58 protein-coding genes, 1 tRNA gene and 2 pseudogenes (2 of these 61 cut by a window edge) are annotated in these 56438 nt (G+C 66.2%); 23 read left to right on the plus strand and 38 right to left on the minus strand.

Features of this window, described 5'->3' with window-relative positions; all coding sequences use genetic code 11:
• On the minus strand, nucleotides 1–70 hold the 5' portion of the coding sequence (locus tag JOF55_RS02645) for a wax ester/triacylglycerol synthase family O-acyltransferase (protein ID WP_310269004.1). The gene continues 1313 nt to the left of window position 1, outside the view; the window shows 70 of its 1383 coding nt (coding positions 1–70); it begins with the start codon at nucleotides 68–70; the stop codon falls past the left edge of the window.
• A gap of 320 nt (nucleotides 71–390) precedes the next feature.
• On the opposite strand from JOF55_RS02645, the gene JOF55_RS02650 reads away from it, so the two are divergent.
• The 10 genes from JOF55_RS02650 (at nucleotide 391) to JOF55_RS02695 (ending at nucleotide 10703) form a co-directional block, all read left to right on the plus strand.
• Entirely contained in the window at nucleotides 391–810 is a 420-nt protein-coding gene (locus tag JOF55_RS02650; RefSeq protein ID WP_310269007.1) for a transposase, read from the plus strand.
• Nucleotides 800–2833, plus strand: a complete 2034-nt coding sequence (gene betT, locus JOF55_RS02655) for a choline BCCT transporter BetT (RefSeq protein WP_310269009.1) — start codon at nucleotides 800–802, stop codon at nucleotides 2831–2833. The genes JOF55_RS02650 and betT overlap by 11 nt, the downstream gene beginning before the upstream one ends.
• A 163-nt stretch (nucleotides 2834–2996) precedes the next feature.
• Nucleotides 2997–3668, plus strand: coding sequence for an HAD family hydrolase (locus JOF55_RS02660; protein ID WP_310269012.1), 672 nt, complete (start codon nucleotides 2997–2999; stop codon nucleotides 3666–3668).
• Nucleotides 3665–4705 carry a phosphotransferase family protein gene (locus tag JOF55_RS02665; protein WP_310269016.1) on the plus strand — a complete coding sequence of 347 codons (1041 nt, stop codon included), beginning with the start codon at nucleotides 3665–3667 and terminating at the stop codon, nucleotides 4703–4705. The genes JOF55_RS02660 and JOF55_RS02665 overlap by 4 nt, the downstream gene beginning before the upstream one ends.
• On the plus strand, nucleotides 4706–5914 hold the full coding sequence (locus tag JOF55_RS02670) for an acyl-CoA dehydrogenase family protein (RefSeq protein ID WP_310269018.1): 1209 nt from the start codon (nucleotides 4706–4708) through the stop codon (nucleotides 5912–5914). It abuts the gene before it with no gap.
• Between the two features lie 77 nt (nucleotides 5915–5991).
• On the plus strand, nucleotides 5992–6753 hold the full coding sequence (fabG, locus tag JOF55_RS02675) for a 3-oxoacyl-ACP reductase FabG (RefSeq protein ID WP_310269020.1): 762 nt from the start codon (nucleotides 5992–5994) through the stop codon (nucleotides 6751–6753).
• Nucleotides 6754–6766: 13 nt separating this feature from the next.
• Nucleotides 6767–7945, plus strand: coding sequence for an acyl-CoA dehydrogenase family protein (locus tag JOF55_RS02680; RefSeq protein ID WP_374727367.1), 1179 nt, complete (start codon nucleotides 6767–6769; stop codon nucleotides 7943–7945).
• Complete coding sequence (locus JOF55_RS02685; protein ID WP_310269024.1) at nucleotides 7942–9060, plus strand: acyl-CoA dehydrogenase family protein; 1119 nt, start codon at nucleotides 7942–7944, stop codon at nucleotides 9058–9060. Before JOF55_RS02680 ends, JOF55_RS02685 begins: the two co-directional genes overlap by 4 nt.
• A gap of 39 nt (nucleotides 9061–9099) precedes the next feature.
• Nucleotides 9100–9552, plus strand: coding sequence for a MaoC family dehydratase (locus JOF55_RS02690; protein ID WP_310269027.1), 453 nt, complete (start codon nucleotides 9100–9102; stop codon nucleotides 9550–9552).
• A 323-nt stretch (nucleotides 9553–9875) separates the two neighbouring features.
• Nucleotides 9876–10703, plus strand: coding sequence for an MOSC domain-containing protein (locus tag JOF55_RS02695; protein WP_310269029.1), 828 nt, complete (start codon nucleotides 9876–9878; stop codon nucleotides 10701–10703).
• A gap of 103 nt (nucleotides 10704–10806) precedes the next feature.
• Here JOF55_RS02695 and JOF55_RS02700 read toward each other — a convergent pair whose 3' ends face one another.
• The 7 genes from JOF55_RS02700 to JOF55_RS02725 form a co-directional block, all read right to left on the minus strand.
• On the minus strand, nucleotides 10807–11397 hold the full coding sequence (locus JOF55_RS02700) for a class I SAM-dependent methyltransferase (protein WP_310269032.1): 591 nt from the start codon (nucleotides 11395–11397) through the stop codon (nucleotides 10807–10809).
• Nucleotides 11345–11632, minus strand: coding sequence for a type II toxin-antitoxin system RelE family toxin (locus JOF55_RS24335; protein ID WP_374727207.1), 288 nt, complete (start codon nucleotides 11630–11632; stop codon nucleotides 11345–11347). Before JOF55_RS24335 ends, JOF55_RS02700 begins: the two co-directional genes overlap by 53 nt.
• Complete coding sequence (locus JOF55_RS02705) at nucleotides 11629–11901, minus strand: type II toxin-antitoxin system Phd/YefM family antitoxin (RefSeq protein WP_310269035.1); 273 nt, start codon at nucleotides 11899–11901, stop codon at nucleotides 11629–11631. Before JOF55_RS02705 ends, JOF55_RS24335 begins: the two co-directional genes overlap by 4 nt.
• A 47-nt stretch (nucleotides 11902–11948) precedes the next feature.
• Nucleotides 11949–12935 (minus strand): NADPH:quinone oxidoreductase family protein, encoded by a 987-nt coding sequence (locus tag JOF55_RS02710; RefSeq protein WP_310269038.1) that lies wholly within the window; start codon nucleotides 12933–12935, stop codon nucleotides 11949–11951.
• 74 nt (nucleotides 12936–13009) lie between these two features.
• Nucleotides 13010–13633, minus strand: a complete 624-nt coding sequence (locus tag JOF55_RS02715; RefSeq protein WP_310269040.1) for a TetR/AcrR family transcriptional regulator — start codon at nucleotides 13631–13633, stop codon at nucleotides 13010–13012.
• 70 nt (nucleotides 13634–13703) lie between these two features.
• On the minus strand, nucleotides 13704–14492 hold the full coding sequence (locus JOF55_RS02720) for an SDR family oxidoreductase (RefSeq protein WP_310269044.1): 789 nt from the start codon (nucleotides 14490–14492) through the stop codon (nucleotides 13704–13706).
• A 1-nt stretch (nucleotide 14493) separates the two neighbouring features.
• A complete protein-coding gene (locus JOF55_RS02725) occupies nucleotides 14494–15249 on the minus strand; it encodes an SDR family oxidoreductase (protein ID WP_310269047.1) in 756 nt (251 codons plus the stop codon).
• A gap of 217 nt (nucleotides 15250–15466) precedes the next feature.
• On the opposite strand from JOF55_RS02725, the gene JOF55_RS02730 reads away from it, so the two are divergent.
• Together JOF55_RS02730 and JOF55_RS02735 are read left to right on the plus strand one after the other, a co-directional pair.
• The gene (locus tag JOF55_RS02730; protein WP_310269050.1) at nucleotides 15467–16051 is read left to right on the plus strand and encodes a DNA-binding protein; all 585 of its coding nucleotides are present in this window, start codon (nucleotides 15467–15469) and stop codon (nucleotides 16049–16051) included.
• Between the two features lie 45 nt (nucleotides 16052–16096).
• Complete coding sequence (locus tag JOF55_RS02735) at nucleotides 16097–16753, plus strand: RES family NAD+ phosphorylase (protein WP_374727208.1); 657 nt, start codon at nucleotides 16097–16099, stop codon at nucleotides 16751–16753.
• 136 nt (nucleotides 16754–16889) lie between these two features.
• Here the strand turns inward: JOF55_RS02735 and JOF55_RS02740 are convergent, their stop codons facing one another.
• Nucleotides 16890–17909 carry a TerC family protein gene (locus tag JOF55_RS02740; protein ID WP_310269054.1) on the minus strand — a complete coding sequence of 340 codons (1020 nt, stop codon included), beginning with the start codon at nucleotides 17907–17909 and terminating at the stop codon, nucleotides 16890–16892.
• A gap of 390 nt (nucleotides 17910–18299) precedes the next feature.
• Here JOF55_RS02740 and JOF55_RS02745 point away from each other — a divergent pair, with 390 nt between their 5' ends.
• Nucleotides 18300–21299, plus strand: coding sequence for an alpha/beta fold hydrolase (locus tag JOF55_RS02745; RefSeq protein WP_310269057.1), 3000 nt, complete (start codon nucleotides 18300–18302; stop codon nucleotides 21297–21299).
• A complete protein-coding gene (locus tag JOF55_RS02750) occupies nucleotides 21299–22216 on the plus strand; it encodes an ABC transporter permease (RefSeq protein WP_310269059.1) in 918 nt (305 codons plus the stop codon). The genes JOF55_RS02745 and JOF55_RS02750 overlap by 1 nt, the downstream gene beginning before the upstream one ends.
• A gap of 161 nt (nucleotides 22217–22377) precedes the next feature.
• Here JOF55_RS02750 and JOF55_RS02755 read toward each other — a convergent pair whose 3' ends face one another.
• From JOF55_RS02755 to uvrB, 3 genes are read right to left on the minus strand one after another with little or no spacing between them, the layout of a single operon-like run.
• Nucleotides 22378–22779: a type II toxin-antitoxin system VapC family toxin gene (locus JOF55_RS02755; protein WP_310269062.1), complete on the minus strand. Its 402-nt coding sequence runs from the start codon at nucleotides 22777–22779 to the stop codon at nucleotides 22378–22380.
• On the minus strand, nucleotides 22776–23048 hold the full coding sequence (locus JOF55_RS02760; protein ID WP_310269065.1) for a type II toxin-antitoxin system VapB family antitoxin: 273 nt from the start codon (nucleotides 23046–23048) through the stop codon (nucleotides 22776–22778). Before JOF55_RS02760 ends, JOF55_RS02755 begins: the two co-directional genes overlap by 4 nt.
• Nucleotides 23049–23083: 35 nt before the next feature.
• Nucleotides 23084–25246 (minus strand): excinuclease ABC subunit UvrB, encoded by a 2163-nt coding sequence (gene uvrB / locus JOF55_RS02765; RefSeq protein ID WP_310269068.1) that lies wholly within the window; start codon nucleotides 25244–25246, stop codon nucleotides 23084–23086.
• A gap of 150 nt (nucleotides 25247–25396) precedes the next feature.
• On the opposite strand from uvrB, the gene JOF55_RS02770 reads away from it, so the two are divergent.
• Nucleotides 25397–25948 (plus strand): ribonuclease FAU-1 family protein, encoded by a 552-nt coding sequence (locus JOF55_RS02770; RefSeq protein ID WP_310269071.1) that lies wholly within the window; start codon nucleotides 25397–25399, stop codon nucleotides 25946–25948.
• Nucleotides 25949–26132: 184 nt separating this feature from the next.
• On the plus strand, nucleotides 26133–26639 hold the full coding sequence (locus JOF55_RS02775; protein ID WP_310269073.1) for a ribonuclease FAU-1 family protein: 507 nt from the start codon (nucleotides 26133–26135) through the stop codon (nucleotides 26637–26639).
• Between the two features lie 7 nt (nucleotides 26640–26646).
• Here JOF55_RS02775 and coaE read toward each other — a convergent pair whose 3' ends face one another.
• Both coaE and rpsA read right to left on the minus strand, forming a co-directional pair.
• Complete coding sequence (gene coaE / locus JOF55_RS02780; protein ID WP_310269075.1) at nucleotides 26647–27852, minus strand: dephospho-CoA kinase; 1206 nt, start codon at nucleotides 27850–27852, stop codon at nucleotides 26647–26649.
• A gap of 134 nt (nucleotides 27853–27986) precedes the next feature.
• A complete protein-coding gene (rpsA, locus tag JOF55_RS02785) occupies nucleotides 27987–29501 on the minus strand; it encodes a 30S ribosomal protein S1 (protein WP_310269078.1) in 1515 nt (504 codons plus the stop codon).
• Between the two features lie 467 nt (nucleotides 29502–29968).
• Here rpsA and JOF55_RS02790 point away from each other — a divergent pair, with 467 nt between their 5' ends.
• Together JOF55_RS02790 and JOF55_RS02795 are read left to right on the plus strand one after the other, a co-directional pair.
• The gene (locus JOF55_RS02790) at nucleotides 29969–30826 is read left to right on the plus strand and encodes a class I SAM-dependent methyltransferase (protein ID WP_310269081.1); all 858 of its coding nucleotides are present in this window, start codon (nucleotides 29969–29971) and stop codon (nucleotides 30824–30826) included.
• Nucleotides 30827–30895: 69 nt separating this feature from the next.
• Nucleotides 30896–31873 carry a GNAT family N-acetyltransferase gene (locus JOF55_RS02795; RefSeq protein ID WP_310269084.1) on the plus strand — a complete coding sequence of 326 codons (978 nt, stop codon included), beginning with the start codon at nucleotides 30896–30898 and terminating at the stop codon, nucleotides 31871–31873.
• Nucleotides 31874–31961: 88 nt separating this feature from the next.
• On the opposite strand, the gene JOF55_RS02800 is transcribed toward JOF55_RS02795, so the two are convergent.
• Complete coding sequence (locus JOF55_RS02800) at nucleotides 31962–32381, minus strand: VOC family protein (protein WP_310269086.1); 420 nt, start codon at nucleotides 32379–32381, stop codon at nucleotides 31962–31964.
• Nucleotides 32382–32543: 162 nt separating this feature from the next.
• Nucleotides 32544–35234: a DNA polymerase I gene (polA, locus tag JOF55_RS02805; RefSeq protein ID WP_310278253.1), complete on the minus strand. Its 2691-nt coding sequence runs from the start codon at nucleotides 35232–35234 to the stop codon at nucleotides 32544–32546.
• A 146-nt stretch (nucleotides 35235–35380) separates the two neighbouring features.
• Here polA and JOF55_RS02810 point away from each other — a divergent pair, with 146 nt between their 5' ends.
• Nucleotides 35381–35749, plus strand: a complete 369-nt coding sequence (locus JOF55_RS02810; RefSeq protein ID WP_374727368.1) for a PaaI family thioesterase — start codon at nucleotides 35381–35383, stop codon at nucleotides 35747–35749.
• 103 nt (nucleotides 35750–35852) lie between these two features.
• On the opposite strand, the gene JOF55_RS02815 is transcribed toward JOF55_RS02810, so the two are convergent.
• The gene (locus JOF55_RS02815; protein ID WP_310269091.1) at nucleotides 35853–36464 is read right to left on the minus strand and encodes an ANTAR domain-containing response regulator; all 612 of its coding nucleotides are present in this window, start codon (nucleotides 36462–36464) and stop codon (nucleotides 35853–35855) included.
• Between the two features lie 221 nt (nucleotides 36465–36685).
• On the opposite strand from JOF55_RS02815, the gene JOF55_RS02820 reads away from it, so the two are divergent.
• Nucleotides 36686–36759: transfer RNA gene (locus JOF55_RS02820), tRNA-Leu, on the plus strand.
• A gap of 137 nt (nucleotides 36760–36896) precedes the next feature.
• Here JOF55_RS02820 and JOF55_RS02825 read toward each other — a convergent pair.
• The 11 genes from JOF55_RS02825 to JOF55_RS02875 form a co-directional block, all read right to left on the minus strand.
• The gene (locus JOF55_RS02825; RefSeq protein WP_310269094.1) at nucleotides 36897–38312 is read right to left on the minus strand and encodes a tyrosine-type recombinase/integrase; all 1416 of its coding nucleotides are present in this window, start codon (nucleotides 38310–38312) and stop codon (nucleotides 36897–36899) included.
• Nucleotides 38309–38500, minus strand: coding sequence for a helix-turn-helix transcriptional regulator (locus JOF55_RS02830; RefSeq protein ID WP_310269096.1), 192 nt, complete (start codon nucleotides 38498–38500; stop codon nucleotides 38309–38311). The genes JOF55_RS02825 and JOF55_RS02830 overlap by 4 nt, the downstream gene beginning before the upstream one ends.
• A 58-nt stretch (nucleotides 38501–38558) precedes the next feature.
• Nucleotides 38559–39983, minus strand: coding sequence for a DUF3631 domain-containing protein (locus tag JOF55_RS02835; protein WP_310269099.1), 1425 nt, complete (start codon nucleotides 39981–39983; stop codon nucleotides 38559–38561).
• Nucleotides 39980–40657: a hypothetical protein gene (locus tag JOF55_RS02840; protein ID WP_310269101.1), complete on the minus strand. Its 678-nt coding sequence runs from the start codon at nucleotides 40655–40657 to the stop codon at nucleotides 39980–39982. The genes JOF55_RS02835 and JOF55_RS02840 overlap by 4 nt, the downstream gene beginning before the upstream one ends.
• Complete coding sequence (locus tag JOF55_RS02845) at nucleotides 40654–41256, minus strand: GGDEF domain-containing protein (RefSeq protein ID WP_310269104.1); 603 nt, start codon at nucleotides 41254–41256, stop codon at nucleotides 40654–40656. Before JOF55_RS02845 ends, JOF55_RS02840 begins: the two co-directional genes overlap by 4 nt.
• An 81-nt stretch (nucleotides 41257–41337) precedes the next feature.
• Nucleotides 41338–41520, minus strand: coding sequence for a hypothetical protein (locus JOF55_RS02850; protein WP_310269108.1), 183 nt, complete (start codon nucleotides 41518–41520; stop codon nucleotides 41338–41340).
• Nucleotides 41521–41928: 408 nt separating this feature from the next.
• Nucleotides 41929–44151, minus strand: coding sequence for an FtsK/SpoIIIE domain-containing protein (locus tag JOF55_RS02855; protein WP_310269112.1), 2223 nt, complete (start codon nucleotides 44149–44151; stop codon nucleotides 41929–41931).
• On the minus strand, nucleotides 44151–45071 hold the full coding sequence (locus JOF55_RS02860; RefSeq protein ID WP_310269115.1) for a hypothetical protein: 921 nt from the start codon (nucleotides 45069–45071) through the stop codon (nucleotides 44151–44153). Before JOF55_RS02860 ends, JOF55_RS02855 begins: the two co-directional genes overlap by 1 nt.
• Nucleotides 45071–45316 (minus strand): hypothetical protein, encoded by a 246-nt coding sequence (locus JOF55_RS02865; RefSeq protein ID WP_310269118.1) that lies wholly within the window; start codon nucleotides 45314–45316, stop codon nucleotides 45071–45073. The genes JOF55_RS02860 and JOF55_RS02865 overlap by 1 nt, the downstream gene beginning before the upstream one ends.
• Nucleotides 45317–45411: 95 nt before the next feature.
• The gene (locus JOF55_RS02870; protein ID WP_310269120.1) at nucleotides 45412–45627 is read right to left on the minus strand and encodes a hypothetical protein; all 216 of its coding nucleotides are present in this window, start codon (nucleotides 45625–45627) and stop codon (nucleotides 45412–45414) included.
• Between the two features lie 44 nt (nucleotides 45628–45671).
• Nucleotides 45672–45968, minus strand: coding sequence for a hypothetical protein (locus JOF55_RS02875; protein ID WP_310269123.1), 297 nt, complete (start codon nucleotides 45966–45968; stop codon nucleotides 45672–45674).
• Nucleotides 45969–46194: 226 nt separating this feature from the next.
• Between JOF55_RS02875 and JOF55_RS02880 the strand changes: the two genes are divergently transcribed.
• The gene (locus JOF55_RS02880) at nucleotides 46195–47322 is read left to right on the plus strand and encodes an NsdA family TPR-like regulatory protein (RefSeq protein WP_310269126.1); all 1128 of its coding nucleotides are present in this window, start codon (nucleotides 46195–46197) and stop codon (nucleotides 47320–47322) included.
• Between the two features lie 6 nt (nucleotides 47323–47328).
• Here the strand turns inward: JOF55_RS02880 and JOF55_RS02885 are convergent, their stop codons facing one another.
• The 5 genes and pseudogenes from JOF55_RS02885 to JOF55_RS02900 all read right to left on the minus strand — a co-directional run bounded on the left by JOF55_RS02885 (nucleotide 47329) and on the right by JOF55_RS02900 (nucleotide 50161).
• Nucleotides 47329–48048, minus strand: a complete 720-nt coding sequence (locus JOF55_RS02885) for a DUF8453 domain-containing protein (protein ID WP_310269129.1) — start codon at nucleotides 48046–48048, stop codon at nucleotides 47329–47331.
• 20 nt (nucleotides 48049–48068) lie between these two features.
• Nucleotides 48069–48620 carry an NUDIX hydrolase gene (locus JOF55_RS02890; protein ID WP_310269132.1) on the minus strand — a complete coding sequence of 184 codons (552 nt, stop codon included), beginning with the start codon at nucleotides 48618–48620 and terminating at the stop codon, nucleotides 48069–48071.
• Nucleotides 48621–48646: 26 nt separating this feature from the next.
• Nucleotides 48647–48883: a winged helix-turn-helix domain-containing protein gene (locus JOF55_RS02895; protein WP_310269135.1), complete on the minus strand. Its 237-nt coding sequence runs from the start codon at nucleotides 48881–48883 to the stop codon at nucleotides 48647–48649.
• Nucleotides 48884–48913: 30 nt separating this feature from the next.
• Nucleotides 48914–49144: pseudogene (locus JOF55_RS24340) on the minus strand (winged helix-turn-helix domain-containing protein); the annotation flags it as partial.
• A gap of 84 nt (nucleotides 49145–49228) precedes the next feature.
• On the minus strand, nucleotides 49229–50161 hold the full coding sequence (locus JOF55_RS02900) for a restriction endonuclease (RefSeq protein ID WP_310269137.1): 933 nt from the start codon (nucleotides 50159–50161) through the stop codon (nucleotides 49229–49231).
• A gap of 496 nt (nucleotides 50162–50657) precedes the next feature.
• Between JOF55_RS02900 and JOF55_RS24345 the strand changes: the two are divergent.
• Both JOF55_RS24345 and JOF55_RS02905 read left to right on the plus strand, forming a co-directional pair.
• Nucleotides 50658–50729: pseudogene (locus tag JOF55_RS24345) on the plus strand (VOC family protein); the annotation flags it as partial.
• A 32-nt stretch (nucleotides 50730–50761) separates the two neighbouring features.
• A complete protein-coding gene (locus JOF55_RS02905) occupies nucleotides 50762–51010 on the plus strand; it encodes a VOC family protein (RefSeq protein ID WP_310269142.1) in 249 nt (82 codons plus the stop codon).
• Between the two features lie 113 nt (nucleotides 51011–51123).
• Here the strand turns inward: JOF55_RS02905 and JOF55_RS02910 are convergent, their stop codons facing one another.
• The 5 genes from JOF55_RS02910 to JOF55_RS02930 all read right to left on the minus strand — a co-directional run.
• A complete protein-coding gene (locus JOF55_RS02910; RefSeq protein ID WP_310269145.1) occupies nucleotides 51124–51852 on the minus strand; it encodes a cation efflux transmembrane domain-containing protein in 729 nt (242 codons plus the stop codon).
• Nucleotides 51849–52208, minus strand: a complete 360-nt coding sequence (cmtR, locus tag JOF55_RS02915; protein WP_310269147.1) for a Cd(II)/Pb(II)-sensing metalloregulatory transcriptional regulator CmtR — start codon at nucleotides 52206–52208, stop codon at nucleotides 51849–51851. The genes JOF55_RS02910 and cmtR overlap by 4 nt, the downstream gene beginning before the upstream one ends.
• Before the next feature lie 374 nt (nucleotides 52209–52582).
• The gene (locus tag JOF55_RS02920) at nucleotides 52583–54508 is read right to left on the minus strand and encodes an oxidoreductase (protein WP_374727370.1); all 1926 of its coding nucleotides are present in this window, start codon (nucleotides 54506–54508) and stop codon (nucleotides 52583–52585) included.
• 20 nt (nucleotides 54509–54528) lie between these two features.
• Complete coding sequence (locus JOF55_RS02925) at nucleotides 54529–56238, minus strand: FAD-dependent oxidoreductase (RefSeq protein WP_310269153.1); 1710 nt, start codon at nucleotides 56236–56238, stop codon at nucleotides 54529–54531.
• Nucleotides 56235–56438: the 3' end of an alcohol dehydrogenase catalytic domain-containing protein gene (locus JOF55_RS02930; protein ID WP_374727209.1), read on the minus strand. Its footprint extends 840 nt past the window's final position; 204 of the gene's 1044 nt are visible here — the last part of the coding sequence; the start codon falls outside the window, past its right edge; it ends in the stop codon at nucleotides 56235–56237. The genes JOF55_RS02925 and JOF55_RS02930 overlap by 4 nt, the downstream gene beginning before the upstream one ends.

Here is a 56438-nt window from a genome sequence, read left to right on the forward strand (position 1 = left end):
GCATCGGTGCGTCGTGCTGTTCGAGGCACAGAAATGCCGTATCCAGTGCGCCGATCTCGCGCGTTGCCATCGCCCTTCCTCACCACAGGCACTCGCCGACAGTGGCGTTTTCGGAAACTTTTCCGCACATGCCGACGGACGAACTTCTCACCGCAGCGCGACTCGCCCGGACACCACAGCTCGGCAAGGTCCGGTCGGAAACACCCCGTATTCCCATGCCCCGCTACTTCACGGCCATGTTTCCCGGTTCGGGATGGTCGCCGCCGGACGAAATGCCCAAGACTCACCGGAAGGGGGACTCCTACCCGGCAAACTTGCCTCTCGACACCCGAATGCGGTAACAGAGGTGGCTTCGCACACACGCGCCGGCGGATCCGCTGAGACGATCGAGTGGCAGAAGATGATCTCCGCTCGGTCGGGGTGCAGCGGCAGCACTCCAGCACCGCCGACCACATCGAGAACTGCCAGGCCGCGGCGTTTGCCACCTACGCCGGCTCGGCCGAGCACGCCCTGATCGATCGGGAGCTGTATCTGCCCGAGCAGGCCTGGTGCGCCGATCCTGCGCGGTGCGAATCGGCCGGGATACCGTACGCACATGAGTTCGCCACCAAACCCGAACTGGCCCGGCAGATGATCACCCGTCCTCAGCAGGCCGGGCTGCCGCTTTCCCGGGTGACCGCCGACGAGCTCTACGGGCAAAGCCCCACCTGCGCGACTGGCCAACGACCCGGGACATCGGCTTCGGCCCACCAGGACTGCCCGCGGCCTCGCCGGCACATGTCCGCAACGGAGCATTCCCATGAGCGATGACACACCGACCGGCCGGACAGCCGAGTCGGCGCAACAGACGAGACTGAACCGGATCGTCTTCTACGGTTCGGCCGTCGTCATCCTGGCGATCGCCCTGTGGGCGGTCGTGTCACCGACAGCGGCCGCTGAGGTCATCGGCGCAGTGGTGAGCTGGATCTCCACGTGGTTCGGGTGGTTCTACATCCTGCTCGCCACGATCATCCTGGTGTTCGTGGTCTTCCTCGGTTCCTCCCGCTACGGGCGGACGAAGCTGGGGCCGCAGCATTCGCAGCCGGAGTTCAGCACGCTGACGTGGGCATCGATGCTGTTCGCCGCCGGCATCGGTACCGATGTCATGTTCTTCGCCGTCTCCGAGCCGGTCACGCAGTATCTTTCCCCACCGCGTGGCCCGGGGGAGACGATGGAGGCCGCCCGGCAGGCAACCGTGTGGATGCTGTTTCACTACGGCATCACCGGATGGGGGATGTATGCGCTGATGGGCATAGCGCTGGCCTTCTTCGCCTACCGGCGAGGACTGCCGCTGGCCATCCGCTCCGCCCTGTACCCCCTCTTCGGCAAACGCATCTACGGGGGGCTCGGGCACGGGGTGGATCTCGCTGCCGTGCTGGGCACCATCTTCGGCATCGCGGCCTCGCTGGGAATCGGGGTGGTCCTGCTCAGCTACGGGCTCGAATTCCTGTTCGGCATTCCCTCGGGGACAGCGTCCCAGATCGGCCTGGTGGCCGTTGCGGTGATCATGGCGACGCTGTCGGCGGTCAGCGGCGTCGACAAGGGCATCAAGCGGCTGTCCCAGCTCAACGTGCTGCTCGCGCTCGGGCTGGCCGGGTTCATCCTGGTCACCGGCAAGACCGTGTTCCTGCTCAACGCGCTGGTGCTCAACGTCGGAGTCTACGTGCGCTCCTTTCCGGGCATGACGCTGGAAACCTTCGCCTTCGACCGGCCCGTCGACTGGCTGAACGCGTGGACGCTGTTCTTCTGGGCCTGGTGGATCGCGTGGGCCTCGTTCGTCGGCCTGTTCCTGGCCCGGATCTCGCGCGGCCGGACCATTCGTCAATTCGTCACCGGGACGCTGATCATCCCCTTCCTGTACATCCTGATGTGGGGGTCGATCTTCGGCAACACCGCGCTGGACATCGTCCGCACCGGCGGAGGGAACTTCGGGCAAGTCGCTGTGAACCAGCCCGCACAGGGGTTCTACTCGCTGCTGGCGCAGTTTCCCGCCACCCCCGTCATCGCCGGGCTCGCCACGTTCGTCGGGCTGCTTTTCTACGTGACCTCGGCCGACTCGGGCGCACTGGTGATGGGCAACCTCACGTCCCACCTGCCGACGCCGGAGCACGACGCGCGCAGCGGCGTGCGGATCTTCTGGGCGATGGCCACCGGCTTGCTCACCATGGCGATGCTCCTCGTCGGCGGGGTGCCCGCACTGCAGAGCGCCACCATCATCATGGGGCTGCCGTTCGCCTTCGTCATGGTCCTCGTGATGGTCGGCCTGTACAGGGCACTGCGGGTGGAGGGAACCCGCGCCGACAGCCAGCGACAGAGCCTGCCCGCAGTGCTGTCCGGACGCAGCACGGCTGCGGAGGAGGGTGCCGCCGAGGGGACCTGGCGGACCCGCCTCACCCGCGCCCTGACCTTCCCCGACCGGGTCCGCACGGACGAGTTCCTCACCCGAGTGGCAGAACCCGCCCTCGACACGGTGGCGCGGGAGATGCACGCCCAAGGAGTACAGGCACACGCGCGTCGGGAAATCGATCACGCGGGAGTCGCCTACCTCGAACTGGTGGCCGACCTCGGGGAGGAACATCCGTTCCGGTACCGGATCCGGCCCCACGAGGTCACCATGCCGACCTACGGCCCTCGTGGCAGCGAGGTCTACTACCGGCTCGAGGTACACCTGCAGGAGGGAGGACAGGGATACGACGTGATGGGTTACACGCACGGCCAGCTGATCGACGACGTCCTCGATCAGTACGAGGCTCACCTGGAGTTCCTGCGGCTCAACGAGACCACCGCAGGCTAGGGACCCGAACCACCCGGTGGTGTCCCGGTGAAGCTCCCTGCCGTTCCGTCGATGCGGAAGACCTTCACCGCGCGGGCGGGCGCTGTTCCGCCCGAGCGGCATCCCACCGGTTGGCATTGGAGGGTCTGGCGAACATACCGTCCAGTCGGTATGGTCTGTGGACATGGCCCCAACCGGCGCCCGCATCAATGCGGTGATCTTCGACTACGGCGGTGTCCTCACCACACCGGGACGCACCGCCATCGCAGCCTGGACCCAGGCGGAACGCATCAAGCCGGATACGTTCTCGGCCACGCTCAAGGACTGGCTGTCCCGGCGCGCCGCCCCCGGCAACCCACTTCACCGACTGGAGACCGGCGAGATGCCGGTCGAGGAATTCAACCGGATACTCGCCGATCGGCTGCGTACCGAGGACGGCCGCCCGGTCGAGCCGGAAGGACTGCTCGCCCGCCTGTTCTCCTTCATGCGCAGTGACCCGATGATGCTGCGGCTGGTGGAGGAGCTGCAAGGACTCGGCGTCCCGACCGGCCTGCTCTCCAACAGTTGGGGCAACAACTACCCGTGGCAGGAACTCGACGGACTGTTCGATGAGGTGGTGGTCTCCGGTGACGTCGGCAGGCGCAAACCGGATCCGGAGATCTACCGACTCGCTCTGGAACGCCTCGCCCTGCCCGCCGAGCAAGCGGTGTTCGTCGACGACGGCGTTCCGAACATCGAGGCTGCCCGGCTGCTGGGTATGCACACGGTGCTGCACGAGAATGCCGAGCAGACCCGCCGGGATCTGGCCGACCTGGTCCCCGAGCTCGAGGCCGAACGTTCCCAGGAGACCGCATGACCGATCACACCCACTCCGACGACCTGCCCGGCCTTGATTTGGCGAGGTTGCGCAACCACCTCGACGCGCAGCTCCCCGGCCTCGTGCAGGGGCCGCTGACCGGCGAACTCGTCCAGGGTGGCCGCTCGAACCTGACCTACATCGTCGGCGACGGCATCCACCGCTGGGTTCTCCGGCGCCCTCCACTCGGTCACGTGCTGGCGACCGCGCACGACATGAGCCGGGAGTACCGCGTCATGACGGCCCTGGAGGGCACCGAGGTCCCGGTACCCGGCACCTATCTGCTGTGCGACGACGAGGACGTGATCGGAGCGCCGTTCTATGTCATGGAATACGTCTCCGGCACCGTCTTCCGAGATCCACAGCAGACCGAATCGCTGAGCATCGAGCGCCGCAAGGATCTGTCCTTGCGGCTCATGGACGTGCTGGCCGATCTGCATGCGCTCGCCCCGGCGGAGGTCGGCCTCGACGACTTCGGCCGTCCCGACGGTTTTCTCGAACGCCAGGTCCGTCGCTGGGGAAAGCAACTGGAGGCCTCCCGCAGCCGGGAGATCACCGGCATCGACGAACTTCGGGATCAGCTGGCCGCCCGCCTTCCCGCCACCCGGCGCGCGACCATCGTGCACGGTGACTACCGGTTGGACAATGTCCTCGTCGGAGACGACGACCGCATCCGAGCCGTGCTCGACTGGGAAATGGCCACGCTCGGTGATCCGTTGACCGATCTCGGTCTGCTCGTCGTGTACTGGGAAGGTTTCAGCGGGATCGAGCAGAACCCGATCACCAAGGGCATCGGTCCCGAGTACGGCTTCCCGCCCGCCCGCGAACTGCTGGAGCGCTACACGCAGCGCAGCGGTGCCGACCTGTCCGAGCTGGGCTGGTACACCGCATTCGGCTTCTTCAAAATCGCGGTGATCCTGGAGGGCATCCACTACCGCTTCACCCACAACCAGACCGTCGGTGAGGGCTTCGACCACGTCGGCGCACTCGTCGCTCCGCTGGTCGAACAGGGACTCGCCACCCTCAAGGAGGCATGAATGGAATTCGCCTTTGACGACACCACCGAGCGGCTTCGTGAACAACTCACGGAGTTCATGGACACTCACGTGTACCCGGCCGAAGCAGTGCTCGCCGAGCAAGTAGCCGACGCCGATGACATCTGGGCCACCCCGCCGATCGTCGAGGAACTCAAGGACAAGGCACGCAGCCGAGGGCTGTGGAACCTGTTTCTGCCCGGGGAACACGGTGCGGGACTGACGAATCTCCAATACGCACCGCTGGCCGAGATCACCGGCCGGAGTCCGCACCTGGCACCGGAAGCGCTGAACTGCTCGGCCCCGGACACCGGCAACATGGAAACCCTGGCGCTGTTCGGTGACCAGCAGCAGCGCAGCCGGTGGCTGACTCCCCTGCTCAACGGTGAGATCCGCTCGGCCTTTTGCATGACCGAGCCCGAGGTCGCCTCCTCCGACGCGACCAACATCGCCACCCGCATCGAACGCGACGGTGACGACTACGTCATCAACGGCCGCAAGTGGTGGTCGTCCGGTGCCATGAATCCGAACTGCACGATCTTCATCGTCATGGGCAAGACCGAGCCGGACGCCGAGCAGCATCGGCAGCAGAGCATGATCCTGGTGCCCAGGGACACTCCAGGGGTCGAGATCAAGCGGGGTATGCACGTTTTCGGCTACACCGATGGCGATCACGGCGGCCACGCCGAGATCGAGTTCCACAACGTGCGTGTGCCCGCCTCGAACATCCTCTCCGGGGAAGGTGAGGGATTCTCGATCGCCCAGGCTCGGCTCGGACCGGGCCGCATCCACCACTGCATGCGCGCCATCGGCATGGCCGAACGTGCGCTGGAGCTGATGTGCCGCCGCGTCTCGCAGCGAGAAGCCTTCGGCGGCGCACTCGCCGACCAGGGAATGGTGCGGCACTGGATCTCCGAAGCCCGCGTCCGGATCGAAACGACTCGCCTGCTGGTCCTCAAGACCGCATGGTTGATGGATACCGTCGGCAACAAGGGCGCCCACACCGAAATCCAGGCGATCAAGGTCGCGGTACCGGAGATGGCCACCTGGGTCATCGACCGTGCCATCCAGGCGCACGGCGGCGCGGGAGTCAGCCAGGACTTCCCCCTGGCCCAGCTCTACGCCAACGCCCGCACCCTGCACATCGTCGATGGCCCGGACGAAGTACACCGTCGCTCGCTGGCCCGGCGCGAACTCAAAAAGTACCGCTGATCACCGAAAGCTCCGTGCACTGTCCCGGGTTGCCGGGACACCGATCCCGAACACCAACGATCACCAGGGAGTAGTCCATGACCGCATCCCCTCAACGCGCCGCCATCGTCACCGGTTCCGCACGCGGCATCGGTGCCGCCACCGCCCGGCGTCTGGCCTCGGACGGTTTCGCCATCGGCGTCGTCGATCTCGACGAGCAGCAGTGCGCCGAAACCGTCTCCGCGATCAAGGCGGAGGGAGGCACGGCTCTGGCGGTGGGCGCCGACGTCAGCGACTCCGACCAGGCGCAGGCCGCCGTCGCCCGCGTGGCCGACGAAGTCGGTGCACCGCAGGTCCTGGTCAACAACGCCGGAGTCATCCGGGACAACATGCTGTTCAAGATGAGCGAGCAGGACTGGGACAGCGTCATGGAGGTGCACCTGCGCGGGGCCTTCCTCATGAGCCGCGCGGCGCAGAAGTACATGACCGAGGCCGGCTGGGGGCGCATCGTCAACCTCTCCAGCACCTCCGCGCTCGGCAATCGCGGACAGGCGAACTACTCCACGGCCAAGGCAGGGCTCCAGGGATTCACCAAGACCCTGGCCATCGAACTCGGCAAGTTCGGCGTCACCGTCAACGCGATCGCGCCCGGCTTCATCGCCACGGACATGACCGCCGCAACCGCCGAGCGGGTGGGCATGTCCTTCGAGGACTTCGAGAAGGCCGCGATCGAGAGTATCCCGGTCGGGCGCGCCGGCCGCCCCGAGGACATCGCCAACACCGTGTCGTTCTTCGCCGGTGAGCAGGCCGGATTCGTCTCCGGCCAGGTCATCTACGTCGCAGGCGGACCGAAGGCGTAAGGAGACAACCGTGATCGCCACCGACGAACTGCGCGACCGCGTACGCGAGTTCCTGTCCCGCTACGATCCCACCCGACACGACCGTTCGGAGTTCCTCCGCGCGCGTTTCGATGCAGGACTGGCCTGGGTGCACTATCCCCCGGAATTCGGTGGACTCGATGCGCCCCGTGCCCTGCAACCCGTGGTCGACGAGGAATTCGCGGCGGCCGGAGCACCGGACAACGATCCGCGCAGCAACGGCATCGGCCTCGGCATGGCGGCCCCGACGATCCTGCACCACGGATCCGACGAGCAGCGCCGTCGTTTCCTGCGACCGCTGTGGACCGGCGAGGAAATATGGTGTCAGCTGTTCAGTGAGCCGGGTGCGGGATCCGACCTGGCGGCCCTGTCCACCCGGGCCGTCCGCGACGGCGAGGACTGGGTCGTCGACGGCCAGAAGGTGTGGACGTCGATGGCGCACGCCGCGCAGTGGGCCATTCTCATCGCACGAACGGACCCCGAGGCACCCAAGCATCAGGGGCTGACGTATTTCCTCTGCGATATGACCGCACCGGGTGTGGAGGTACGTCCGCTGCGCCAGATCACCGGCGAGGCCGAGTTCAACGAGGTGTTCCTGTCCGGCGTGCGTATCCCCGACACTCAGCGCCTCGGCTCGGTGGGCCAGGGTTGGCGTGTCGCGATGGATACGCTGATGAACGAGCGCGTGGCCATCGGCGGCGGCAACACCACCCGCGAGGACGGGATGATCGGTGTCGTGGCCGATACCTGGCGGCAGCGGCCCGAACTGCGCACACCGGGCCTGCACGACCGACTGCTGCGGCTGTGGGTCGAGGCCGAGGCCACCCGCCTGACCGGTGAGCGCCTCCGGCAGCAACTCGCGGTGGGTGCTCCCGGCCCGGAGGGGTCCGCGGCCAAGCTCGCCTTCGCACGGCTGAATCAGGCGATCTCCGGATTCGAGATGGAGATGCTCGCCGAGCAGGGACTGGAATACGACGACTGGACTCTGCGCCGTCCCGAGGTCACGGACATGACCGCACGTGGCCCCGGTTACCGGTACCTGCGCGCGAAGGGGAACTCCATCGAGGGCGGAACCTCGGAGATCCTGCGCAACATCATCGCCGAGCGAGTACTCGGCCTGCCCGCCGAGTCCCGCGCGGACAAGGACGTTCCCTGGAAGGAGCTGCCCCGTTGAGTACGCCGGATCTGCTCTACGGAGAGGCGGAGGAGGACCTGCGCAAGAACGTGCGCAGGTTGCTGCAGCAACGCTGCGACTGGACCGCGGTTCTCGCTCGCTGCGAGAGCGACCAGCCCTACGACCTCGACCTGTGGTCCACACTGTCCGGTGAACTGGGCGTCGCCGGACTGACCGTGCCCGAGGAACTCGGCGGTGCGGAGGCGAGCACACGCGAGCTCGCCGTGCTCGCCGAGGAGCTCGGCCGCAGCGTCGCCCCGGTCCCGTTCCTGGGCAGTGCGGTATTGGCCACCACGGCTCTGCTCGGCTGCTCGTCGGCCGACGCGCGCGAGACGGTGGTGGCGCTGGCCGAGGGGTCCCGTATCGGCACCGTGGCCGTGCCGTTGACGACGACTCCGGGCAGCGCTTTTCCGATGTCGGTGAACGCACGGGATGGCGCACTCACCGGAACCGTGCACACGGTCGTGGATCTTCCGGTTGCCGATATCGCGGTGGTCCCCGCCATCGACGAAGAGGGGCAGGCGCTGTACCTGCTCGACCTCGCCTCTCCGGGAGTGACGCGAACCTCGGCGACTCCGCTCGATCTCACCCGGCGGTTCGCCACGCTCGATCTCGATGGTGCCACGGGCCTGCGCATCGCCGCCTCGGACAGCGCCGAGGCGGCTCTGCAGCATGCTCTGGTCACCGCTACGGGCATTCTCGCCTCCGAGCAGACGGGACTCGCGCAGCTCTGCCTCGATTCCACTGTGGAATACGTGCTGACCCGATACCAGTTCGGCAGGCAGATCGGCTCGTTCCAGGCCGTCAAGCACCGCCTGGCCGATCTCTGGGCAGGCGTCAGCACCGCTCGCGCGGCTGCGCGCGGGGCCGCCGACGCGCTGGCCACCCTCGACGGTGATGTGGGTCTTTCCGCTGCGCTGGCCCAGGCGTACTGCGGCGATCTGGTCGTGTCGGCTGCCGAGGAGTTCCTGCAGTTGCACGGCGGAATCGGCATGACCTGGGAACATCCCGCGCACCTGTACCTGGGGCGCGCGAAGAGCAGCCAGCTCACATTCGGCACGGCCGAACGGCATCGAGCCAGGATCGCCGAACTCGGCCACATCCCGGCACCATAAGAGTCCGATCATCCATCGCGAAAAGCAAAGGAGTCGCACATGCGCGTGTTCACCGGTCAGGAGGAGATCCTCGCCGCCAAGGGCGAGAACCTCGGCAGCAGCCAATGGCACACCATCACCCAGGATCAGGTCGACCGGTTCGCCGAGTCCACACTGGACCACCAGTGGATCCACGTCGACCCGGAACGGGCCGCCCAGGGGCCGTTCGGTGGCACGATCGCACACGGGTTCCTCACCCTGAGCATGGTCAGCGCGCTCAACGCCGAGATCTACCGGTTCGAGGGCATCAAGATGGGGATCAACTACGGCGTGAACAAGGTCCGGTTCCCCAGTCCGGTTCGCGTCGGTGCCCGTGTATGCGCGCACACCGAACTCGCCGATGTCACCGAGACCGGTAACGGGCTCCAGTTGACGGTCAACACCACCGTGGACATCGAGGGCAGCGACAAGCCCGCCTGTGTCGCGGAAGTGCTCACCCGCCTGATGTTCTGACGGCGGGTCCGGGAGTGTGAGCGTATCGGCCGGCGGGGACCGGCACCGGCCGCTCACCTCCCGGGTACAGAAGCGCAATTTCTCGCGAAATTGCGCTTCTCCTCCCTCGCGCCGCCACCACCGGAGAAGCTACTCTTGCGCCACTCGACGAGGTGGAGGAGTTCATCGCTACTCACCGGGTGTCCCCTTCTGTTGCGGTTCGCGTGTACTGCTGAGCAGCAGACATCGAGTAGTTGCGGAAAACCCGTAGCCGGAACAATCCGGCCGTGGCGCATTCGAGAACTCTCCGGATTCCGGGCCACATCGGCAGGTAGCGTCGATGCGTGGCCGGAATCGTCGAACTGAACCACTACCCCGTCAAGGGATGCGCAGGCACCTCGGTGACGGAGGCACTCGTGACACCCGCAGGTCTGGCGCACGACCGCAGCTTCATGGTCGTCGGCGAGGACGGAGTGTCCCGCACGCAACGGCGGCATCCACGGCTGGCGCTCGTCCGTCCCGAGATCGGCGCGGACGGCGAGCGGCTCACCCTGCGCGCTCCCGAGATCGAAGCGGTGAGCGTGGCCGTGGACACGACCACCGCCCGGTGCGACGTGAACCTGCTCGGCGCGCCCTACCGGGGCATCGACCAGGGCGATGCGGTGGCCGGGTGGCTGTCGGAAGTGCTCGGCACACCGAGCAGGCTCGTGCGGGTCCCACCGGAGCACGACCGTGTCGCCGACGGCTGGATTCCGGGCACCTCCGGCTATGCCGACAGCAGCCCGGTGCTTCTCACCACGATGTCCTCTCTGGACGCTCTGAACGAGCGCATCGCCGCACGAGGCGGTGACCCGGTGCCCATGGATCGCTTCCGCCCCAACATCGTCGTCGACGGCTGGGACGAGCCGTACGGCGAGGACCGGGTACGCCGCCTGCGCGCCGGCGAAGCGGAACTGGGCTACAGCAAGCTCGCGATCCGCTGCACCGTCACGCTGGTCGACCAGGAATCCGGTAGGCAGGCGGGCCCGGAACCCCTTCACTCACTCGCCGACCACCGGCGAGCGAAGCAGGGCGGCGTCGCCTTCGGGGTCAAGTTCGCCGTGACACGGGCCGGCAGGCTGTCCGTGGGCGACGAGCTCACCGTCACCTGCCGGGGCGAGTCCGAGCTGTAGCACCCGCAGCCAAGTCTTGTTCTTCCCACAGTGAGACGCCGTTGACCGGGTCCCGGACGATGCGGAACTCGCCACTGCCACACGTGCCCGACGCGACGGGGTATCACGGTCGGTCGAGGCTGCCTGCTCCCCAGAAGAACGGACCGGACGTCGGGGTCCCCGTGACGTCCCAGCCGAGGCGCGCGAGCCGCTGCTCGAGGTCAGCGGGCCGGAGAGGGACTTTCACCACCCGATAGTGGGTACCGTTGTTCAGTGTCCGGCGGATGACCGAGGACGACTCGCCCTCGGTCAGTTCCTCGGAGGCCCGGTGGTTGTCATCGGCGAAGAACACCCGTCCTGCTGGTTTGAGGCAGTCGGCCACCAGCGACCAGAAAGACTCGAACCGCTCGGGTGGGACGTGCGAGAGCCAGAACCCGAAAAAGACCACGTCGTAGCGACGGTCGGGCTTCCAGCCGAACACGTCGGCCTGCACGAAGCGCACCCGCTCGTCATCGAACCGGGTGGAGGCGATGGCGAGCATCTCCGGGGAGGCGTCCACGGCGGTAACGTGCTGGGCGTGGGCCAGCAGCTGGCCCGTCCACGTACCGGGCCCGCAGGCGAGTTCGAGCACGTCGCCGGTACCAGTCCATCCCCCGACCAGCTCACCGATACACGTCGGCCCGATGATCGATACGCACCACGAAGATCGTGCCACTGCTCTCCTCGACGCGGAAAACGACGCGGTAGGAACCTCGCCGGGCAGAATGTCGGCCCGCGAACTCCCGCCCCAGAGGTTTACCGACTCGGTAAGGATTCGTCGCCAACGGCCCCGAGATGAACTCGATGCAGGCACTCACGATCTTTTCCGGAAGACGAAACAGCGTACGTCGCGCAGTCGCGGTGAGTTCGACCCGATGAGGTTGTTCCTCTGCCGAATCACGCTCTGTCACGAGGACAGACCGAACTCGTCTCGAATCTCGTCGATTCCGACGGTTCTGCCTGCTTCGATGTCCGCAGCGGACTCCTGGACTTCCGCCAACGCTCCGGGCGTGGCCAGAAGGTCCATCGTCTCCTCCAGCGACTCGAGGTCTTCAGGAGACATCACGACCGCAACAGCACGACCATGCCGCGTGATCGTCACCCGCTCATGCGTCCGCTCGACGTCTCCCAGCAGATCGGAGAAGTGATCACGCGCATCGCCTACTGGCAGCACACTCATACAGACAGTTTACGCCATACTTTGCGCCAGAAGCAGTCATCCTCGGATCACCCGCGGGCATAGGCCACCCGGCCGACGGTGTGGCCATCGCCGACCCGCTGGACTCCTTCGGCAAGACGGTCCAGCGGAAGTGTCTCGCTGACCAGCGGGCGCACCGCGCCCTTCTCCGCAAGACTCGCCAGTTCGGCGTGTGCCTGCCGCACGGATTCCGGGTCACGCTCGCTGTACAGACCCCAGTGCAGTCCGACGATCGAGTAGTTCTTGATCAGTGCATGGTTGAGACCGGGCGTGGGGATCGTGCCGCCGGCGAACCCGATGATCAGAATCCGGCCCTCGAAGGCGATGCACTTGGTGGAACGCGTATAGGTTTCGCCGCCGACCGGGTCGTAGACGACGTCCGCGCCGTTGCCGCCCGTAGCCTCCTTGACCACGCCGACGAAGTCCTCGCTGTGGCGATCGACGACGACATCGGCGCCGAGCTGCCGCGCGACCTCGGCCTTCTTCTCCCCGCCGACAACGCCGATCACCCGGGCACCGGCTGCCTTTCCGAGCTGGATGGCGGCACTGCCCACGCCTCCTGCGGCGGCGTGCACGAGCAGTGTCTCCCCCGGCTGCAAAGCCGCACGCCGGTGCAGACCGAACCATCCGGTCTGGTAGCCGATGAACAGCGACGCGGCTTGAGCATGGGAGAGCGCTTCGGGAGCGGGAAAGGCCCGGTTCGCGTCCATCACGGCGAGTTCCGCGAAACCACCGTGCGGGAGTACCGCTCCCCCGATCACCCGTTCACCCGGCGAAAGACCGGTGACACCGGCACCGAGTTCGACCACTTCACCGCACAGCTCGACGCCGGGAGTGAACGGCAGGTCCGGCTTCTGCTGATACTCGCCCCGGCACAGCAGCACATCGGGAAAGTTGATCGGGCTCGCCAGCACCCGGACCACGATCTGGCCGGGTCCGGGGCGCGGATCCGGCCGCTCGTCCAGCCGCAGCACCTCTTTCGGTTGCCCGAGCTCGTGAAGCTGCCATCCCTGCATAAGCCACCTCCTGTGTACCGACTGGTCGGTATGCTAGCGCGCGCACTCCTCGCTGTACACCATCCGCAGCAACCTCACGGGCGCAGCGAGTCCAGCAGCAGGTCGGCAAAATGCTCGCCGACCTGCTCGCCGGTCAACTCACCGCCGGGGTGAAACCAGCTACCCAGGTGGTGCACGGCACCGAAGAAGAAGTCGACCACGAGTTCGGCCGACTTGTCGGAACGGAAAACCCCCTGGTGCTGCCCTTCCTCGATCAGCCGGCGGACCCGCTGGTGGTAGCGACGACGTTCGGACCGGACCTCGGCCTGCTTGTCCGGGTGCAACAGGTGCATCGAGCGAAAGAAGATCACCGTGTCATCCAGATTGGCCGCGGTCGTCACGACGACATCGGCAGCCACCGCATGCAACCGTTGCCGCACCGAATCGGTACTGTCGGCGACCTTTTCCATCCGAGCCGTCTGCACGCGCAGCACGCGCGCGTAGATCTCGTACAGCAGGTCGTCCTTGGAGCCGAAGTAATGATACATCGCCCCCTTGGTGACTCCGGCCGCATCCACGATCTGCTGAACCGATGTCGTCTCGAAACCCCGATCGGCGAACAGCCGGGTGGCCACCGTCAACAACCGCTGCGGTACCGGTTCGACATCCGCGTCGACCGTGTGAGCTGCCTCGGCACCGCGATCACCGGTCCGCGTCATCGTCGCCTCCTGCTTGTTGTCTCCGATGCACCACCCTTTCCAGGGTACCGACCAGTCGGTTCGTTGCATCTCAGTGGCCGGAAGCATGTCCGTGCTCGAGGCCGCGTTGCAGCTTGCGCATCCCCGCCTGCCACCGATCGGGGTCGTCGGCCCGCTGAGCGTAACGCTGGGCCACCTCCGGATGCGGAAGAATCAGGAACTGCCGACCATCCAGGGAGTCGAGGACCGCATCGGCAACCTGGTCGGGCTCGATCGCCTCGGCGGCAAGCAGACGCTTGCCCGCCTCCCCGCTACCGCTGAGCATATCCGTGCGCACACCCTGCGGGCACAGGGCCTGCACCGTGATGCCTCGATCAGCGTAGGTCACCGACAACCACTCCGCGAAGCCGAGCGCGGCGTGTTTGGTCACCGAGTAGGGGGCAGCACCGAGCATCGTGAGCAGGCCCGCCGCCGACACGGTCGCGAGGAAGTGACCACGGCCCCGCTCCAACCAGTGCGGCAGTACCGCCCGCGCGGCGCGCACGTGGGCCATGACATTGAGTTCCCACGAGTGCTGCCACAGCTCATCGGATACCTCCGGCCCACCCGAGGTCGCCACACCCGCGTTCGCGCAGAACATGTCGATCCGGCCGTACTGCTCGATGGCCGCATCGACCAACGTGCGCACCCCGTCATCATCGGCCGCGTCGCCGGGCACCGACAGGCCCCCGACCTCGGTGGCGACACGACGCGCCGCGTCCGCATCGACGTCGTTGACCACCACGGTGGCACCCTGCCCGGCGAACTTGCGGCTCAGGGCCGCACCGATGCCGTGGCCGGCACCGGTGACCACCACGATCGACTCGGCAGGGGACTCCATCTCACACACCTCCGGTCAGGGTGACGCCACCGTCGAGCGTGAGGATCTGCCCGGTAACCCAGGAGGCCTCCTCGGAGAGCAGATACGCCGCCGCACCGCTGACGTCGGACGGAATTCCCAGACGCTGCATCGGGTACTGTGCGGCAACTTCCTCCTCGTTGTTCTCGTACAGCGCGGTGGCGAATTGCGTTTTCACCACGGCCGGAGCGACGGCATTGACCCGCACGGTGGGGCCGAGTTCGACCGCCAACTCCTGGGTCATGTGCGTCAGCATGGCCTTGGTCGCGCCGTAGTAGCCGATGCCGGGCGCGGGTTTGAGCCCGGCCACCGAGCACACGTTGAGCACCGAACCACCGTGCTCGGCCATCCAGGCGCGGTGTACCTGCTGGGTCCAGGCCAGCGCACCGAGCACGTTGACCTCGAAGGTCTTGCGGGCGACACCGTGATCGAGCTCGATCAACGGCCCATATGCCGGATTGATCCCGGTGTTGTTGACCAGCATGTCGACTCGACCGAAGGAGTCGAGCGTACGCGCGATCGTCGCCTCCTGGTGCTCGGTGTCGTCGGCCTTGCCCGACACCGCGAGCGCGTGCTCGGCACCCCCCAGAGCTTCCACCGCCTCATCGAGTGCCTCGGGCTTGCGCGCCGTGAGACACACCTTGGCTCCCTCGGCCACCAGCCGCTCGGCAATCGAGAACCCGATTCCTCGACTGGCGCCGGTCACGATCGCCACCCGGCCGTCGAAACGCTTGCTCATTCGCTTCCCTTCCGTCCTTGACGGGATACGCCACGGGACCTGCGCCGCAGGGCCTCGTCCATCACCGATACCGGCCACACGAGAATTCCGACAAGACCGACCAGTCGGTACGTCCAGTCAAAAGGTCACCCCCACATCCCGTCAAGACCCGATCGACACGAAGACCAGGCGCGCACGATAGCGCACACAATGAACCGGACCGCGTTATTCTGAACCCATGACTGTCGCGCTGGAGACCGTGCTCGCCAGAGCCGGATTGAAAATCACGGCTCACGAGTTTCTCTCCCTCGTCGAGGACGCCGCCAACCGGCTGACTCCGGTCCAGCCGGACCCCGCCGCACGTTTCGATGAATCCAGCCGTGGAGCACTGACCGACGTCGGCTTGGACCTCACGCCCCACGACGAGAGCGAAGGGGACCCGCGAGCACGAACCGTTGCCGAGCAAGCCGTGCTCCGGGATACAGCGCTGTCCGTTGCCGAGGCCGCAAGCCGTGTGGGCGTGGACACCAGCCGCATCCGGCATCGAGTCGCCTCGCACCACCTCATCGGCTGGAAGGATCGCGGCGGATGGCGTCTGCCCGCGTGGCAGTTCACCGAGCACGACGTCCTTCCCGGCCTGGAAACGATCCTGGCCGCCATGCCCGATGACCAGCCCGCCCTGGTGCTGGCGAACTTCATGACCACACCACAGGAGGACCTCGAGATCAGCGGTCGGCCGGTGACTCCGAGGGAGTGGCTGATGGCCGGTGGCAGTGCCCAGCGCGTCGCCGAGTTCGCCTCCACCATCGGCACTCCCGCGTAGCACTCCCGGCATCGAACTCTCGGCGACCCACGGACCAGGACACACATGGCTCGGCTTCCCCAGCCGCCCGCCCCAGCGGTACTACAGGCGATGCTCCGACGTACAGAGGACGTCATCGCGCTGCCTGTGGGCACCCGGCTCTCTCGCGTGTTCACCTCGGGAGGCAACCATCCCCAGCAGTGGGACACCTTCCGCTACGCGGGCCCGCTGCCCCACGCTCGGTTCGACCCACACCTACCCAGCACCCAGGGTGGTCCCACGGTCACCCGCGAACACGGCGTGCTGTACTTCTCACTGTCGGTGCGCACGTGCATCGCCGAAGTATACCAAGCTACGTCCACTGTGGACAGAAAAACTCGCGCTCCCCAGCTGGTGGTGTTCCGGTCGAGGCGGACGTTGCGACTGCTCGATCTCTCCGGTCTCTGGCCCACCCGGGCGGGTGCGTCGCAAGCGATCAACAACGGCCCCAAGGAACGCACCCAGGCATGGGCGCGCTGTATCCGGGCTGCCTACCCCGAACTCGACGGACTGTGGTATTGCTCGTCGATGGATGCGGGCCATCCGTCGCTGTGCCTGTGGGACCCACCCGGTGGCGACGCGCTGCCCGAATCGCCGGATGTCCTGCTGTCCTTGGACGACCCCGGCCTCGACGTGCCGTTGGGGCGCATCTGCACGGAACTCAGCTACACCCTGCTGGATTAGCAGTATGTCCGATTGTCCCGGCCGATGAGGCGCAGTTTTGCCGGAAACCTCCCGCAGGCGCGAAAGGCCGGGTTCGCACAGGCAGAGCGGCCGGCCCGCGAGGGACCGGCCGCCCTGTGCGCATCAGGCGCACATGTCAGCCACCCGAGGTGGCCTGCACGTCCTTCTTCGACTTCGCCAGGCTGGCGACAGTGGTGATCGCCAGTATCACGACGATCACACCCAGAGACAGGAAGTTGCCGATCTCCAGCCAGTCCGGCACCAGGTGGTATGCGTGCAGCGCGTGGATGACCAGCTTGATCCCGATGAACCCGAGAATGGCCGCCAGGCCGACCGACAGGTACACCAGCTTGTCCACGAGCCCGCCCAGCAGGAAGTAGAGCTGCCGCAGCCCCATCAGTGCGAACGCGTTGGCGGCGAAGACCAGGAACGGGTCCTGGGTGATCCCGAAGATCGCGGGGATGGAATCCACCGCGAACAGCAGGTCGGCGCTGCCGATCGCGACGATGACCACGGCCATCGGGGTCAGCCAGCGCTTACCCTCGATCTTCACCGTCATCTTCGTGCCGTGGTACTCATCGGTCACCGGGTACGCCTTGCGCACCCAGCGCACGACCGCGTTCTCCTTGTACTCCTCGTCCTCGTCCTTCTTCCGGACCATGCTGACCGCGGTCCAGAGGAGGAAAGCTCCGAAGATGAAAAAGACCCAGACGAAATTATTGATCAACTGGGCGCCGACGGCGATGAAAATACCGCGCATGACCAGCGCGAGCAGGATGCCGATCAGCAGCACCCGATGCTGGTGAACCGAGGGCACCGCGAAGCTGGACATGATCACCATGAAGATGAACAGGTTGTCCACGCTCAACGAGTACTCGGTGATGTAGCCGGTGAAATACTCGACGGCGAAGTGGTAACTGCCGAAGAACCAGACTCCGACACCGAACAGGATCGCGCAACCGATGTAGAAGGCCACCCACTTGCCGGCCTCCCCGGTCGTCACCTCGTGTGGCTTGCGGTCGACGATGACCAGGTCCAGCAACAGAAGTACGGCCAGACCGCCGAGTGTGACCAACCACACCCACCACGGTACATTCAACGTGTCCGACTGGGCTTGCGCCACATTCTGCGCCAGCACGTTCGTCTCGGCACCCATCGATCACCTCCGGTTCAGGGCACATGCCGGGGACCGGAGGTCTCTCCCACCGACCACGCCGGCCGACGGCACCGGGCCCCACCGCCTGATACGCAGGAGGGGTCCGTGATGACGATGCCGCCGCGAAGGAATACTCCCCTCCACAACCTGTGCAAGATTGTCACCGATGCACTCTTCGGGGTAACACTCGGGGGTAGGGATGATCCACACCATAGGTTCCGGACCGGAAGCAGGCGAACACTCCCGGTAGGGGCCGAACGTGAACGCACGCAGCCACACACTGTGCCAGGTAGCCATCGGATTGCTCTTTGATATCCGATTCATAGCGTCTCGGTCTTACCCCGCCTGTGGAGGCGTCTTGCGGCGCTCATGTCGCCTACTGTCGGGCACGTGCGTTCGATCCCCCGTTCCCGCAGGATCTTCCTGCTTATTTGCCTCGTTCTGGTTGTGCCCCTCGCCGCCGGTTCCTTCCTGTGGCCTGTCGACGAGCAGCCCGCGACGGCTGCTCCGGGCATCACCAGCAGGAATGTGCGGATCGACGTGCTGGACGGTCCGGAGCGACAGCAGCGTGTCCAAATCGACTTGAGGCTGTACGCCCCGGCGGAGACACCGGCGCCCGCCGTGGTGCTCGCGCACGGATTCGGCGAGGACAAGAGCAGCATGGCCGCCCCTGCCCGGCAATTGGCCACCCGCGGCTTCACCGTGCTGACCTATTCCTCGCGGGGCTTCGGTCACAGCACCGGTAAGATCGCGCTGAACTCGCCTGCGTACGAGGTCACCGACGCCCGCCAAATCCTCGACTGGCTTGCCCGGCAACCCGAGGTGGTCAGCGAGGACACGGACGACCCTCTGGTCGGGGTCGCCGGCGTCTCCTACGGTGGCGCGCTGAGCTTACTGCTGGCGGGGACCGATCCGCGGGTCGATGCGATCGCGCCCATCATGACCTACAACGATCTGACCGGGGCGCTGCTGCCGAACTCGGCCTCTTCCGAGCCGATCCCATCGGCAACTCCCGGACACGGTTCCTTCGGCGACCACGGAGTGTTCAAGGAGACATGGGCGGGGCTGTTCTTCGCCACCGGCACCCGCGACTCGGCTCCGACGGAGGCTTTCGGCAACACCGGGCATTCCGTGGCGGATAGCAGACCCTCCCAGGGGACCGCCCCGCCCGACAGCCTCCCGTCCGACAGTGCCCCCTCGGAAAGCGCCCAGCCCGGGATCGCCTCGTCCGAAAGCGCCCAGCCCGCACCTTCTTCAGCCAACCCGTCCTCTCTCCCCTCCCCTCCGGCTTCCTCTTCTCCGGCTTCTTCGCCCTCGGCTTCCCGAGCCCCGCAACTCGGCTCCGCGATTTGCGGGAACTTCATCGCCGAGGTCTGTGCCGCCTACACCGAACTGGCCCGCACCGGCACGGCCAGTCAGCAAACCCTCGGTCTGCTCGCCGCGGCGTCGCCTGCGAGTGTCACCGACAACATCGACGTGCCGACGCTGCTCGTGCAAGGACAGCGAGACTCACTGTTCGGCCTCGCCCAGGCCGACGCCAACGCGCGTCAGATCGCCGCGGCAGGCGGCGAGGTCAAGATGATCTGGTACGCAGGCGGACACGGCGGTTCGGGACTCGCCCCTTCCCTGTGGTCCCGCGTGGGTGACTGGTTCGCCCACTACCTCCACGATCCCGGTGCGCCCGAAATGCCCGCCCCTCAGGCAGCCTTCGAGTATCAAGTCGTCGCGGAACAGCAACCGGGCGAGGAAGCAACATCGCGCACCGTGGTCGCCTCCGCCTATCCCGGTCTGCAAGGACAGCACACACAACGCTATTCGTTGCCGCTGCACGGGGCACCGACCCGTGTGATCAACCCGCCAGGAGGCCGCCCCACCTCCACGAGCTCGCTGCCCGGTACCAGCATGGCGCCGGAGGCAGCCGAGGCGCTCGACCACCGATTCGCCACGGACATCGCCGGGCAGGTGGCGACCTTTCGCACCAGTCCCGCCGAGCAACAGCTACTGATCACCGGTGTTCCACAGACCCGGTTATCGGTGGCCTCCGTGCCCGGGCAGGCAAGCACGGGGGAGGCCGTCCTGTTCGCCAAGCTCTACGACGTGGGCCCGGACGGGCACCGTGAACTGCTCGGCAATGGTGTCGCACCGCTGCGCATCACCGACCTTCCCGCCGACGGCACGCCGGTCGAGGTCAACGTGGCCCTGCCCGGCATGGTGCACACCCTGCAAGCCGGACATCACCTCCGATTGGCGGTCACGACCACCGATCGTGCCTATACGACACCGGACACACCCGCCGTACACCGCATCGGTCTCGCGGGCGAGCGTGCCGTGTCGTTGCCTTCGGTCCCGGGCACGTCGACCACCGAATCGGCCTGGCCCACCGCGGCACTGACCGGCATGGGCGCGATCGTGCTGATGGCCTTGCTCGGCTGGGTGGCGGCACTCGTGCACAGGCGAGTCGGCACCACCATCGAGGCCGGCCTCGTCGACACTCCCCTGGCCATCTCCGGCCTGGGCAAGTCCTACCGGGACAAGTCGACCGCCGTACGAGATCTGTCGATGCGGGTCGAGCGCGGCCAGGTCGTCGGACTGCTCGGCCCCAACGGCGCGGGAAAAACCACCACGCTGCGGATGATGCTGGGGCTGCTTCGACCGAGCAGTGGCGAGGTCCGCGTCTTCGGACGCCGCATCTCGCCCGGGTCCCCGGTGCTCGCACGCGTCGGCACTTTCGTGGAAGATCCGGGTTTGTTACCGCACTTGTCCGGCATGAACAACCTTCAGTCCTACTGGGCGGCCACGGGCAGACCCGAAGCGCACGCGCATTTCGAGGAGGTCCTGCACACTGTCGGACTGGAATCGGCGGCGGAACAGCCGGTCAGCACCTACAGCCATGGCATGAAGCAGCGTCTGGCCATCGCCCGGGCGATGCTGGGGCTGCCCGACCTGCTCGTGCTCGACGAACCGACCAACGGCCTGGACCCGCCGCAGATCCATCGGATGCGCGAGGTTCTGCGGCGCTATGCGTCCACGGGCCGAGCCGTTCTGCTGTCCAGTCACCTGCTTGCCGAGGTCGAACAGACTTGCACCCACGTTGTGGTCATGCACCGGGGTGAGCACATCGCAGCCGGAAGCATCGAGGAGATCGTCGCCCACGATGGCGAGACCACCTTCCGAGTGGACGAACCGGCCAACGCCGCGGCAACGCTGCGCTCGCTGGAAGGGCTCGGTGCCGTGCAGGCCGACGGCAACACGGTGCACGCCGAACTCGGTGGGCACACCGCTGCGGTGGCGGTCAACGCGCTGGTCGCCGCCGGTGTCTCGGTGAACCAGGTCGGCCCGCGTCGGCTCGAGGACGCTTTCCTGGAACTGCTCGAAGAGGAAAACCGCTGATGCACGACACCGAAACGGGCCCACCCACGGCCCCCTCCGTGCCCGCGGACACGCGGACACAGCACCGCCCGGATGGCAGTGTCTCCGGCTATCATTCCCACCGGACGCTCCCGGTGCGCGCCGAGCTGCGACGCCAGCTCACGCGGCGCCGGACACGACTGATGCTCGGTTTCCTTGCCGTGCTGCCCGCGTTCCTGCTGCTCGCCTTCGAACTCGGTGGTGGCGGTGACCGCGATGGAACGGGAGCCCGTGACCTGGCCGACATGGCCACCACCAGCGGCCTGAATTTCGCCGTGTTCACCCTGTTCGTCGCCACGGGTTTCCTGCTCGTGGTGATGGCCGCGTTGTTCTTCGGCGACACCGTCGCCATCGAGGCCTCGTGGTCGAGCCTGAAGTACTTGCTCGCAGCACCGATTCCGCGTGCGAGGCTGCTGCGGCAGAAAGCGATCGTGGCCGCGATCCTGACCGGGTTCGGACTCGGGTTGCTGATACTGGTGGCGTTGGGACTCGGTGTGTGGTGGTACGGCTGGGACGCGCTGCTCACTCCCTCCGGCGAGGTCCTGGGCTTTCCCGCCGGGATGCTCGGTCTCGTCGGCGCCGGGGCCTACCTCGCAGTGCACCTGATGTGGATCGCCGGACTGGCGCTGTGGTTCAGCGTGTCCACCGATGCTCCGCTCGGGGCGGTCGGCGGCGCGGTTCTGGTCTCGATCCTCTCGCAGATCCTCGACGGGCTCACCGTGCTCGGCGAGCTGCGGATGTATCTGCCCACGCACTACTCCACCGCATGGTTCGACCTGCTCAGCACCGAGATCGACTGGACGGCACCGGTCAACGGGGCATTCTCGGGAATGGCCTATGCGACGGTGTTCGCGCTTCTGGCGCTGTATCGCTTCCATCGCAAGGACATCACGAGCTAGCGGTAGCGATAAGCCTTCCCTCCGACACTCAAAAAACGATCAGGTGAATCACGGATGAACACGCTCACCGTCGGCAAGGCCAGCACCGACCACAGCGCCTTCGCGTGAGGCAGTGACGGTTCCCTCCTGCCCGGTGGCCGCTCCCGGAGGGCGCCCCGGTCTCACCGGCTGCCCTCGTCGGCCAACACCAGGTCGGTTTCCGGGAAGTCGTCACCGATGCACAGCAGCGGTTCACCGGCAACACTCGCGGTTGCATACGTCAGGCAGTCACCGAAGTTCAGGCTCGCACGGTGCCTGTGCTTTCCGAACCGCTCGTAGGCATCCACCGCGATCCACCAATGCTCCTGCGTCGTAGGAACGACTTCGATCCCACCTTCCTGCAAGAACCGCGCCAGCAAGGTCTTCCCACGCACCCCCATGCGGGCCACCAGGACAATGCCTGTTTCGACGACGGTGGAGGCACCGACCCTGACCTCGGAAGCCTGTACGATCCGCTCCCGCACACGTTCGTGACCGTCTTCCTTGAGCAGGATGGCCACGATCGCCGAACTGTCGATGATCACACGCCCTCCGGCCCGTAGCCGAGGATCTCTTCACGCTCGTCCCGCGTCATCGGTTGCCCGAGCACGTCGGCAGGCACCTGCGGCCACGCCTCATACTCCAGGAAGCGCTCCAACCGAGCACCGCGCTCGGAACATCTACGCTCCTTCAGCAGGCGCTCACGTAACTCTTCCAAGCCGTGTCGAACCGCTTGCGTCTTCGTCTCACCCGCGAGCTCGGCGACTTCCGTGGCCATCTGCTCGGTAACGGAGTCCTTGATGTTGAGAGCCATGGTGTAAAGGTACCATAATGAGAACCTTTACACCCTCATTCGATGCCTGCCTCGTCCATGCCTCGAAGCTCCTTCTTCAGGTCTTGGACCTCATCGCGCAACCTGGCCGCCAGTTCGAACTGCAGCTCCCGAGCAGCGTTCATCATCTGGTCGTTGAGCTGCTGCACCAGGTCGGCCAACTCGGCACGCGGCATCGAGGTGGTGTCCCGGCCCTCCACCATTCCCGAACTCGTCGGTACCGCTGTCTCGCCCGTGGGCTTCTTGCCCCGCGAGGCGCTACGGGCGGAGCCTGCGGCGGACACGGTCTCACCGGTGTCCTCCGACTCGGTGTAAACCCGGTCGAGAATGTCGGCGACCTGCTTACGCAGCGGCTGTGGGTCGATGCCGTGCTCGGTGTTGTAGGCGATCTGCTTCGCGCGGCGGCGGTTCGTCTCGTCGATCGCACGCCGCATCGAGTCGGTCACCTCGTCGGCGTACATGTGCACCTGGCCCGAGACATTGCGGGCCGCACGACCGATGGTCTGCACCAGACTGGTCTCCGAGCGGAGGAACCCTTCCTTGTCCGCATCCAGAATCGACACCAGGGACACCTCCGGCAGGTCCAGTCCTTCCCGCAGCAGGTTGATGCCGACCAGCACGTCGTACTCACCCAACCGCAACTGCCGCAGTAGTTCGACGCGACGCAGGGTGTCGACCTCGGAGTGCAGATAGCGCACTCGCACGCCCAGCTCCAGGAAGTAGTCGGTGAGATCCTCGGCCATCTTCTTGGTCAGCGTCGTGACCAGAACGCGCTCCTCCCGCTCGGCACGCTCCCGAATCTCGCCGACCAGGTCGTCGATCTGTCCCTCGGTGGGCTTGACGACGACCTCCGGATCGAGAAGACCGGTCGGGCGGATGACCTGTTCGGCGAACTCGCCGCCCGACCGCCCCATTTCGTACGAACCGGGCGTGGCCGACAGATACATCGTCTGCCCGATCCTGTTGCTGAACTCCTCCCAGGTCAGCGGACGGTTGTCGAGAGCGCTGGGCAATCGGAAACCGTGGTCGACCAGGGTGCGCTTGCGGGAGGCGTCGCCCTCGTACATCCCGCCGATCTGCGGCACCGTCACGTGGGACTCGTCGATGACCAGCAGGAAGTCGTCCGGGAAGTAGTCCAGCAGCGTCGCGGGTGCCGACCCGGCCTCGCGACCGTCGATGTGCCGCGAGTAGTTCTCGATTCCCGAGCAGAAGCCGACCTGACGCATCATCTCGATGTCGTACTGCGTGCGCATCCGCAGGCGCTGGGCTTCCAACAGCTTGTTCTGCTTCTCGAGCGTGCCGATCCGGTCCTCCAGTTCGGCCTCGATGTCGCGGATGGCCTTCTCCATGCGCTCCGGACCCGCAACGTAGTGGGTCGCGGGGAAAATACGCACGTCATCGACCTCGCGCACGACGTCGCCGGTCAGCGGATGCAGGTAGTACAGCCGGTCGATCTCGTCGCCGAAGAACTCGACACGCACCGCGAGTTCCTCGTAGGCCGGGATGACCTCGACGGTGTCGCCACGCACCCGGAAGGTGCCGCGCTGGAACGCGATGTCGTTGCGCTGGTACTGCACATCCACCAGCGCCCGCAGGAACAGGTCCCGGTCGACCTCACCACCGACCTTCAGCTCGACCGAACGATCCAGGTACGACTGCGGCGTACCGAGGCCGTAGATGCACGACACCGACGAAACGACCACGCAGTCGCGACGGCTGAGCAGGTTCGACGTCGCCGAGTGCCGGAGCCGCTCGACGTCTTCGTTGACCGACGAGTCCTTCTCGATGAAGGTGTCGGTCTGCGGCACGTAGGCTTCGGGCTGGTAGTAGTCGTAGTAGCTGACGAAGTACTCCACGGCGTTGTCCGGGAAGAACCCGCGCAGCTCGTTGGCGATCTGAGCGGCCAGAGTCTTGTTCGGCTCCAGCACCAGGGTCGGCCGCTGGATCCGCTCGATCAGCCACGCCGTGGTGGCGGACTTGCCGGTACCGGTGGCGCCCAGCAGCACCACGTTGCCCTCTCCCGCATTGATCCTCCGTTCCAGCTCGTCGATCGCCTCGGGCTGGTCGCCGGCCGGTTCGAAATCGCTGACCACCCGAAAACGACCGTCCGAGCGCGGTATGTCGCTGACCGGTCGGAACTCCGAGTGAGCCAGTACGGGATGCTCAGTCGCGAATGCCACATCTCCGAGGATACGAGCCGCGTCCGACATCCCGTCCGCGACCATCCCTGCGCATCCCTCGGAACGAGGTCACCGAAGCAGACGATCACCACAGCACGATCAGCCATGCGGACCTTACGAGCGGCCGCTCTCGGGACTTAGGGTGACCCTGTGACGACTCAGCGCGAGATCGCCGATCAGCTTGGGCTGCCCATTCACCCGCCGAAGGTCGAGACCTTCGATTTCGAGTCCCGCACCAATACCGACTCCAAGCAGCGTGTGCGCGCTGTGGACGAGTACCGCATGGAACCGTTCGGCCTGTACATGGCCAGGCCGATGACCGGACATCCGAAGCTGAGCTACCTGGAGTCGTGGCTGCTGCCCGAACTCGGCATCCGGGTCACCGACTTCACCTGGCGACCGGGTCACCAACGCGCGCAGGACTTCTATGTCGACATCGTCAGCATCGAGACCGGCCGGGCACGCTGGCGGAGTGTGGATCTCTACCTCGACATCTCCGTGGGGACAGGGCAGTATGCCGAAGTTCTCGACGTCGACGAGTTCCTGCTCGCACTGCGCGCGGACCTGCTGGACGACATGACCGCCCAACACGCCATGGCCACGACGCACACCACGCTCGACGGGTTGGCACGCCACGGCTACGACCTGCCCGGATGGCTCCGGGAAAACGGTATCGACCTGTTCTGGCAACGACACCCGTAGAACAGCTTTCCAGCACCTCCGCAAGACTCCCCCAGGACGGTCCCGAGTCGGTCAACCTCCGGTCGGGGGACAGTTCGGGGAAAATAAGTACGGCCGGTCATCGACACGTGAAGCACACCGAAATGTTATGAGACGGAACACTACTGTTGATCACTTTTCGTCTCGGCAGCGCTACTCTCCAGATGTGAGCACGGCGATCTCTTCCCGACCGGTCGATGTTGTCGATGTCGTGAGCGCGCAGCGGTATTTCCCCTCCGGCGCCACCCAGCGGTTGGAAACATGCCACCTGCAGCAGTGGGGGCTGTCCCTGGAGTGCCCGACACCGGACGATCCGTCCCACGCCGGGGAGATCACGTGGCTGCTGCCCGAACTCGGACTGCGCCTGACGCAGTACCGGCCACGGAGTCGACACGCTCGCCGGGGCTCCAGTCTGATGACCGCGGCCCGCATCGAGCAGGACATGCGATCCTGGACCGTCACCGACCTGTTCCTCGGTCTGGAGATCGCCGAGCACGGCACCGCACGCGTGATCCGGTCCGAGGATTTCGCCGCCGCCGTCTCCGGTGGCTCCATCCGTCCCAGCGAGGCCGACTACGCGTTGCACACCGTGCTACGCACCTTCGACGAGCTCCGGCTGCACCGTGACCTCAACCAGTGGCTCGCGCACCGCGGGGTGTCCGACCTCTGGTGAACGGTCGTCACTCCGGCGGTTCGGGCGGCGTCCAGCCGGTTTGCCGGGCCCATTCCTCGACACGGGGGAGAACTTCACCGAACCACGGGTCCTTCGCCGCGACGTAGCGATCGACGTCGGCATCCGCGGCGAACCGCGCAGCCAGTTCCCGTTTGAGCGTCTCGTACTCCCGCCGGGCCGGTGCCTCCGAGCGCAGCCAAGCGGGAAACAACAGTCCGTAGCGCCAGTTCGCCCGTCCCACCACACGCAGGTGGAGATTGACCGCGCGCTCCGGATCCGCCGAAACGTGGAACCGCTTGCTCCACTCCCGCGGATCCGGTGCGACGGGCTTGGGATCATCGGTGGTGATGCCGGGGACCGCCGGAAACCCCGCGTCGGCCAGCGGCTGCTCCAGCTCCTCGGCATCCCGCCAGGACCGGACACTCACCTGCAGGTCGAGGACGTCCTTGGCCGCAAGATCCGGGACCGAGGTGGAGCCGATGTGGTCGATCCGCGATGCTTGTTCGCCCACCGCCTTGCCGATCCGATCCATCAGTCGATGCGCCTGCCCGGGCCACTGCGGATCGGGCTCGACCAGCCGTGCGGGGCCGCGTTGCGGACGCTGCCGCAACCGCACGTTGGATTCGAACGGCACCAGCCGCTCCGTCCACAACCGGTCGACCTCGGCGAGCACATCATCGACTCGGCCGGCATTGTCCAGCCACACGTCGGCGGCCTCCCGCCGCTGCTGCTCATCGGCCTGCGCGCGGATCCGTGCGCGTGCGTCGGACTCCTCCAGGCCACGCCCGAGCAACCGATGCACCCGATCCTCGACCGGAGCGTCCACGATCAGGACCAGGTGGTAGTCGGCACCATAGCCCGCCTCGACCAGCAGGGGGATGTCGTGCACGACGATCCCGTCCTCGGGGGCTTCGGCCATCAGCTGCGCCGTCCGTGCTCCCACTCTCGGGTGCACGATGCCGTTGAGTGCGGTGCGCGCCGCACTGTCGTTGAACACCCGTTGCGCCATGGCAGATCGGTCCAGCGCCCCCTCCGAATCGAGGATGTCCCGGCCGAAGTGGTCGACGAGTTCCGCGAGTCCGTCGCTGCCCGGCGCCACGACTTCCCGCGCGATCCTGTCGGCGTCGATGAGTACCGCGCCGTGTTCGGCCAACCGCTGCGCGACCGTCGACTTGCCGGACCCGATACCGCCACTGAGACCTATCCGCAACACCTGATCCATCCTGCCAGTCGACGAGAGCTACCGGGACAACACGCTCCGCCCCACACGATCGTGGCCCCGTACCTGCACGAGGTACGGGGCCACGATCGTGGTGAGGTACTACCGGCCGATCAGCCGGTCATCGATCACGCACCGCCGGAGAGCTTCTCCCGCAGAGCCGCGAGCTGAGCATCGCTGGCCATCGAACCACCCTGCTCTTCCTCCTCCTGCTGCTCACCGGAGGGGGCCGAGGAGTAGTTGCCGCCCTGCGGCTCCTCCTGCTCGCCGCCTGCTGCACCCTGTGCAGCGGCTTCCGCGTCGGCCTCGGCCGCCTTGGCGACCTGCTTCATGTGCTGCTCGTAACGAGACATGGCGGCGGCGTACTGGCGCTCCCACTCGTCGCGCTGCGCCTCGTAGCCCTCCTGCCACTCGCCGGCCTCCGGGTCGAAGCCCTCGGGGTAGATGTAGTTGCCCTCGTTGTCGTACTCGGCGGCCATGCCGTACTGCGTCGGGTCGAACTCCGAATCCGGAGTGAAGCCCTCGTTGGCCTGCTTCAGCGACAGCGAGATGCGCCGGCGCTCCAGGTCGATGTCGATGACCTTGACCATGGCGTCGTCGCCGACCTGGGCGACCTGCTCCGGGATGTCCACGTGCCGCTCGGCCAGCTCGGAGATGTGCACCAGACCCTCGATGCCCTCGTCGACACGGACGAACGCACCGAACGGAACCAGCTTGGTGACCTTGCCCGGCACGATCTGCCCGATCGCGTGGGTCCGGGCGAACTGCCGCCACGGGTCCTCCTGGGTCGCCTTCAGCGAGAGGGAGACACGCTCACGGTCCATGTCCACGTCGAGCACCTCGACGGTGACCTCCTGGCCGACCTCGACGACCTCGCTCGGGTGGTCGATGTGCTTCCAGGACAGCTCCGAAACGTGCACCAGACCGTCGACCCCACCCAGGTCGACGAACGCACCGAAGTTGACGATGGAGGACACGACGCCCTTGCGGACCTGGCCCTTCTGCAGCTGGTTGAGGAACTCGCTGCGAACGGCGGACTGGGTCTGCTCCAGCCAGGCACGGCGGGACAGGACCACGTTGTTGCGGTTCTTGTCCAGCTCGATGATCTTGGCTTCGAGCTCGCGGCTGACATAGGGCTGCAGGTCACGCACACGGCGCATCTCGACCAGCGAAGCGGGCAGGAAGCCACGCAGACCGATGTCCAGGATGAGGCCACCCTTGACGACCTCGATGACGGTGCCGCGCACCGGCTCGTCCTTCTCCTTGAGATCCTCGATGGTGCCCCAGGCACGCTCGTACTGAGCACGCTTCTTGGACAGGATCAGACGGCCTTCCTTGTCCTCCTTCTGCAGGACAAGCGCCTCGACGAAGTCGCCGACGGCCACGACCTCGGCGGGGTCGACATCGTGCTTGATCGACAGCTCACGCGAGGGGATGACGCCCTCGGTCTTGTAGCCGATGTCGAGCAGCACCTCGTCCTTGTCGACCTTGACGATGGTGCCCTCAACGATGTCGCCATCATTGAAGTACTTGATGGTTTGGTCGACGGCGGCGAGGAAGTCCTCCTCCGTCCCGACGTCGTTCACTGCTACCTGCTGCTTGGTGGCGGCTGCAGTCGGGACGGTGGTGGTGTCGGTGGACATCAGGTGGGTTGCTCCGGTACGGATAGGTCGGTTGTTGGTTCTATATTGTGAGTGCACCCTGGAGTCTCGGGAAACCGGGGGTCATGCAGCCGACTCGAACAGCCACCCGGTGGCTCCCGGCGGGAGCCACCGGTCGCCGAACCGGCGGGAACCGGTCGAGTTGCTGGTTGCCCTCACTTGCACCCCTTCCGGATACCCGCTCGGAGGACGAAGAATCCCGGAGACGGGCAACCCAGGCAAGATGCTGGAACAGTGAAAGACCCACGGTGCGAACGGTATCGTACTCGGTTTCTCGATCGCCGGGCAAATCGGATCGCAACGGGACCCCGCAGAATGTGCCGAACATCGGCACATTGCACGATCGGGCAGCACCCGCGGCACCGGAGGGGACATTGAACGCTCGCCATCCACACAGCAGTGACCCGTACAGCGCTGCCACGGTCCCGCAAACACACGAGGAAGCCGCCGTGCCGCCTCCCGAGGAGCCGGGGGCCGATGATGGGGACCACAGCACGGCGGAACGGATCCTCGGCACAGCCGGTGTGGCCAAACGTACAGCCGGTACCGCCGAGTCCCGAACCGCGAGCCGACTGTGGTGGGACGCCGACGCCGACGACTATCAGGCCGAGCACGGGCCGTTTCTCGGCCTCAGCGACTTCGTGTGGTGTCCCGAGCGGCTCCGCGAGGAAGAAGCGGGGCTGCTCGGGGCGGTCCGTGGCAAGCGAGTTCTCGAGGTGGGGTGTGGTGCGGCAGCGTGCTCACGCTGGCTGGCCAAGCACGGTGCCGAGGCGGTGGCGCTGGACATCTCGGCCGGGATGCTGCGGCACGCGGCCGCCGACTCCGCGCGCAGCGGAATCGACGTACCGCTGGTCCAGGCCAGCGCGGACCTTCTTCCCTTCGCCGACGACTCCTTCGACCTCGCCTGCTCGGCCTTCGGCGGGGTTCCCTTCGTCGCCGATTCCGGTGCCGTGATGAGCGAGGTCGCGCGTGTGCTGCGACCGGGCGGACGCTGGGTCTTCGCCGTGACGCATCCGATGCGGTGGATGTTCCCCGACGACCCCGGTCCGGACGGACTTACCGTGACGCAGTCCTACTTCGATCGCACACCGTATGTGGAGGTCGACAGCGCGGACAGGGCGACCTATGTCGAGCACCACCGCACACTCGGCGATTACGTCCGTCAGATCACGGCCGCCGGAATGCATCCGGTGGACCTCGTCGAGCCGGAATGGCCGGAGGGACACACCGAGGTGTGGGGCCAGTGGAGCCCGCTGCGGGGCAGACTGTTCCCGGGGACCGCCATCTTCTGCTGCCGACTCGATTGACGATATTCGACACCGTGCGTCGGTGGCCGTGAGTCGCCACCTCAGCCGTGATTTCCGGGGAGTACAACCGTGAGCACCGCACAGGAACTGATGAATCTTCAGCGGGCACGGTTTCCCGCCTTGGACAGCACGCTGCCGAGTTCCTATCCCTTGCCGCGGAACGGCGAGCCGCTGATGGCGAAGCTGCCGAACAGCGAACCCGTGGCAGGACTGATGGCCCGGACCAGCAACCCGCCGGGTTCCCTGCAGCGCCTGTGGTCCACCGCGGAGAACTTCGAGCTGTTCCCGCTGCTCGGAGAACATCCCGGCGACGGCATGAACGCCCTCCTCGAGGCATGGCGCGAGCAGCTCGCGCATCGGGATGTGCCCGATACGGATTCCGCATGCCTGGTCACCTGGCCGAGCAGGGACGTACGGGCCAGTCGGGCACTGCTGGACCACGGATTCACACCGCTGTCCTGCCTGGCGGTACGCACACCGGCCCGTGCGCCGGCTGCGGAACCGAACGGCACCGTAAAGATGCGTCGCGCCGGGCCTGCCGACCTGGACACCGTCGTCGAGCTCGCTCTTGCCGAGCTGGAATACGCCGCCCTCGTCGGCGGCTCGGTGGTGCGCCCCGACGCCGCACGCCTCAAACGCAACGCCGTACATCTCCGGTTGCACTCGGCGGGCCAACCAACCTCCGAGCGCACAACGAGCGGCCGGACAGGGGCCGAGCCGGTGTGGCTGGCCGAGCGCGACGGGGTGCCGATCGCACTCGCCGAGTGCGGCTGGGTCGACGCCCGAAGAAACCACAGTGGGCAGAGGGTTTCCGATGGCAAGTGGGCCTACGTCAACTGTGTGTCGGTGCGCGAGCAGGAACGCGGTACCGGCGTCGGGCAACAACTGATGGCACAGGTACACCACGAGTTCGCCGCCGCGGGTGTCGTGGGCAGCTACCTGTACTACAACCCGGCCAACCCCCTGTCCTCGGTGTTCTGGCCCCGCCAGGGTTACCGGCCACTATGGACGATATGGGAGGTGCGACCGGCCACTGCCCTGCGCTGACGTATCCGGTCGGCGCGCCGGGCGGCCGGGCGGGCGTTCCTCCCGCACCTCGCCCACCCGGCCCCGCGCATCGGGCCGACACGCTCGCTCACACGGTCGGCGGCAAGTCGGTCGTCATAACCGGTTCGTCGTAGCGTGCCAGCTCGATCAGGTTCCCGTCCGGGTCCTGCAGATACAGCGAGGTGATCGCACCGTTGGTGCCGGTACGGCTCACCGGCCCCTCCTCGATCCGCACATCGTTGGCGCGCAGGTGCTCCTGAACCTCGCTGATCGCGTTGTTCGCCACCAGGCACAGATTCGCCGCACCCGGCACCGGATGCGTTGCGGTCGGTTCCACCAGCTCGCTTGCCGCGTGCAACTTGATCGTCTGCTGCCCGCAACGAACAGCGCGCCGGTCGTCGGGGAAAGTGATCGCTTCCATCCCGAGAATGCGCTCGTAGAAGTCCACAGCCCGATCGACATCGGTCACCGTGAGAACCAGGTGGTCCACTCTGTCGATGCTGATCATGATCCTCCTCAGGCGCGGACGGCGCTCCATGCTGTGCCAGGCGCCGACCACCCGCGATTGAACTGTCTTGGTGACCTCTCATGGCGCAAGCCCAAGAAAGGGACCCTATCCGCAGCGCCTCATCCGATCGGCCGGTGGCCCGTATTCGGGCTCGCAATCCGGTCAGTGTGCGGCGGCATCCCAGGAACCGCCCATGCCGACCGAGACCTCCAAGGGCACCTCCAACTCGTAGGCCGAGGCCATGTGCTGTCGCACCAGCCGCTCGACCTCGTCATACTCACCCTCGGCCACCTCGATCATCAACTCGTCGTGCACCTGCAGCAGCATCCGGGACCGCAATCCGGCTTCGGTCAGCCCTCGGTGCACGCCGAGCATCGCGACCTTGATGATGTCGGCCGCACTGCCCTGGATCGGCGCGTTGAGGGCCATCCGCTCGGCCATCTCGCGGCGCTGCCGGTTGTCGCTGACGAGATCCGGCAGGTAACGCCGCCGCCCCAGAATCGTCGAGGTGTAGCCGTCCTTGCGCGCCCGTTCCACGATCTCGTGCAGGTAGTCGCGTACCCGCCCGAAGCGCGCGAAGTAGGCGTCCATCTGCGCCTTGGCCTCGTCGGCCGAGATGTTGAGCTGCTGGGAAAGACCGAATGCGGACAGGCCGTAAGCCAGACCGTAGGACATCGCCTTGACCCGGCGCCGCAGTTCCTGGTCCACCGCGTCGATCGGCACGCCGAACGCCTTCGAGGCCACATAGTTGTGCAGGTCCTCGCCGGTGCGGAACGCTTCGATCAACCCCTCGTCACCGGAGAGGTGCGCCATGATCCGCATTTCGATCTGGCTGTAGTCGGCGGTCATCAGACCGGCGTAGTCCCCGCCGACGACGAACACCTCCCGGATCCGCCGTCCTTCCTCGGTGCGGATGGGAATGTTCTGCAGGTTCGGTTCCGTGGAGGACAACCGTCCCGTCGATGTGATCGTCTGGTTCAGCGTGGTGTGGATTCGCCCGTCCGGCGCGACCGCCTTGACCAGGCCCTCCACGGTGGTCTTGAGCTTGGTGGCGTCCCGGTGTTCCAGCAGGTGACGCAGGAACGGGTGCTCGGTCTTGTCGTAGAGGTTCTGCAGCGCCTCGGCATCGGTGGTGTAGCCGGTCTTGGTGCGCTTCGTCTTGGGCATGCCCAGCTCGTCGAACAGCACAGTCTGCAACTGCTTGGGCGAACCGAGGTTGATCTCCCTGCCGACCACCGCGTAGGCATCCTGGGCAGCCTGGTTGACCCGGCCCGTGAAGTGCGCACCGAGCTCGGCCAGCCGATCGGAGTCGACGGCGATTCCCGCCTCCTCCAGCTTGCCCAGCACGTCCAGCAGCGGCAGCTCCACCTCGGTCAGCAGCCTGCTGCTGTCGATGCGTTCCAGCTCCGTGTCGAGGACGTCCGCGAGCTCGGCCACCGCGCGAGCACGGACGAGCTCGGCAGCCGCGGCATCGGCCTTCGCCTGGTTCTCGTCCTCCAGCAGGGAGAGCTGACCGCTGTCGGTGCTCTGTTCGGTTCGCAACTCCCGCTGCAGATAGCGCACCACCAGGTCGGTGAGTTCGAAGGACCGCTGGCCGGGGCGCACGAGGTAGGCCGCCAGGGCCGTGTCGCTGGTCAGCCCCGCCAGCGACCATCCCCGGTCCCGGATCGCGTGCAGCGGCCCCTTGGCGTCGTGCGCCGCCTTCGGCATCGCGGGGTCGGCAAGCCATTCTGCCAGCGCCTGCTCGTCGGCGACCGTGAGTTCGATGGCATCGACGAAAGCACCCACTCCGGCGGAGTTGACCAGTGCCAGCCCCGTCAGGTCGCCTCGGCCCTGCCCCCAGCTTCCGGTGAAGGAGAGCCCGACGCGACCACCGTCCCGGGCGTGCGCGTCCAGCCACGCGGCAAGAGCGCCCGGCTCCAGGAGTCCACCGGACACGTCGAAACCCTCCTCCACCTCGGGTTCGGCGGTGGACAGTGTGGCGAACAACCGATCCCGCAGCACGCGGAACTCCAGATCGTCGAACAACCGATGCACGGCGTCGCGATCCCACTGTTGCAGCATCAGCTGGTCGGGGGTGACATCCAACGGCACGTCCTTGACCAACTCGGTGAGTTCGCGATTGCGCAGGACCTGCGCGATGTGCGCGCGCAGCTTGTCACCGGCCTTGCCCTTGACCTCGTCGGCCCGGTCGACGAGGCCGACCAGCGAACCGAACTGCTGGATCCACTTGGTGATGGTCTTCTCCCCCACCCCCTCGATCTTGGGCAGATTGTCCGAGGGGTCTCCCCGCAGGGCCGCGAAGTCCGGGTACTGCTCGGGGGTGAGGCCGTATTTGTCCTGCACGGCTTGCGGGGTGAACCGGGTCATCTCCGAGACCCCCTTGCTCGGATAGAGCACCGTCACCACGTCATTGACCAGCTGCAGCGCATCCCGGTCGCCGGTACAGATCGACACCGGGATCCCCTCGGCCGTGGCCTGGGCGGTCAGGGTGGCGATCACATCGTCGGCTTCGTAGTTGTCCCTGCTCAACGCCGGAATGTTCAGGGCACCGAGCACGTCCTGGATGAGGCTGACCTGGCCGCGGAATTCCTCGGGGGTGGCGCTGCGGTTGGCCTTGTACTCCGCGAACGTCTCCGAGCGGAAGGTCGCGCGCGACACGTCGAAGGCCACGGCGAGGTGACTCGGCTGCTCATCGCGGAGCAGGTTGATCAGCATCGAGACGAAGCCATACACCGCATTGGTGTGCTGTCCCGTGCCGGTCCGGAAGTTCTCCTTGGGCAGGGCGTAGAAAGCGCGGTAGGCCATCGAATGGCCATCGATCAACAGCAGGCGTCGGTCCTCGGATGCCATCACGGCGTGTGAGTCTAGGCTGCACCCCGGACCACTCGTACGCCCAGGTTGAGGAGGACGACCCAGTGACGGCTACCGAGAACGGCGACGCGTCGACCAGTGACGACCTCGCGCTGTTCGAGTCGCAGGTGCCCGATGAGGAGCTACTGTGGCATCGGATGGGCATCAAGATCACCGAGTACGGCCCCGATCGTGTGGTCGGGACCATGCCGGTCTCCGGAAACCGGCAACCGTACGGGCTCCTGCACGGTGGCGCCAACGCCGTGCTCGCCGAGAGCCTCGGCTCGACCGCGGCCGCGCTGCACGCCAGGCCCGAGCGGATCGCGGTCGGCCTGGAGCTGTCCTGCACCCATCACCGCGCCGCCACGGAAGGACTCGTGACCGGCGTGGCCACCCCGCTCCACCAGGGCAGCAGCACGGCCACCTACGAGATCGTGATCACCGACGCGCGGGGAAAGCGGACCTGCTCGGCCCGCCTGACCTGCGTACTGCGCGATCAGCCACCGGGGCAGTGAAGCAGTCCGGCTCCGGGCGCCGGCACGGTCCCGGGGTGCTCCCGGGGCGGTCACAGCCGGGGAGCACGGCGGCGTTCGCCCGAACCCGGGCGTTCGCCCATGCTCACTCCAGACTGTCCAGTACCGCCTGTGCCACGGCTTTCATCGTCGTGCGCCGGTCCATGGCCGTGCGTTGCAGCCAGCGGAACGACTCCGGCTCGGACAGGTCGTGATTGTTCATCAACAGGCCCTTGGCACGCTCGATCGTCTTGCGTGCTTCGAGCCGCTCGGAGAGGTCCGCCACTTCCGATTCCAGAGCCTGCACCTCGGTGAAGCGCGAGATGGCGAGTTCGATCGCCGGGACCAGATCACGCTTGGCGAACGGCTTGACCAGGTATGCCATCGCCCCCGCGTCCCGGGCGCGCTCGACCAGATCACGTTGGCTGAATGCGGTGAGAATCACCACCGGGGCAATCCGTTCACCCGCGATCGACGAGGCCGCCTCGATCCCGTCCATCTTGGGCATCTTGACATCCAGGATGACCAAATCCGGGCGCAACTCGTCCGCCAGGCGGACCGCCTCCTGCCCGTCACCGGCCTCACCGACGACCTCATAGCTCTCTTCCCGGAGCATTTCCACCAGGTCAAGCCTGATCAGTGCCTCGTCCTCGGCCACGAGCACGCGGCGTTGCGTCGTCGGGGCCGCATTTGGGTCCTCGGCAGCCGGCGTGGTCACCGGATCCTCCTGGGTGGTTCTCGGGTCTGCCGGTGCGGTCGCACCGGAAAGTGCGAGTTTACCGCCGTCTCCCGGGGCCACTCTGACCAGGGAGAGTGAGCGGGACGACACCGATCGACCATGATCGGCCACCGCACGGAACACCGGCGATCGCCCGGCAAGCCACGCAGCACCCCTGGGTTACCGCTGATCACCAATGACGTATGCTGGGATGTGTGCCAGCCCCCGTAGCCCAAATGGCAGAGGCGGCGGACTCAAAATCCGTGTAGTGTCAGTTCGAATCTGACCGGGGGCACCCTCTCCTACCACCTTGAAACGGCCGCTCACCTGCGCAAAAGCGGCGAGCGACCGATCAAGGATTCTGCGACTGTTCCCGGATGCGTGCGGCCTTCTGCGGTTTTCTCTGGCCAATGCGTGGCCACAGATTGAGCATCACTCGGCGCTGAGGACCTCCTGGATCCGTCGTCGTGCGGCGTCTTCCTGTCCGGCCAGGCACTTGGCGTAGATCTGCAGCAGCACGGTGACGCTGTGCCCGGCCCACTCGGCGACCTGGGTTGGTGGCACACCGGCGCTGAGCCAGGTCGACACGGCTGCGTGCCGCAGATCGTAGGGACGTTTGGCCAACGGTGAGGCGAATTCGGCCGGTGTCAGGGCGGCCTTGCGGGCACGTTCCCAAGCGTGCCCGTAGGTGCTTTGCGACAGCTCCCCGCCCCGCAGGCCGTAGAACAGTTGCCCGCTCGGCCGAGGCGGGTAGGCCCGCATGTGCTCGCGCAGAATCCGCACCAGCGGCGGCGGGCACGGCACCGGTCGCGTGTCCCCCCTGCCGCGGTGCTTGAGCTGTCGACGATCTCGTCGTTTGCCGGTGCTGCTCCACCGTGCCCCGGTCTCCGGGGCCGATTCCGACAGCAACAGCTCGCCCCACCCGTCCTGCGGCTCGACCCACTCCCCCGATTCGGGATCTCGAACCATCTCGGGCAGGAGCACGTCACCGCGCCGCAAGTTGACCGCCTCGGCCGGGCGCGCTGCCGCGTAGTACATAACCCCGAAGAAGGCGACCAGGCGCGGCCCGCTCGGTCCCTGCTCGCGTACGGCCTCCAGCAGCTTCAGCGCCTGCTGATGGTTGACCACGGTGCGCTTGTCGATGGCCTGCACACTCTTCGGCGGGGCCCACTTCAGCTCCGGTAGCGGGTTTCGATCGAGTAGCTTGCGCTCCACGGCGTAATCGAGCGCGTTGTGCAGCACCGCCCGCTTGCGGCTGACCACCGACGCTGCCGACGACTTACCGTCCAGCCGGGTGGCAATCAGCCGCAGGACCTCCCGCAGACACGCAGGCTCGGCCAGGGCACTGACAGGCTTGGTGTTGGCCGCAAGCCACTTCAAGGCAGCCTTGATCCGAGCAGGCTGCTCGACCGTATCCCGCCGAGAACAGTTGAACGCCCAGCCGAACAGCGCATCCCGCAGGATTTTCTCGTCCGGCTTTCCTCGCTCGCTCGAAAGCATGGCCGGAGCGACCGTGGTCAGCGTCTCCGCGATGCCCTTACGGGAGTTGCCGGACTGATCCGGCCACTTCATATCTACGTAGGCACACGCAAAATCGAACCAGCTCATCTCGTTGATCTGGCGTGTCATCGAGACCGGCATTCCGGTCCCGATGGCGAAAGCTTCGCCCTTGCGGGCTGCGCTGACGAGATCCGAGCGGAAACTCTCGGCTTGTGCCTTGTTCTTGAAGGAGTCGGAACGATCCTGGCTACCCACTTCCCAGCGAACACGGTAGCTGGTGACCTTGCCCTGCTTGTTCTTGCGTGTCTGGATCTTCCAGATGCGAACGTCGTAGGTGGTCTCGCTCATGCGGCGTCCTCCAGAGTGTCGAGCCAGTTCTCGAAGTCGGTACGACGGATACGTAGGGAGCCGTTTGGCAAGCGGATGCACTTGGGGGCTCGCTGCTTGGCGCGCCAGTCGTCGAAGGTGGAGCGGGAGATGTCCATCTCCTCGCAGAATTCGGTGATGGTCATCCAGTTGCCGCTGCGTTTGGGCATGCTGTGCCTCCTGGTGCGTTGCGAGCGATGGAGCGTTGCTTGAGGGACAGGTGGGGGGTTACTCGGCAGGTTGCTGGCTGGTGTGTGCCGCTACCGCCGCTACTGCCGCTACTTCCCTGGTCAGGCCGGTAGCGGCGGGATTTTCGTTGCCGCTACTGCCGCTACCTGTCTCGGTGGTGGGTAGCGGCGGTAGCGGCACCTGTTTTTCGTCCGCTACCGGTGTGACCTGCGAAGTAGCGCCGGTAGCGCTGGTAGCGGCACTAGCCAGGTAGCGGCACCAGGCATCGGCCAAGCCGTCTTCCCCATCGGTGCGGAATCCCTTGGCGACCTGACCGCCGGGTTGCTTGATGTTCTTGGAGGCCACTCCGTAGCGGGCGAGTTCTTTCGACAGTCGCCGCGCGTCGAGAGGCTTGCCGTACAGATCGCCCCAGGGCGCTTCGTCCAGGGCGTGCAGCGCGGTCAGGATGTCGCCGGTGGCCATCCGGTCGGCATTGCGTGCGGTGAAGACCTCGCGCAGGTCGGCCAGCAGCCGCACTCCCAGCGAGGTGGCCTCCGGGCCGGTGTTGGTGACGAAGTGCTGGCAGGCCGCGCGGGCGGTGTCGGGCCAGTGCCCGCCTGCCTGGTCGGCCAGAGCGATCAGGGGTTTCCAGATCTCGGCGGCGCGGTCGATGACCCCGGCTGGCATCGCGGGGCGTGCCCCGGCGAGGTGGTCGGCCACGCTGTCGACCCAGACGCTCAGTTCTTCGCGCACGGGGGCGGCTTCCTGTTCGACGTCCTCTTCGATGAACTCTTCGACGGGTTCATCGGGGGCGCGTTTGCGCATGTGGATGGTGATGGCCCGAGTGGTGATCGTGGCGGGCATGTGCCCGGCGATCCCGGCCAGGGCGGCCGGTGCGTAGACGGGGAACCGCTCGACCTTCATGGCCTTGGCGTCACCGACGCAGCGGGCGATGGTGGCCGAGCGTTTGTATCCGGCATTGAGCATGGCGCGCAGGTCTTCGTAGTTGCCGCCGTTTTTGGGGTTGAAGATGGCGTCGACCTCGTCGAACAGGATGGTGATCGGCCCGGAGCTGACCATGCGGAACATGGCGGCCGTGGTCGCCGAGATGGTCATCTCGGGAGCCTTGACGAGGTATTGGCCGACTTCGAGGACGCGGGTCTTGCCGCTGCCCGGCTCGGCGGAATCGAGGATGAGCCGCGGGGTGGCGTAGAACCGGTGCGCGGCGTGGGTATGGGCGAACCACAGCGCGATCACCGGAGCACAGTGCTCGGACGGCAGCACCAGGAACCGGCTCAGAAAGCGAGTGACCTCGTCGAGCACCTCAGCTCCGGGCCGCACCGGTCGGTGGGGCTGCTCGTCCTGCTCGGCGACGACGTGCAGGGCGGGCGCGGCGGTCATCGTGGTGTCCTCTTCTCCGGTTTCGTCGGGGGTGGGGCGCTGGATGCGCCCCAGGCCGGGGGTTTGGGGTTGCGGGGTGCTCACGCGGCCCTCCTGCCGTGCCGGTTGGTGGCGACTGAGGTGGTCTGTGTGGCGTGTTCGGCGGTGTCTGCTGTGGCTGGTGGGGGTTGGTGATCGGTGCGGGAGAGGCGGCCTGAGCGGTCACTGAGTTCGCCTATGTGGGCTTGTTCGGAGTGATCCGGTGTGGTGGTCGGGGATTGTTCGGGTGTGGTGGCGGCTTGGTGGCGCTGCCAGAGGTCGAGCGCGCGCTCGTCGAGGGTGGCTAGGTCGGCCAGCTCCTCGGCGGCGATGTGCTCGGCCTGGTGGAGCATGCGGGTGGCGTGCTCGCGCAGGGCGCGGCGGTAGGCGGCTTCGAGCACGGCGGTTTTGAGGTAGTCACCGACGACGGGGTCGGGTGCGGCGCGGTAGGTGTCTATGAGCCAGTCGGTCAGCAGGGCGTGTTTGTGCTCGGTGTCCAGACGTCCGGCTCGGCGGGCTTCGGCGTAGAGCGCTGCCGGGCCGGGGGCGACCTCGCGGAGATTCAGCCGGATGGCCAGGGCGAATACTTCGCGGGCGAGGGGCTGGGCCATGTCGTCGGGGCGCATGCCGGCCAGCAGCCGCCGGGCGGTGGCTGCGTCGCAACGCATCAGGCAGCCGAGGAAGGCGGCGTCGGTATCGACGGTGACCGGGCCGGACTGTGTTTGGTGGGTGGGGTTCATGCTGCGGTGCCTCCGTGGGTGTCGCGGTTGCGCTGTGCTTGTCCGGTGGGCAGCACGGTCAGGCGGCGGTTGGCTTTGATCTCGTACATGTGCGCGTCGGCGTGCCCGAGCAGCTCGGCGAGGTCCGTGGCGGCCGGTGCCACGGCGAGTCCGACGCTGCCCAGAGCAGTGAGCCGTTGGCCGTCGACCCAGATCGGTTCGGCCAGGGCTTCGGCGAGCTGGTCGGCGCGGTGTTCGGCGGCGGTGCTGCCGGAGACGGGGCCGAGCCAGACGGCGAACTCATCGCCATGTAGCCGCACGGCGCGCTCTCCGGGGTGGGTGGCGTCGTCGAGCTGGGCAGCCACGGCGGCGAGGACTTTGTTACCGAAGGGGTGGCCGTGGGTGTCGTTGATGGCTTTGAACTGGTCGAGGTCGACCATCAGCAGGCCCACGAGTCCACAGGTGAACCGCTCTCGGCGGGCGGTGCGGTGTAGGGCGGTGCGGTTACCGAGTCCGGTCAGGGTGTCGGTGTGCAACCGCCTGCGGTAGAGCATCGCGGCGGTGGTGGCGATGCTTGCCCATCCGGTGGTGCCCACGGCAAGGGTGATTTCTGCGAACATGGAAGATGCCTCCAAGCGAGGTAGGGGCCTCGCCCGCTGCAGGTGGTATGTGGACGGGCGGGGCCTTCTTGCTGCTGGCAGTCAGTGGCGTTTGTCGTGGGTCCAACCGGCCTTGCGGTAGCAGGCTGGGCAGAGCGGGGCGTTGGGGTTGGCGCCGTCGCCGGGCTTGAGCTTTGTGCCGCAGAGCGCCCTGACACTGATCAGGCCTTGTGCAGCGAGGTCGGCGCGGATGCTGTCCGGGGTGATGTGCATCGGCTTGGCCATGGGGATCACTTCCGTGAGCGAGGTCGGCGGCGTCGGCGGTGGGCGGTGAGGTTGTAGGCGTGGCGCCCGGCGCGGATGCGGCGACCGGATCCGGTGCAGCGGGGACACAGGCGGAAGGCCCGGACGATCGGTGATTGACGTTTGCCGGTGCCGGAGCAGGCCCGGCAGGGTTTGAAGGGCCAGATCACACACGTGACTAAGTAACCGAGCGTGACGACCAAGGTGGCGAGGACGAGGGTGGCTAGCGGGCTCAGGCTGGGGGTCACAGGGCCTCCACCAGGGGTTTTCGAGACGCGTCTCCCTGCACACCGCTAGGAGCTAGGGTGCTGGGCAGTGGTGCTGTGGGGGTGCTAGCAGGGCCGCTAGGTCTAGCGGGTGGGGCTGCTAGACCTAGCGGCCCCGCTGGGCTTATCCGGCATCCCGCTTCCGGTTACGCTCTGCGACAACCTGGGCGAGGTCGGCGCGGTGGAATCCGCGCCGGTTGCGGCCCTCGCCGTGCTCGTCGGTGCCCCAGACCTGTCGGTTGGTCTTGACCCCGTGGGGCTTGAGCGCGGTGGAGAGCTGGTCGGCCGTGTAGCTGCCGTAGGCCTCCGGCCAGGTGGCGGCCAGCCGGGTGGCGACGACCTCGGTCCAGACCTTGTCCTCGTCGGGCCCGAGCAGGGCCAGCAGGTCCTCGGGCAGAGTGTCGGCCTTGCGCTCGCGGGTGGTGTCCCGGCCCAGGGCGTGACCGGACAGGGTCCCGGCGGCTTCGCGGAGTGCGCGGGCGCGGTCGGTGATGCGATCGGCGGCGGGGTTGTCGACGTAGGCCGAGCGGGCGATCTGGGGATCGTCGGCGTTGCCGACCAGGTAGCCGATGCCCTTGTCCTTGGCGGTGAACGTGGAGGCGCGGACGCCGTTTTTGTACATCGAGGTGCCCAAGACCATGTCGTTTTCCATCTGCCCCATCACCCGCAGACAGAACCGGATACCGACGTTGGCACTGACTCCGGTGGGCAGGCTGTCCTTGTCCGGGCGTTGGGTGGCCAGGATGAGGATCACGCCGAGAGCCCGACCGCGTTTGATGATGGCGGTGGCCAGCTCTCCGGCTTCCTTACCGAACTCGGGGTGGCTGAACAGTTCCTGGCATTCGTCCACGGCGACGACCAACGGGTGCAAGCCCAGATCGGTGCGGCCGGCCAGGTGTGGAGTGACCTTGTTCTCCGGTACGAGGGTCTTGTCCTGCTTGGCCAGCTTGGTGATCGTGGCGGCCCGTTTTTCCAGGTCGGCGTAGATCTCGCGCAGACTGTCCAGGGTGGCCTCGACTGTGCCGTCATCGGGACCGGAGCCGTAATGATGCGCCACCTTCTCCAGCGATTCGAGGTCGCCGGTGCCCTTGAGTTCGAAGACCCGCATCTCAGCCCGAGCATCCAGGGCGGCGGCCAGCAGCAGCACCCGCAGGGCGAAAGTCTTACCGACACCGGGCATCGCGCCGATCAGGAGGTTGGCATACATCAGCGTGATGGACACGGGCCTGCCGCGTTGGTCGGTGCCGAACGGCATCGGCTGGAACAGATCCGCCTCCCCTTTCTTGAGCAGGGGCCAGGTGGGCTGTTTGGCCTGGGCCATGTCCTGATCACCGACCCAGAGCACCAGGCGCCCGGCGTGCTCGGTGCCATCGGATTCCGGCCACACACAGCCCAGGGGGCGGCGCAGGCCGGAGGCGAGCTTCTCCCGGCGTTCCACGATGTCGGGCACGGTCACCCCGTGGGGCAGGTCGATGTCGGCACGCCACCCAGGTCCGTCGCGGGTGATGGGCTTCGGGAAGGCGATCCCTCCCCCGCGTGACCCCATGACCTTGTTGATTTCGGCGATGCCCAGCGACGCCAGGGCGCGTTCGACGATGTCGCTGGTGAGCTTGGCGACCTGGGTGGAGACCACGGCACGGCCGGTGATGGGTTTGTCCCGCACGCGTCCGGCCGCACCCATCGCCAGCACCAGTCCCGCCGTGAGCACCCAGGTGGCCAGCGACGGCAGTCCGGTCGCGAAGAACACGGTCAGCGGCAGGCCGATCAGCAGCACCGGCGCGGTCATGGCCAGCCGGGTGCGTACTCGGGCGTCGCGTTGGTAGGTCAGTCGCAGGTACTCGGCAGCATCCTCCCTCCGCGCGGCCGCAGCTCGCAGCGGCTGTCCTTCGGCATCGAAGACCCACCGGGCCGTGCCGGACACGATGCGGGCGGTGCCGCGTGGGGCCTGCCCGGCGAGCTTCGTCGCGTAGATCGGGCAGCGCAGCGCGTGATACCCGGCGGCGTGGGAGTAGTGAGCGGCGGTCCACTTCGCGGCCTCGGCCAGCTGGGCCTTGGAGGCCAGCCACGGCGGCAAGACCTCGCGCCGCTCGGCCCGGTTTAGCCGCTCCCACCAGGACGGCCCCTTGGCAGTGTCCGGCTGGTCCACCCGCTGCGGGCCGTCGTCCTCGTCGTCGACGAGTTCGCCCTCGATGACCTCCGACGTGGTCTCCACGTCGCCACCGGTTGCGGTGTCCTCGGCGGAGTCGGCCTTGTTGTTGGGAAACTCGTAGACCCGCGCGTCCTCGGTGGCGTTCTCGTCGCGGCCGTCGCCGTCGGGATCGGGGGTGTGATTCTGGTGCTCGGTCATCAGCGGGCCTCCCCATCGGTCGCGGGGGTGTGCAGCAGGTGGGTCAGTGCCGCGCCCATCCCGAGGACGGCCACGGGCAGGCAGGACACGGCCGTGGTGATCCACCACGGGGCGGCGGTGATTTCAGCGGCGGTCATGAGGTGATAAGCCACTTGTCCGGCCGCGCCGAGGGCCAGTGAGCCGAGTGCGGACCACTTGGCGAAGGTCCGGGCCTGGGCTGGAACGTGGCCGGACAGCCAGACCCGCAGGGCGTAGGCGGCGTAGGTCTCCACCCCGATCGGCAACGTGATCGCGGTATTGATCTGCAACGAGTCCCAGATGCCTGGCAGCGGGTGGACCATGCCGAACCCGGTCAACGAGCCCAGTCCAACCCAGCCGGACCAGATCGCCACGAACGCCGGTAGCGCCAGCAGCAGCACCGGCCAGGCTGCCGGAACACGGCCAGCCGAACCGGTTTCCGGCACCGGATCTGGCTCCGGGTTCGCGGATACCGTGTCCCGCTCGGATGCGACCTTGTCGCTGTTGGATGCGTCGCTCTCGTCGGCCGGACTCGGCTCCGGCACCGGTCCGAACTCGGCAGCCGTCCCAGCCAGGGCTGACTCGGCCACGACCGGCAGAGGCTCGGTGTCCGGTTCGGCCGTGTCCAAGTCCGGACCGGACTCGGTGGGCTCGGTGATTTCGGGCACCGCGTGCAGCCGGACCGGCTCCGGCAATGCGCCGGACTCAGCGGGTTCGGCGGTGGCGCTGTCGAGGGCCTCGCGCAGAGTGCTGGCCTTCCTGGCACCGATGCGGAACTCGGCCATGAGCCGATTGCGCGACGGCAGCTCTCCAAGCGCCTCAGCCAGCTCGCGGGCTTGCGGCAGCAACTCATCCACGCTGGCGGGATAGGCGCTACGAGACGTCGTGGTGGGAGTACTCATCACTGGTCACCCCCTCCACCGGTGTAGAGGAACGCGAACAGGGCCTGTTGCAGCTCGACCAGATCGGCCGCGTTGTCAGCGGCAAACGGCCCTCGAAACCCCGGATACCCGTGGTCTTCGAGCACGGCCGCGACATCGAAGACCAAGCCGATCGTGAAGCGCGGGTCGTGGTCGGTATGGGCCACCGGATACCGCCGCACCTGAACGGGCGGGGCGGCGTGGCCGGCAGACGGTGTAGTGGGCATGCTGGGGGTCTCCTTACTGCTCATCTGGTGGTGGGAGACCCGGTCCGGCAGGGACTTCTTGGCGGAATGACTGCCGGGCCGGGGCACAGCGGGGCTCAACTGATCCCCAGATCGGCCAACACGCCGTTGGCGGCGGTGGTGATCGCAGTGGCGAAGGTGTGAGTCACCTCGGCCATCGGCTGCCCGACGACGGTGGGCAGTAGCAAAAAGCCCAGAGCCATCCCGCCGATGAGCTGGGTCCAATCCATCCGGCGGCGGGCCAGCAGCAAGATGCCGATGACGAGAGCGACAAGAACGTTGTAGGTAATCACGACAAGACCTCCGATCAGAGTCAGTGACGACGGGAAGCGAGGGGTCAGGCGGCGAGCTGCTCATCAGTGCCGTCCTCGGTTGCCGGCAGCAGTCGCAGCACCGCGCCCGACGACGTGCGCCGCGACGGACCTTCCGACAGCACCGGCTCGTCGAACTCGCCGGAGCGCGGCTCGGGAGAGCCCAGTTCCTCGACGACCATCGCTTCCCAAAACCGCTGCACACGCAGCGCATCCCATTCCTCCAGCGGCGACTCCACCGCCGCCAACTCCGCATCCGACGGCTCCACCACATCGGCGGTGAACTCCGTCGCTGGCTCGGTCGAGACTTCGAAACTGCCCATCGGTTTCTCCTATACAGGTTCCGTACATGTTGTGAACAAGTAGGGCACGTGCATGTGTTCGCTGTCAACCCGGTGGCTCTGGCTGCCTTAGCGGCTGACAACTCCAAGACTCCCGACTGCGAGCACTTCTCAACACGGGACGAGAGGGGGACCAAAGGGGACGGACGGGCTTGCCTCGCCGGTCCTCCCCTGTGCACAGTGAGATCAAATGACCACTGGAGGGGACATGGAGGCCACGCCGCTGCTGCGGGCGCGGCAGGAGCTCGGTCTGACGAAGCAGCAAGCCATACGCAAGCTGAAGAAGACTGCTGACGAGCTGGGGATACCGCTGTTCGTGACGGACGAGAGCATCAATCGGCAGATGCGCTATTGGGAGCAAGGCTCCCGCGTTGTGCCCGAGCAGTACCAGGCACCGTTTTGCGCTGCTTACGGGCGCTCCCCTGCTGAGCTGGAGTTCGCTCCTGTCGACTCGCCGGAGTTTGTCCAGGCGTCCGACGAGATCGCCGAGCGCATCACCTTCTCCGAAGTGGATCGATCACTCGTTGAACTCTTCGAAAGCCAGACCCAGAACTTCCGCCTTCTCGACCGCAGGTTGGGGGCGGAACGGCTCTTCGAGCAGACCAGCAGCCACGTCAAGCAGCTCGAAGAGATGTTGAAGTTCGCGGTTCCCGGCGATGACCGGGACTTGCTTGCTGCGGCACTGGCAGAGGCTTCCGCGCTTTCCGGGTGGCAAGCCTTGGACATGCGCAACGCGCAGGACGCCTGGCAGATGCACGAACTCGCCAAGACCGGCGCAAGGGAATCGGAGAACCCCTCGATCGTCGCGCATGTGACCGCTCAGCAGGCATATGTCTTACTCGATGCTGAACGCCCCTCAGAGGCGCTCACACTCGTGCAGCGAGCCCGAGCGAAGGACGCCAACCGTGTCCACCCTCGGATGCGTAGCTGGTTGGCTGCCGCCGAGGGGGAGATGCGCGCTGCAGCTGGTGATACTGAAGGCACCTACAAAGCTCTCGACGAGGCAGATCAGTTCCTGCCGGTTGAGCCGGGCGACAACGATCCGGAGCTACCCTTCCTGGCATTGAACAGCACTCATTTGGCCAGGTGGCGTGGTCACTGCCTCGCTCGCTTGGGAGCAAACGAAGCCGTCAGCGACCTGAATTCAGCACTCGATGGCCTCGCGGGCGGCGACTTCCGCCGCGCAGAGGCAGGACTACGGGTAGACCTGGCGCTGGCACTCAAAACGCGAGGCGAGGAGAACGAAGCGCGTCGACATGCGAAACGCGCCGAGGAGCTGGCCGGAAACACCGGCTCAGCTCGACAGCGCGCCCGAATCGGAAAGCTGCAGAGCTAATCCGACCTACTGGTCAGATATTTCTTGCCTCTCCGAACTATCGGAGGGCAATACTTTCCTGCTGATCTCCTCGGATTTCCGTCTTGACTCGCTGCGCTCCCTTCCCCGTTTTTCATCTAGCGCGTCACCATTACGCGTAAAAACCGAAATCCCCCGGTTCGGAGATTCTGTCCACGTCTTCACATGGTCACGAATCTCCCCAATTGCCTTAGCTGCATCATGAATACCATACTGGACCATAAATTCGATGCCGTGCCACACTTCATAGTCTAGCTCATATTCAAGTTCATGACGCGCTCTAGGGGGTCTTCCAGGTTTCTCATAGAACACGGCCTTCGCATGATGACTATCTGGAAGATCCACACCATTGCGGCTAATTCCACTATCCCAAAAGCAGCGCCACTCTTGCTGCGGAACAAGCGTCTTGATGGTCTTAGGCACGTGTACTGGCTCGGTATCGTTACCGCTACCTGAGCTCCGCACTAGTGGCGGGTCGAAGGTGACTTCAACGTCATACGCCACTGTATGACCGAAATTCTTTATCACTAAATCGATCACTTGTTGAGAAACGGGACTTATGTCCATATAAACCGCTATATACGGTTGAGCCTGCTCTTTTCTGAGTTTTCTCGCTTCGCCAGCTTGCCAAAAGGCAACCCCCGCTGCCACAATAGCAACAAGAGCCGTAGCACAAGATCCGACAGCTGACCATACCTGCGGGTTCATAGAACCTATCTAACCTCTTCTCAGTTTTCCCGAAAAGCAAGGTAATGCAGGATAGCGACAAGCGTCCCTGAGTTGACGATCTGCCCGGAGGAAACCAGCTTCCGCATTTCCTTGACTGGAACCCAGGTGAACTTGCCCTCGTTCAATTCCACGGTATCGGCTACTCGCTCAACGCCTCGCGCCAGGTAGACGTAGTGGGGGTTCGTCACGGTCCCGATCATGGGCTCGAACGTCACGAGGTGCTCCATCGAGCGCGGGCGGTAGCCTGTTTCCTCTTCGAGTTCGCGCGCTGCTGTGGTACTGGCAGGCTCGTCCTCGTTCAGCAGACCGCCGGGAAGTTCATAGTTCCACACGTCCGAAACGAAGCGATGACGGTACGCGAGCAAGGCGTGTTGTTCCTCATCATCCAGCACCAGCATCATCGCGGCCGGGGGGAGCCAGACCTTGTGATGCTCGAAGCGCTCACCAGAGGGAACCGTGATGTCAGCCATCCCGACGCTGACCCACTCGCTCTCATAGATCGTCCGCTCATCGTGTACGAGCCACTCACCGTGCTTCTCAGGATGGTCCATCTGGCTGCTTCCCTACCGATCCACCGCTATGCGGTTGCGTCGCTGTCCGGCTGTGCCACGAACGCGCCAGCCCCGTGCCGAATGACGATCGTGCCCTCGTCCTCCAGTAAGCGGTAGGCGCGGCGGACCGTATTCCGCGAGACACCGTGTTCCTCCTGCAGACGTGCCTCGCTCGGGAGCGGCATCGCGGGCTGAAACTCCCCAGCCTCGATGCGTTCCCTCAGCGTCGCAGCGAGGCGTTCGTACGCCGTTGTCGCGCTCACAGAGGAAGCGTGACCAGCTACCCGACGACCGTGACCAGGCAGGACCTCCACGAGCCCAGCCTCTTCCAGCACCTCAAGCGCAGCCCGCACCGTGTTCCGAGCGACCGCGTGCTCACGAGCCAGGCTCGGCTCCGAAGGCAGCAGCGTTCCCGGCGCGTAGTGCCCAGCCTCAATCTGCTGCTCCAGCTCCGCCGCGATCAGGCGGTACGTCCCTCGCTCAGCCACACGCATCCTATCGTTGGTGCCGCAATGCGCCGCCATCTCGACGCCTTGTGTATGTCTAGGCTACCGGCTGCCGGACGACATCTTTCCCCGATCCCACCGATACGCCAACCGGTCTCCAACTTAGTCGATCAACTTGTTTGCCGGAAAGTAGCATTGTCCCGTCTCGTTTGCGTGTCGCTTTTTCCGTCGCAACATGGTGTCCAATCGGACACGCTGCTCAAGTACACAGATTAGATCCATGCCGTCCATTGTCATAAATGGCGTACTCCGGCTGTACTTGTCAAGTATTCCGCGACTAAAGCCTCCAATGCTTACAAACAGGCCGAGGGCATTCTTTCCCTTCTGTCGAACTTTTTCTGCGAAATGATCTGCTTCTTTTACTTCAATTGGGCCCTGTGTCCATTTGGCCTCAACAATGTAATCGTCAGTATCGAAGCTAAAAGCGCCGTCGATCTGCTCCCAATTAACTACATATGACAATCGCGGCTGGAGATCGAACAGATCAAACAGTCGATTCAAAAAGACTTCAAACTGACGACCGCGCTCTTGCGGCTGTTCATTCTTTCCAGACAAGGAGTAGAAATCGCTGTTTAGATCTGCTAGGTCACCGGCGAATTTCCGCTGCAACTCCGCGTGCTTCGCATGCTCCGTACGTTCAGCGGCTACTCGCTCACGTTCCATGATTAGCTCTTCATACACCCGGGTCTGATCTTTGAGTTGGGTAACTGCAGTCTGCGCCTTCTTGACCCAATATTCGCCGTCTTCGAGATGCTGAAGTTCGTGAAATGAAGAAGTATTAGCAACTTCCAACATGAGCTTCAGAGTGGCCGATTGATATGAATCTTCAGTACGCATGAGGCGACCAACGACTTCGTCTGCAACTTCTCGTTTACTTAGATCGAAATCAACGCCATAAAGCAATTCTGGATGGTCACGTAGCGCAGTTGTCAAGTACTGCCTGAAGCTTCTCTTGTACCAGACAATAACCGGCAAAGCGTCACGTAGCGCTTGATACGCGGACGCCGAGATGCGCCTTTGCGAACCTGGACTCAAGTTCGACCTCCTACCGCCCCTGCTGGTCTCCGCGAGACCCTCCGGCAACCCTCTATCACCGTCGAGGTACCTGATGAACACAGCATCCCGCTTGATAGCGCTCGGGAGCGAGCTGAACAGGTCACCCACACGTTCAGCATGGACCATCGCGAGCGAGTTGACCATGGTGTCACGGCCAATACACGGACAAATGGCGCCGCACCACACCATCACCGCAAGTCATAGCCATGATCGCAGATGGACTCAAAATCCGTGTAGTGTCAGTTCGAATCTGACCGGGGGCACCCTCTCTCACCACCCTGAAACGGCCGCTGGCCTGCGAAGAAGCAACGAGCGGCCGATCAAGGCTTCCGCGACTGCATCCGGCGCGATGCGGGCTCGTACGAGTGTTCACGGCACAGACACGCAGCACCGATGAGTTTTGCTCGCTTGTCCGGTCTACATGGCCATGACTGATTTGCGAACTCCGACAACCCTCACCAACCTCGGCGTGGTCATGTTCACCGTCGCCGACCAGGACGCGGCTCTGGCCTTTTACACCGAAAAGCTCGGCTTCGAGGTGCGCAGCGACACCCGCTTCGGTGCGCACGCTGGCTGGAGGTGGCCCCGCCCGGCTCACGGGCGCGGCTGGCACTCAACCCGTCAATGGGCGGTGGCAAGCCCGGCGGCAGCGGAATCGGAGTGGAGACTCCGGACGTGCTGGGCGAACACAAGCGCCTCAGCAGCATCGGCGGCATCGACCTCGACCCGGAGCCGATGCACACGCCCGGCGCCCCGCTCCTGTTCATGCTGCGGGACCCCGACGGCAACCACATCGCCGTCGTGGAGGAGCCACCCACACCCGCGTAGCGCGTCGGAGGCCGGGGAGGTCTCCGACGTCCGGACAGTTCTGACCCCTCAAGGATGCGGCGCCTCCCGCACAGCCCTTGCGCTGCGCGGGAGGACCGGTTTCCGGGAAAACTTCAGCAGCATCCGTCGCCGCGCCAGGCTTCGCGGCCTTCCTTGACCGCCACCGCGGCGATCACCAACGCGACGAGGGGATCGGCCCAGGACCAACCGAACAGGCTGTTGAGCAGCAGGCCGACCAGCAACACCCCGGAGAGATAGGTGCACAGCAGGGTCTGCTTGGAATCGGCGACCGCGCTGGCCGAGCCCAGTTGACGCCCCGTCCAGCGTTGGGCATAGGACAAGCCGGGCATGATCACCAGCGATAGCGCGGCCAGCACGATACCCACCGTCGACGGTTCGGCGCTGCCGCTGCCGACCAGGGAGCGCACGGATTCGACGGTGACGTAGGCCGCCAGGGCGAAGAACGACACCGCGATGACCCGCAGTGCGACGCGCTCGCGTGCTTCGGGGTCACGGCCGGTGAACTGCCAGGCCACTGCCGCCGCCGAGGCCACCTCGATCACCGAGTCCAGCCCGAACCCGATCAACGCGGTCGACGAGGCCGCCATCCCCGCCGAGAGCGCCACGATCGCCTCGATCACGTTGTAGGTGATCGTGGCCGCGACCAGCAGCCGGATCCGCCGGGACAGCACCGCCCGGCGCGAGGCATCCGGCTGCGCCGCCGTCTCGACGGGCCGTGCCGGAGAATCCGACGACGGGGCCGGGCCACAACACCCGTCCGCGCACCCCGCATCGGCAGCAGCATCCACGTCCGCTTCCTGCCGCGACGAAGCCTCGGTCATGGTGCGCTCACCTCCCGTGCCGCCGTCGTCCCGGACGTCTCGTCCTGGGTGCAGGCCTCGGTCGGCTCCACGGCCAGCACGACCTGCACCAGCTCACGCAGCGCCTGAGCCAAGTGGGCATCGGCCAGTTCGTAGTGCACCTGCCGACCCTGGTACGTGGCCACCACCAGCCCGCAGCCGCGCAGACACGACAGGTGGTTCGACACGTTCGACCGGGTCAGACCGAGTTCCTCGGCGAGCCGACCCGGATAGTGCGCTCCGTCCAGCAGTCGCACCAGGATCCGGCAGCGCGTGGGATCGGCCAGCGCCCGCCCCAACCGGGCCAGCACCGCCTCCCGCGTCTCACACGTCAACATGCACGCAACAATACAGCCAACACTGTAATACAGTCCAGGGTGAACTGTTCGGTTCACTGTGCCGGTGACCGGTCGAACACGTGTCGGGTAGCGATGTTCGCCCGAGCAGGCGGCATCGAAGAACTCTCCGCAAGAAACCACAGTCTCGAAGGAATGCCACGAAGCCGGATTCGATCGATGGTTCCGCTGGATCCGTCCGGCGAACTCACCTGCGACTGGCGCGACGGTGACCTCTGGTGACCTCGGATTTCGGGGTCTCGACTCCCGGCGCTCGAGCCGGGATCCGGCCTGCGGTACCCGGAGCGGGCCGGATGCGTTCCCGTCATATCCGACCCGCACGGACGATCACGGCACCGTGTCGGCCACGGTGCTCGCTACACCACCGGTTTGATCCGTGCGGCCAGTTGCCGGGCGGCGTCGTATCCACTCCGGATCGCGCTGAGCAGGGTCTCTCCCGATCCGCCTGCGGCACCCACTCGCACATGCGGTACGCCGCCCGGCACGAGCTCCGCCGCCGAGTCGTCGGTGCGCACGCCCTGGGAAACGAGCAGCGGCCCGGGTGCTTGCACCCACTCCTGCTCGCCCGCTTCGCTGCTGACCAGCACCTGGCCCGCCTTGGCCAGCGTGATGCGCGAATTCAGCAGAACGCGCGTGGCGGGATTCTCCTGCAGTCGCGGAACGGCCAGGATCTTGGCGCGGCGCCCGGAGTCCGGTGCGATCTCGTGTTCGGCTCCGACCAGCAGCACCTTCGTTCCTCGACCGGCGAACGTGTCGGCGACCGTCATCGCCACCGTGTCGGCCCCCCAGATGGTGCAGGCCTCCGGCGCCGCAGTGCTCCCGTGTGCGCGGAGCCAGTCCCGGATGTCGAGTACCCGGGCTCCGTCGCCGGCTTCGATGCCCGCATCGGGAGGGACGCCTCCGGTGGCGAGGACGACGGCGTCCGGGGACTCGGCGGCCAGCCTCGACGCGGTGACTTCGGTGCCCGTACGGAGCGTGATCCCCCACCTGTCGATCTCATCGGCGGACCAGTCCAGGAACCGGGAGAAGTCCGGTGTGGACTTCATGCTCGCCGCGATGCGCATGTCACCGCCGATCTCACAGGAGGAGTCGAACACGGTGACGGCCGCACCGGCCACGGCCAACTCCCGAGCCGCCGTCAGCCCCGCAGGTCCGGCGCCGACCACCACGGTCCTCGCCGCCGAGGGCACCTCCGGTGCGGGAAGGGGAACTCGGCCACGTCCCGCAGTCGGGTTGACCGTGCATGCCACCTGCCCGGCACCGAGATTGTCGATGCAGACATTGCACGCGATGCAGGGCCGGTAGCTACCGCCGGACAGGCAGGCCGCGGCGAACCGGGGATCGGCGTGCAGAGCACGCGCCAGGCTGACGAAGTCGGCCGTTCCCTCCTGCAGGGTCTTCTCGATGATCTCGGGACTGTTGAGCCGTCCGGCCATGCCGAGAGGTGTGCCCAAGGCGCGGTACCTGCCCGCGTAGTCGGCGAGCACCCCGGGCTGCCACTCCCCCGACTGCACGATCCACTCCCCCGCCTCGTAGCTGCCCGCGGACAGATCCAGGAAATCCACCTGATCGAGATGTGCCCGCGAGACGATGTCGAACGTCTGCTCCGCGGACAGCCCACCGGAAGATCCTTCGACCACCGACACGCGCACGCCCAGGGCCACATCGGGGGCAGCGGCGCGCACCGCGTCGATGACCAGGTTCAGGAACAGTTCCGGTTGTGCGAACTCGTCATCGCGGTGATTGCTCACCGGTGACATGAACTGGTGGACCAGGTAGCCGTGCGCGGCGTGAATGTTGAGCACGTCGATGCCGGCAGCAACGCAGCGAGCAGCCGCCGCGCCGTAGGCCCGCACGAGCTCGTAGCACTCCTCGGTGGTCAGCTCTCGCGGCATCTCGCCGCCCGCGGGGGAACACGGAACCGGCGAGGGAGCCACGTTCGGCAGGCCGGAAACTTTCGACTGGGCAGTGCGCCCGCCGTGGTTGAGCTCGCAGCAGAGCAGGGCGCCCTGTTCGTGGATGGCCTCGGCCAGCTCCCGGAGACCGTCGATGCAGGAGTCGTCGTGCGCCCCCAGCTGATGGGTGCGGCCCTTGCCGTCGGCACGAACGTAGGTGGCCTCCGTCGTGACGAGCGCGATGCCCGCTTCGGCCCGCCGGACCAGGTAGTCCTTGTATTGCTCCGTGACATGCCCCGCCGTATCACAATAGTTGCGCTCCATGGGGGCCGAGGCGAGTCGATTGCGCAGCGTGCGCCCACCGAGCCTCAGTGGCCGGTCGGTCATCCGGGAGCCGGTGGTCGAGGTCAACGTCGTTCTCCTGCTGTGTGCGAGACGGCGGTGTGGTGCACGGGTCCCGGAGTTCCCTGCCCGTCGAGTCCCCGGCACGCGTGGGTGGCGGCAAGATGCTCGCCGATGGCGAATCCGCGGGTGATGGCCGAGCCGAGGGTTGCTCCTCCACCCGGGTAAGCATCGTGGAAGACCGTCGCCGAGCAGTTGCCCGCGGCGAAGAATCCGGGGATGGGGTCCTCGTCGTTTCCGAGGACCCGGCCCTGCAGGTCGGCCTTGAGTCCTCCTGCGGTCCCGAGTGCGCCCGCCGAGATCGGCACGGCGTACAGCGGCTCCTGGCGCACGGGTGCCAGGCAGGGGTTGGGGGTGTTGGCGGGGTCCCCGAGATGACGGTCCTGCGTGCTGGCACCCCGGTCGAACTCGGTGTCCACGCCGAACTCGGCGTCGGCGTTGAACCGCTCGAGCGTCGCGGCGAGTCCGGATGGGTCGATGCCGCACTTGTGCGCCAGTTCGGCGGCGGAGCCTGCCGAGACCATCCAGTCCTCGGCCACTCCCGGGGTGGAACCGGCGATCGAATACTTGTCCAGGTACGCCTGGTCGAAGACCAACCACGCCGGATTGTTCTCCTGGTGCCCGGTGGCCGGGTCGACATTGCCGAAAACGCGGTTGAGGTCGTGGTAGTTGGTGGCCTCGTTGACGAACCGCGCTCCCTTGGCGTTGACGGTCACCGACCCGGGCAGGGTCATCTCGACGTTGCCCATTCGTCCGGACTGCCTGCCGTCATAGCGCTGCGTGGGGGGTGCGATGACCGGGACGCCCCAGATCGCGGTCATCTCGTCGAGGGCGGCCCCGGCCCGCATGCCCAGAACCAGCCCGTCGCCCTCGTTGCTCGGAGCGCTGATCGGGGTGATGGGGAACTTCAGCAGGGCCTTGCGCAACCGGGCGTTCCACTCGAATCCGCCCGAGGCCATGACCACGTTCGCGGCCCGCACGGTCGCCGCACCGTCGTTGACGTCCAACGTCCAGCGTCCGGCACTCGCCGCCGAGTCGCCGGTACGGCCGAGTCCCGTGACCCTCGCCGAGGTGACGATGCCCACGTCTCTGTCCACTGCCGAGAGCACCAGACGCCCCACCAGAGCGCCGCCCATGGTCCTGACTCCGGTACGCCTGCGCTCGGCCAGGAGTTCGGGATCGATCGGTGCGCCCCGCAGGGCATCCCGCTCGTTCATGCTGATGGGCGGAAGATACGTCGGTTTGCGCAGCAGTTCCGCCAGCCCCGGAATCGTGGTGGGGTCGAAGGGTTCGTTGTCCAACCCGCGGCCGCCGGTACTTGCCCCCGGCCATTCCGGGTGGTAGTCGGGGCGCGCCAACGGGGTGAACCGAACGTGGGTCCGCTCGTCCAGAAACTCGACCGCGCGCGGTGCGGTATTGATGTACCAGTCGATTTCCGCCGCGGTCATGCGCTCGTCGGCGACGGCACTCAGGTAGCTCTTCGCGTCATCGACGCTGTCCCGGAACCCTTTCCGGCGCATCAGGTGGTTGCACGGTGCCCACATGACGCCGCCTCCGACAGCGGAGGTGCCGCCGAGCCGGTCGGCCTTCTCCAGGACCAGCACGGACAGTCCCGCATCGGCGGCACGCACCGCGGTGACGAGGCCCGCGGCACCGCTCCCGATCACCACGACGTCGTGGGTCCGGGGGATCTCGCCGAGTGGTGTAGTGATCATGTGAATGCTCCGGGCATGTCGATGGCGACCTTGCCGACCGGTTCGGTGCGCGAGCGCATCACCTCGAACGCCTCGCCCAGCCTGTCGAACGGAAAACGATGTGTGATCAGCATGTCCGCCTCTGCGGTGTGTTCGCTGAGCAACGCGAGGGATTCGCCGATGAGGTCCTGGCTGTTGCGGCTGCCCAGCAAATCGATGTC

Origin of the sequence: Haloactinomyces albus (genome assembly GCF_031458135.1) — a bacterium.
GTDB classification, from domain to species: domain Bacteria; phylum Actinomycetota; class Actinomycetes; order Mycobacteriales; family Pseudonocardiaceae; genus Haloactinomyces; species Haloactinomyces albus.

Coding starts and splice junctions, on each gene's coding strand:
- JOF55_RS02750 (WP_310269059.1), top strand. CDS start 21,299: ATGCACGACACCGAAACGGGCCCACCCACGGCCCCCTCCGTGCCCGCG.
- JOF55_RS02860 (WP_310269115.1), bottom strand. CDS start 45,071: ATGAGTACTCCCACCACGACGTCTCGTAGCGCCTATCCCGCCAGCGTG.
- JOF55_RS02740 (WP_310269054.1), bottom strand. CDS start 17,909: ATGGGTGCCGAGACGAACGTGCTGGCGCAGAATGTGGCGCAAGCCCAG.
- rpsA (WP_310269078.1), bottom strand. CDS start 29,501: ATGTCCACCGACACCACCACCGTCCCGACTGCAGCCGCCACCAAGCAG.
- betT (WP_310269009.1), top strand. CDS start 800: ATGAGCGATGACACACCGACCGGCCGGACAGCCGAGTCGGCGCAACAG.
- JOF55_RS02925 (WP_310269153.1), bottom strand. CDS start 56,238: ATGATCACTACACCACTCGGCGAGATCCCCCGGACCCACGACGTCGTG.
- JOF55_RS02715 (WP_310269040.1), bottom strand. CDS start 13,633: ATGACGCGGACCGGTGATCGCGGTGCCGAGGCAGCTCACACGGTCGAC.
- cmtR (WP_310269147.1), bottom strand. CDS start 52,208: ATGTTGACGTGTGAGACGCGGGAGGCGGTGCTGGCCCGGTTGGGGCGG.
- JOF55_RS02710 (WP_310269038.1), bottom strand. CDS start 12,935: ATGCAGGGATGGCAGCTTCACGAGCTCGGGCAACCGAAAGAGGTGCTG.
- JOF55_RS02665 (WP_310269016.1), top strand. CDS start 3,665: ATGACCGATCACACCCACTCCGACGACCTGCCCGGCCTTGATTTGGCG.
- JOF55_RS02735 (WP_374727208.1), top strand. CDS start 16,097: ATGGCTCGGCTTCCCCAGCCGCCCGCCCCAGCGGTACTACAGGCGATG.
- JOF55_RS02840 (WP_310269101.1), bottom strand. CDS start 40,657: ATGAACCCCACCCACCAAACACAGTCCGGCCCGGTCACCGTCGATACC.
- polA (WP_310278253.1), bottom strand. CDS start 35,234: ATGGCATCCGAGGACCGACGCCTGCTGTTGATCGATGGCCATTCGATG.
- JOF55_RS02670 (WP_310269018.1), top strand. CDS start 4,706: ATGGAATTCGCCTTTGACGACACCACCGAGCGGCTTCGTGAACAACTC.
- JOF55_RS02885 (WP_310269129.1), bottom strand. CDS start 48,048: ATGAACCCGCAGGTATGGTCAGCTGTCGGATCTTGTGCTACGGCTCTT.
- JOF55_RS02880 (WP_310269126.1), top strand. CDS start 46,195: ATGGAGGCCACGCCGCTGCTGCGGGCGCGGCAGGAGCTCGGTCTGACG.
- JOF55_RS02705 (WP_310269035.1), bottom strand. CDS start 11,901: ATGAGTGTGCTGCCAGTAGGCGATGCGCGTGATCACTTCTCCGATCTG.
- JOF55_RS02865 (WP_310269118.1), bottom strand. CDS start 45,316: ATGCCCACTACACCGTCTGCCGGCCACGCCGCCCCGCCCGTTCAGGTG.
- JOF55_RS02830 (WP_310269096.1), bottom strand. CDS start 38,500: ATGCCCAAACGCAGCGGCAACTGGATGACCATCACCGAATTCTGCGAG.
- JOF55_RS02845 (WP_310269104.1), bottom strand. CDS start 41,256: ATGTTCGCAGAAATCACCCTTGCCGTGGGCACCACCGGATGGGCAAGC.
- fabG (WP_310269020.1), top strand. CDS start 5,992: ATGACCGCATCCCCTCAACGCGCCGCCATCGTCACCGGTTCCGCACGC.
- JOF55_RS02660 (WP_310269012.1), top strand. CDS start 2,997: ATGGCCCCAACCGGCGCCCGCATCAATGCGGTGATCTTCGACTACGGC.
- JOF55_RS02875 (WP_310269123.1), bottom strand. CDS start 45,968: ATGGGCAGTTTCGAAGTCTCGACCGAGCCAGCGACGGAGTTCACCGCC.
- JOF55_RS02855 (WP_310269112.1), bottom strand. CDS start 44,151: ATGACCGAGCACCAGAATCACACCCCCGATCCCGACGGCGACGGCCGC.
- JOF55_RS02850 (WP_310269108.1), bottom strand. CDS start 41,520: ATGGCCAAGCCGATGCACATCACCCCGGACAGCATCCGCGCCGACCTC.
- JOF55_RS02890 (WP_310269132.1), bottom strand. CDS start 48,620: ATGGACCATCCTGAGAAGCACGGTGAGTGGCTCGTACACGATGAGCGG.
- JOF55_RS02800 (WP_310269086.1), bottom strand. CDS start 32,381: ATGATCAGCATCGACAGAGTGGACCACCTGGTTCTCACGGTGACCGAT.
- JOF55_RS02725 (WP_310269047.1), bottom strand. CDS start 15,249: ATGAGCAAGCGTTTCGACGGCCGGGTGGCGATCGTGACCGGCGCCAGT.
- JOF55_RS02920 (WP_374727370.1), bottom strand. CDS start 54,508: ATGACCGACCGGCCACTGAGGCTCGGTGGGCGCACGCTGCGCAATCGA.
- JOF55_RS02910 (WP_310269145.1), bottom strand. CDS start 51,852: ATGACCGAGGCTTCGTCGCGGCAGGAAGCGGACGTGGATGCTGCTGCC.
- JOF55_RS02825 (WP_310269094.1), bottom strand. CDS start 38,312: ATGAGCGAGACCACCTACGACGTTCGCATCTGGAAGATCCAGACACGC.
- JOF55_RS02720 (WP_310269044.1), bottom strand. CDS start 14,492: ATGGAGTCCCCTGCCGAGTCGATCGTGGTGGTCACCGGTGCCGGCCAC.
- JOF55_RS02690 (WP_310269027.1), top strand. CDS start 9,100: ATGCGCGTGTTCACCGGTCAGGAGGAGATCCTCGCCGCCAAGGGCGAG.
- JOF55_RS02760 (WP_310269065.1), bottom strand. CDS start 23,048: ATGGCTCTCAACATCAAGGACTCCGTTACCGAGCAGATGGCCACGGAA.
- JOF55_RS02730 (WP_310269050.1), top strand. CDS start 15,467: ATGACTGTCGCGCTGGAGACCGTGCTCGCCAGAGCCGGATTGAAAATC.